General features: G+C 58.2%; 56 protein-coding genes (2 of these 56 cut by a window edge). 39 read left to right on the top strand and 17 right to left on the bottom strand.

The window, feature by feature from the left end; all coding sequences use genetic code 11:
- The 4 genes from BLW01_RS05750 to BLW01_RS05735 form a co-directional block, all read left to right on the top strand.
- A protein-coding gene (locus BLW01_RS05750) for an MFS transporter (RefSeq protein ID WP_092568521.1) crosses the window boundary here: on the top strand, window positions 1-1,333 show its 3' portion. It extends 71 nt beyond the left edge of the window; 1,333 of the gene's 1,404 nt are visible here — the last part of the coding sequence; its start codon lies beyond the left edge, outside the window; it ends in the stop codon at window positions 1,331-1,333.
- Between the two features lie 66 nt (window positions 1,334-1,399).
- The gene (locus BLW01_RS05745; protein ID WP_092568598.1) at window positions 1,400-1,714 is read left to right on the top strand and encodes a BolA family protein; all 315 of its coding nucleotides are present in this window, start codon (window positions 1,400-1,402) and stop codon (window positions 1,712-1,714) included.
- Window positions 1,714-2,550, top strand: coding sequence for a hypothetical protein (locus BLW01_RS05740; protein ID WP_092568520.1), 837 nt, complete (start codon window positions 1,714-1,716; stop codon window positions 2,548-2,550). The genes BLW01_RS05745 and BLW01_RS05740 overlap by 1 nt, the downstream gene beginning before the upstream one ends.
- 8 nt (window positions 2,551-2,558) lie before the next feature.
- Complete coding sequence (locus tag BLW01_RS05735; RefSeq protein WP_092568519.1) at window positions 2,559-3,035, top strand: GNAT family N-acetyltransferase; 477 nt, start codon at window positions 2,559-2,561, stop codon at window positions 3,033-3,035.
- 18 nt (window positions 3,036-3,053) lie between these two features.
- Here BLW01_RS05735 and BLW01_RS05730 read toward each other — a convergent pair whose 3' ends face one another.
- Window positions 3,054-3,254, bottom strand: coding sequence for a cell division protein ZapB (locus BLW01_RS05730; protein ID WP_092568518.1), 201 nt, complete (start codon window positions 3,252-3,254; stop codon window positions 3,054-3,056).
- 87 nt (window positions 3,255-3,341) lie between these two features.
- Window positions 3,342-3,968 carry a 16S rRNA (guanine(966)-N(2))-methyltransferase RsmD gene (gene rsmD, locus BLW01_RS05725; protein ID WP_092568517.1) on the bottom strand — a complete coding sequence of 209 codons (627 nt, stop codon included), beginning with the start codon at window positions 3,966-3,968 and terminating at the stop codon, window positions 3,342-3,344.
- 90 nt (window positions 3,969-4,058) lie between these two features.
- On the opposite strand from rsmD, the gene ftsY reads away from it, so the two are divergent.
- The 4 genes from ftsY to rpoH all read left to right on the top strand — a co-directional run bounded on the left by ftsY (window position 4,059) and on the right by rpoH (window position 7,899).
- Complete coding sequence (gene ftsY, locus BLW01_RS05720; RefSeq protein ID WP_092568516.1) at window positions 4,059-5,186, top strand: signal recognition particle-docking protein FtsY; 1,128 nt, start codon at window positions 4,059-4,061, stop codon at window positions 5,184-5,186.
- Between the two features lie 3 nt (window positions 5,187-5,189).
- Window positions 5,190-5,858, top strand: coding sequence for a cell division ATP-binding protein FtsE (gene ftsE, locus BLW01_RS05715; RefSeq protein ID WP_092568515.1), 669 nt, complete (start codon window positions 5,190-5,192; stop codon window positions 5,856-5,858).
- The gene (ftsX, locus tag BLW01_RS05710) at window positions 5,855-6,835 is read left to right on the top strand and encodes a permease-like cell division protein FtsX (protein WP_092568514.1); all 981 of its coding nucleotides are present in this window, start codon (window positions 5,855-5,857) and stop codon (window positions 6,833-6,835) included. The genes ftsE and ftsX overlap by 4 nt, the downstream gene beginning before the upstream one ends.
- A 197-nt stretch (window positions 6,836-7,032) precedes the next feature.
- Window positions 7,033-7,899: an RNA polymerase sigma factor RpoH gene (gene rpoH, locus BLW01_RS05705; RefSeq protein ID WP_092568513.1), complete on the top strand. Its 867-nt coding sequence runs from the start codon at window positions 7,033-7,035 to the stop codon at window positions 7,897-7,899.
- 85 nt (window positions 7,900-7,984) lie between these two features.
- Here rpoH and slmA read toward each other — a convergent pair whose 3' ends face one another.
- The 5 genes from slmA to coaBC all read right to left on the bottom strand — a co-directional run bounded on the left by slmA (window position 7,985) and on the right by coaBC (window position 12,776).
- Complete coding sequence (slmA, locus tag BLW01_RS05700; protein ID WP_092568512.1) at window positions 7,985-8,602, bottom strand: nucleoid occlusion factor SlmA; 618 nt, start codon at window positions 8,600-8,602, stop codon at window positions 7,985-7,987.
- Between the two features lie 84 nt (window positions 8,603-8,686).
- Complete coding sequence (gene argB / locus BLW01_RS05695; RefSeq protein ID WP_092568511.1) at window positions 8,687-9,589, bottom strand: acetylglutamate kinase; 903 nt, start codon at window positions 9,587-9,589, stop codon at window positions 8,687-8,689.
- Window positions 9,590-9,625: 36 nt separating this feature from the next.
- Window positions 9,626-11,008: a phosphomannomutase/phosphoglucomutase gene (locus tag BLW01_RS05690; protein WP_092568510.1), complete on the bottom strand. Its 1,383-nt coding sequence runs from the start codon at window positions 11,006-11,008 to the stop codon at window positions 9,626-9,628.
- Between the two features lie 41 nt (window positions 11,009-11,049).
- Entirely contained in the window at window positions 11,050-11,520 is a 471-nt protein-coding gene (dut, locus tag BLW01_RS05685; RefSeq protein ID WP_092568509.1) for a dUTP diphosphatase, read from the bottom strand.
- Window positions 11,517-12,776, bottom strand: coding sequence for a bifunctional phosphopantothenoylcysteine decarboxylase/phosphopantothenate--cysteine ligase CoaBC (gene coaBC, locus BLW01_RS05680; RefSeq protein ID WP_092568597.1), 1,260 nt, complete (start codon window positions 12,774-12,776; stop codon window positions 11,517-11,519). The genes dut and coaBC overlap by 4 nt, the downstream gene beginning before the upstream one ends.
- 122 nt (window positions 12,777-12,898) lie before the next feature.
- Here coaBC and radC point away from each other — a divergent pair, with 122 nt between their 5' ends.
- From radC to BLW01_RS05635, 9 genes are all read left to right on the top strand, one after another.
- Entirely contained in the window at window positions 12,899-13,573 is a 675-nt protein-coding gene (gene radC, locus BLW01_RS05675) for a RadC family protein (protein WP_092568508.1), read from the top strand.
- A gap of 176 nt (window positions 13,574-13,749) precedes the next feature.
- Window positions 13,750-13,986: a 50S ribosomal protein L28 gene (gene rpmB, locus BLW01_RS05670; RefSeq protein WP_092568507.1), complete on the top strand. Its 237-nt coding sequence runs from the start codon at window positions 13,750-13,752 to the stop codon at window positions 13,984-13,986.
- A gap of 80 nt (window positions 13,987-14,066) precedes the next feature.
- Window positions 14,067-14,222, top strand: a complete 156-nt coding sequence (rpmG, locus tag BLW01_RS05665; RefSeq protein WP_092568506.1) for a 50S ribosomal protein L33 — start codon at window positions 14,067-14,069, stop codon at window positions 14,220-14,222.
- 101 nt (window positions 14,223-14,323) lie between these two features.
- On the top strand, window positions 14,324-15,154 hold the full coding sequence (mutM, locus tag BLW01_RS05660) for a bifunctional DNA-formamidopyrimidine glycosylase/DNA-(apurinic or apyrimidinic site) lyase (RefSeq protein WP_092568505.1): 831 nt from the start codon (window positions 14,324-14,326) through the stop codon (window positions 15,152-15,154).
- A gap of 63 nt (window positions 15,155-15,217) precedes the next feature.
- A complete protein-coding gene (locus BLW01_RS05655; protein WP_092568504.1) occupies window positions 15,218-16,408 on the top strand; it encodes a class I SAM-dependent rRNA methyltransferase in 1,191 nt (396 codons plus the stop codon).
- 10 nt (window positions 16,409-16,418) lie between these two features.
- The gene (locus BLW01_RS05650) at window positions 16,419-16,739 is read left to right on the top strand and encodes a putative signal transducing protein (protein WP_092568503.1); all 321 of its coding nucleotides are present in this window, start codon (window positions 16,419-16,421) and stop codon (window positions 16,737-16,739) included.
- Between the two features lie 197 nt (window positions 16,740-16,936).
- On the top strand, window positions 16,937-18,052 hold the full coding sequence (gene ald, locus BLW01_RS05645) for an alanine dehydrogenase (protein WP_092568502.1): 1,116 nt from the start codon (window positions 16,937-16,939) through the stop codon (window positions 18,050-18,052).
- Between the two features lie 105 nt (window positions 18,053-18,157).
- On the top strand, window positions 18,158-19,171 hold the full coding sequence (locus tag BLW01_RS05640; RefSeq protein WP_175529778.1) for a tryptophan--tRNA ligase: 1,014 nt from the start codon (window positions 18,158-18,160) through the stop codon (window positions 19,169-19,171).
- 165 nt (window positions 19,172-19,336) lie between these two features.
- Complete coding sequence (locus BLW01_RS05635) at window positions 19,337-20,539, top strand: YeeE/YedE family protein (RefSeq protein ID WP_092568500.1); 1,203 nt, start codon at window positions 19,337-19,339, stop codon at window positions 20,537-20,539.
- Window positions 20,540-20,613: 74 nt separating this feature from the next.
- Here the strand turns inward: BLW01_RS05635 and BLW01_RS05630 are convergent, their stop codons facing one another.
- The gene (locus BLW01_RS05630) at window positions 20,614-21,735 is read right to left on the bottom strand and encodes a histone deacetylase family protein (RefSeq protein ID WP_342341868.1); all 1,122 of its coding nucleotides are present in this window, start codon (window positions 21,733-21,735) and stop codon (window positions 20,614-20,616) included.
- A 56-nt stretch (window positions 21,736-21,791) separates the two neighbouring features.
- Between BLW01_RS05630 and BLW01_RS05625 the strand changes: the two genes are divergently transcribed.
- Entirely contained in the window at window positions 21,792-23,471 is a 1,680-nt protein-coding gene (locus BLW01_RS05625; RefSeq protein WP_092568499.1) for an NAD-dependent malic enzyme, read from the top strand.
- A 131-nt stretch (window positions 23,472-23,602) separates the two neighbouring features.
- On the opposite strand, the gene acnA is transcribed toward BLW01_RS05625, so the two are convergent.
- Window positions 23,603-26,362: an aconitate hydratase AcnA gene (gene acnA, locus BLW01_RS05620; protein ID WP_092568595.1), complete on the bottom strand. Its 2,760-nt coding sequence runs from the start codon at window positions 26,360-26,362 to the stop codon at window positions 23,603-23,605.
- A gap of 218 nt (window positions 26,363-26,580) precedes the next feature.
- On the opposite strand from acnA, the gene BLW01_RS05615 reads away from it, so the two are divergent.
- From BLW01_RS05615 to trxB, 3 genes are all read left to right on the top strand, one after another.
- Window positions 26,581-26,787, top strand: coding sequence for a zinc ribbon domain-containing protein (locus BLW01_RS05615; protein WP_092568498.1), 207 nt, complete (start codon window positions 26,581-26,583; stop codon window positions 26,785-26,787).
- Window positions 26,788-26,959: 172 nt separating this feature from the next.
- On the top strand, window positions 26,960-27,562 hold the full coding sequence (locus BLW01_RS05610) for a peroxiredoxin (RefSeq protein ID WP_092568497.1): 603 nt from the start codon (window positions 26,960-26,962) through the stop codon (window positions 27,560-27,562).
- A 139-nt stretch (window positions 27,563-27,701) separates the two neighbouring features.
- Window positions 27,702-28,652 (top strand): thioredoxin-disulfide reductase, encoded by a 951-nt coding sequence (gene trxB, locus BLW01_RS05605; protein ID WP_092568496.1) that lies wholly within the window; start codon window positions 27,702-27,704, stop codon window positions 28,650-28,652.
- Window positions 28,653-28,749: 97 nt separating this feature from the next.
- On the opposite strand, the gene BLW01_RS05600 is transcribed toward trxB, so the two are convergent.
- Window positions 28,750-29,034 carry a SlyX family protein gene (locus tag BLW01_RS05600; RefSeq protein ID WP_092568594.1) on the bottom strand — a complete coding sequence of 95 codons (285 nt, stop codon included), beginning with the start codon at window positions 29,032-29,034 and terminating at the stop codon, window positions 28,750-28,752.
- Between the two features lie 98 nt (window positions 29,035-29,132).
- Between BLW01_RS05600 and BLW01_RS18860 the strand changes: the two genes are divergently transcribed.
- A complete protein-coding gene (locus BLW01_RS18860) occupies window positions 29,133-29,597 on the top strand; it encodes a cold-shock protein (protein WP_092568495.1) in 465 nt (154 codons plus the stop codon).
- Between the two features lie 76 nt (window positions 29,598-29,673).
- Here the strand turns inward: BLW01_RS18860 and BLW01_RS05590 are convergent, their stop codons facing one another.
- From BLW01_RS05590 to map, 7 genes are all read right to left on the bottom strand, one after another.
- Window positions 29,674-30,060, bottom strand: coding sequence for a hypothetical protein (locus BLW01_RS05590; RefSeq protein ID WP_092568494.1), 387 nt, complete (start codon window positions 30,058-30,060; stop codon window positions 29,674-29,676).
- Between the two features lie 24 nt (window positions 30,061-30,084).
- Window positions 30,085-31,248 (bottom strand): succinyl-diaminopimelate desuccinylase, encoded by a 1,164-nt coding sequence (dapE, locus tag BLW01_RS05585; protein WP_092568493.1) that lies wholly within the window; start codon window positions 31,246-31,248, stop codon window positions 30,085-30,087.
- Window positions 31,249-31,308: 60 nt separating this feature from the next.
- Window positions 31,309-32,334, bottom strand: a complete 1,026-nt coding sequence (gene dapD, locus BLW01_RS05580) for a 2,3,4,5-tetrahydropyridine-2,6-dicarboxylate N-succinyltransferase (protein ID WP_092568492.1) — start codon at window positions 32,332-32,334, stop codon at window positions 31,309-31,311.
- 56 nt (window positions 32,335-32,390) lie between these two features.
- Window positions 32,391-32,735 (bottom strand): Spx/MgsR family RNA polymerase-binding regulatory protein, encoded by a 345-nt coding sequence (locus BLW01_RS05575; RefSeq protein WP_092568491.1) that lies wholly within the window; start codon window positions 32,733-32,735, stop codon window positions 32,391-32,393.
- Window positions 32,729-33,934, bottom strand: a complete 1,206-nt coding sequence (gene dapC, locus BLW01_RS05570; RefSeq protein ID WP_092568490.1) for a succinyldiaminopimelate transaminase — start codon at window positions 33,932-33,934, stop codon at window positions 32,729-32,731. Before dapC ends, BLW01_RS05575 begins: the two co-directional genes overlap by 7 nt.
- A gap of 97 nt (window positions 33,935-34,031) precedes the next feature.
- Window positions 34,032-36,707, bottom strand: coding sequence for a [protein-PII] uridylyltransferase (locus BLW01_RS05565; RefSeq protein ID WP_092568489.1), 2,676 nt, complete (start codon window positions 36,705-36,707; stop codon window positions 34,032-34,034).
- Between the two features lie 2 nt (window positions 36,708-36,709).
- A complete protein-coding gene (gene map, locus BLW01_RS05560; RefSeq protein WP_092568488.1) occupies window positions 36,710-37,501 on the bottom strand; it encodes a type I methionyl aminopeptidase in 792 nt (263 codons plus the stop codon).
- A gap of 291 nt (window positions 37,502-37,792) precedes the next feature.
- Here map and rpsB point away from each other — a divergent pair, with 291 nt between their 5' ends.
- From rpsB to BLW01_RS05475, 17 genes are all read left to right on the top strand, one after another.
- Complete coding sequence (gene rpsB / locus BLW01_RS05555; RefSeq protein ID WP_092568487.1) at window positions 37,793-38,524, top strand: 30S ribosomal protein S2; 732 nt, start codon at window positions 37,793-37,795, stop codon at window positions 38,522-38,524.
- Between the two features lie 85 nt (window positions 38,525-38,609).
- Window positions 38,610-39,479, top strand: a complete 870-nt coding sequence (gene tsf / locus BLW01_RS05550; RefSeq protein ID WP_092568486.1) for a translation elongation factor Ts — start codon at window positions 38,610-38,612, stop codon at window positions 39,477-39,479.
- Window positions 39,480-39,602: 123 nt separating this feature from the next.
- Window positions 39,603-40,379, top strand: a complete 777-nt coding sequence (gene pyrH, locus BLW01_RS05545; protein WP_229806390.1) for a UMP kinase — start codon at window positions 39,603-39,605, stop codon at window positions 40,377-40,379.
- A 4-nt stretch (window positions 40,380-40,383) separates the two neighbouring features.
- Window positions 40,384-40,941, top strand: coding sequence for a ribosome recycling factor (gene frr, locus BLW01_RS05540; protein WP_092568485.1), 558 nt, complete (start codon window positions 40,384-40,386; stop codon window positions 40,939-40,941).
- 55 nt (window positions 40,942-40,996) lie between these two features.
- Window positions 40,997-41,755 (top strand): polyprenyl diphosphate synthase, encoded by a 759-nt coding sequence (uppS, locus tag BLW01_RS05535; RefSeq protein WP_092568484.1) that lies wholly within the window; start codon window positions 40,997-40,999, stop codon window positions 41,753-41,755.
- Window positions 41,748-42,545 carry a phosphatidate cytidylyltransferase gene (locus tag BLW01_RS05530; protein WP_092568483.1) on the top strand — a complete coding sequence of 266 codons (798 nt, stop codon included), beginning with the start codon at window positions 41,748-41,750 and terminating at the stop codon, window positions 42,543-42,545. Before uppS ends, BLW01_RS05530 begins: the two co-directional genes overlap by 8 nt.
- 46 nt (window positions 42,546-42,591) lie before the next feature.
- A complete protein-coding gene (ispC, locus tag BLW01_RS05525) occupies window positions 42,592-43,809 on the top strand; it encodes a 1-deoxy-D-xylulose-5-phosphate reductoisomerase (RefSeq protein ID WP_092568592.1) in 1,218 nt (405 codons plus the stop codon).
- Window positions 43,800-45,155: a sigma E protease regulator RseP gene (rseP, locus tag BLW01_RS05520; protein ID WP_092568482.1), complete on the top strand. Its 1,356-nt coding sequence runs from the start codon at window positions 43,800-43,802 to the stop codon at window positions 45,153-45,155. The genes ispC and rseP overlap by 10 nt, the downstream gene beginning before the upstream one ends.
- Before the next feature lie 153 nt (window positions 45,156-45,308).
- Window positions 45,309-47,648 carry an outer membrane protein assembly factor BamA gene (gene bamA / locus BLW01_RS05515; RefSeq protein ID WP_229806389.1) on the top strand — a complete coding sequence of 780 codons (2,340 nt, stop codon included), beginning with the start codon at window positions 45,309-45,311 and terminating at the stop codon, window positions 47,646-47,648.
- Between the two features lie 41 nt (window positions 47,649-47,689).
- Window positions 47,690-48,196, top strand: coding sequence for an OmpH/Skp family outer membrane protein (locus tag BLW01_RS05510; RefSeq protein WP_092568481.1), 507 nt, complete (start codon window positions 47,690-47,692; stop codon window positions 48,194-48,196).
- A 56-nt stretch (window positions 48,197-48,252) separates the two neighbouring features.
- The gene (gene lpxD / locus BLW01_RS05505; RefSeq protein ID WP_092568480.1) at window positions 48,253-49,293 is read left to right on the top strand and encodes a UDP-3-O-(3-hydroxymyristoyl)glucosamine N-acyltransferase; all 1,041 of its coding nucleotides are present in this window, start codon (window positions 48,253-48,255) and stop codon (window positions 49,291-49,293) included.
- A 114-nt stretch (window positions 49,294-49,407) separates the two neighbouring features.
- Entirely contained in the window at window positions 49,408-49,851 is a 444-nt protein-coding gene (gene fabZ, locus BLW01_RS05500) for a 3-hydroxyacyl-ACP dehydratase FabZ (protein ID WP_092568479.1), read from the top strand.
- The gene (gene lpxA, locus BLW01_RS05495) at window positions 49,848-50,615 is read left to right on the top strand and encodes an acyl-ACP--UDP-N-acetylglucosamine O-acyltransferase (protein ID WP_092568478.1); all 768 of its coding nucleotides are present in this window, start codon (window positions 49,848-49,850) and stop codon (window positions 50,613-50,615) included. The genes fabZ and lpxA overlap by 4 nt, the downstream gene beginning before the upstream one ends.
- Window positions 50,616-50,618: 3 nt before the next feature.
- Window positions 50,619-51,812 (top strand): lipid-A-disaccharide synthase, encoded by a 1,194-nt coding sequence (lpxB, locus tag BLW01_RS05490; protein WP_092568477.1) that lies wholly within the window; start codon window positions 50,619-50,621, stop codon window positions 51,810-51,812.
- On the top strand, window positions 51,809-52,420 hold the full coding sequence (gene rnhB, locus BLW01_RS05485; protein ID WP_092568476.1) for a ribonuclease HII: 612 nt from the start codon (window positions 51,809-51,811) through the stop codon (window positions 52,418-52,420). Before lpxB ends, rnhB begins: the two co-directional genes overlap by 4 nt.
- A gap of 61 nt (window positions 52,421-52,481) precedes the next feature.
- Window positions 52,482-55,982, top strand: coding sequence for a DNA polymerase III subunit alpha (gene dnaE, locus BLW01_RS05480; RefSeq protein WP_092568475.1), 3,501 nt, complete (start codon window positions 52,482-52,484; stop codon window positions 55,980-55,982).
- A 107-nt stretch (window positions 55,983-56,089) separates the two neighbouring features.
- Window positions 56,090-56,746 carry the 5' portion of an acetyl-CoA carboxylase carboxyl transferase subunit alpha gene (locus BLW01_RS05475; RefSeq protein ID WP_092568474.1) on the top strand. The gene runs 297 nt beyond the window's last position, so the window shows 657 of its 954 coding nt (coding positions 1-657); it begins with the start codon at window positions 56,090-56,092; the stop codon falls past the right edge of the window.

The raw sequence follows: 56,746 nt of genomic DNA, 5'->3' as shown, positions 1-56,746 counted from the left end.
GGTGTTGGTGCTCGGCACCTTGCTTGCCGTGATCGACACAACCATGATCAATATCGCTCTGCCATCGATAGCCCACGATCTAGGAGTCCCCGGGTCGCGAGCGGTATGGGTCGTCAGCCTGTTCCAGGTGGTGTGCGCGGCCATGCTGCTGTTGTGTGCCTCCTTGAGCGAACTCGTCACTCGGCGCCGACTGTATATCGCCGGGTTGGGTGTGTTCTCGCTCTCTGCCTTGGGCAGTGCCCTGTCGACGAGCCTGGAAATGCTGCTGGTCTTTCGCGCTCTGCAAGGCCTGGGAGCGGCTGCGACACTGTCGATCGGGCCATCGTTGTATCGACGGATCTTTCCCTCTCGCCTGCTGGGATCGGCAATGGGATTGAGTGCCCTGGTCGTGGCTGGCGGGTACGCAAGTGGACCAACGCTGGGTGGGGCAGTGCTGGCCATTACCGACTGGCCCTGGCTGTTTGCCTTGAATGTTCCCTTGGGGCTGGCAGCCTTGGTACTGGCTTGGCGGGCACTCCCGTCGGAACCTCGGCGGAAGGGGGGCTTTGATCTGCAGGGTGCTCTATGGTCGGTTGCTATGCTGGCGTGCTTCTTTCTGGCCATGGATGCCGTGGGACATGGAGACACGGGATGGTCGGTCGTGGCGCTGGTGATCGGCAGTCTTGCCAGCGGTTGGCTGTTTTTCCGCCGCCAGCGTCGCGCCAGCCATCCGTTGTTACCGCTGTCCCTGTTCCGGGAACGGCGTTTTTCACTGGCCGTGATCGTCTCGGGACTGGCATTTGTGGCCCAGGGGCTGACTTTCGTGGCGCTGTCCTTTCTCTATCAGCAGGAAATGGGGCATTCGCCGCTGATGACTGCCTGGTTATTCACCCCCTGGCCCCTGACGATCATGCTCGCCGGTCCCCTGTCGGGGCGATTGGCCGACCGAATCAACCCCGCGCTGCTGTCAACATCGGGGCTGGTACTGCTCCTGTGTGGCTTGATATCGCTATCACTCCTGGAGAGTGGTGCCAGCGTCGTTGATAGCCTATGGCGCACGGCGTTGTGCGGTCTGGGCTTCGGTCTGTTTCAGGCACCCAATAATCGGGAAATGATGAGCCAGGTTCCCAAGGCGCGCAGTGCCAATGCCTCGGGCGTCATGAGTACGGTCCGCACCGTGGGTCAGTCATTCGGCGTGGCGTCGGTCGGTGTATGGCTGGCGGCGGAACTCGGTTCGGTGCAGTGGTCGATCTGGGTGGCCTGTTCGGCTTGTGGGCTGGCTATCATGGCCAGTTTGTGCCGCACCGCCCCGACACTATCGCCTGCGATCGCCCCGTCGTCTCCATCCGATTGAGCGCGTATAATGAATAGCTGCAGCCGCGACCGGCGGTTCGCTGATTCGTCACGAGGCATTATTATCATGAGCATTCAGGCGCGTATCGAAGACAAGCTGCAATCGCTCGATCCCGACTACCTGTCGGTCGAGAACGAAAGTCACATGCATAACGTGCCGGCCGATTCCGAAACCCATTTCAAGGTCACACTGGTTTCCGAGCGTTTTTCCGGTTTGATGCCAGTCAAGCGTCATCAGCAGATCTATGCGGCGTTAGCCGATGAACTGGCTGGGCCGGTGCATGCGTTAGCCCTCCATCTCTACACCCCCGAAGAGTGGCAGGCGCGTGGGGCTAACCGTCCCGATTCACCTCACTGCCGTGGCGGTGGTGCGGCGTCGTGATGACGGAGCCGCAACGCTTGCAGTACCTGCAGGCCATGGGAGTGACCGCTTGGGTAGGGCGCTATCGCTTGCCCAATGCGGCCGAAAGCATGGCTTGTGAATGGCCTGAGCCATCCGAGGACGTCAAACCCTCTGTCTCGCAACTGCAGGCGGCACTGGTGGAAACATCACCGCCGGCCCCTTCATATGGCGCGGATGAGGCATCGACTACACGGCCAGGCAGGGCGCGGGCGTTACTGGAAGGCGTTGCGGACAGCGCCTCGCAGGATGAGGTACCCCTTGCCAATGACAGGGAAACGATCCAGGAGCGTAGCTCCGATGACGAACAAGCCCGGCCGGACATCGATTCCGACGACGCGCCCCAGGCGCTGCGCTTTTCCCTGCAAGTCGCATCGCTAGATGGGCGGTGGCTGGTCATACTGCCGGACGGTACGCCACCATCGTCATTGTCACAGCGACTGCTTGCCAATATCTTCCGTGCTGCTGGTATCGAATGCGAGACCGGGCTGGTATTCCAATCCTTTCACTGGCCGATGATCGAGGAGTTGCCGGTGCACGAACCCCTCGAGGAAGCCCGAGAGGGACTCCGGGCGTTCGTCGATGGTCGGCGCCGTGGCGGTTGGCGGTTGGAGCGGGTATTGCTCTTTGGCCATGCTCCAGTACTTGAAGATGTGCTCGCCATTACCGAGGGGCACAGCACCTTGCTGGGTCTCCCGGCCTGGCAGGGGCCGGCGCTGGAAACGCTCGCTCAGGATGCTGGTGCCAAGCGATCGCTTCTACCGATGTTGTCGACATGGCAGGTGCAGTGGTTCCAGGCTGCGGATGACGGTGATTGAGGGACCGGGTGGCCGACATCGACTTCTATCGTCTCGACGCTTCATGGCAAGCCGCTCTGCTGGACGCGGATCGTCGAACGAGTGACTCTCCCTGGTCGATCGGGCAATGGGCGGCAGTAATGGCGGACCCTCAGACGGTCATCTGGGGTGCCGCCGATGACCAGGGGAACTCTCTGGTTGCCTTTGCCGTGCTGGCGCGATTACCTTTCGAAGCGGAGCTGCAGCGTATCGGCGTGATTCCTCAATGCCGGCGACAGGGGATCGCCTACCGGTTGCTCGATGTGCTGATGCGTGAGGCCAAGGGGTGGCAGAGTGAACGCGTGCTGTTGGAAGTACGTGCGGGAAATAGACCTGCGCGGAGGCTGTATCAGCAATTCGGGTTCGTGGAAGAGGGGTGTCGTCCGGGATACTACCCGCCGGAGCGAAGGGAGACCGGCGGGAGAGGGCAGCGGGAAGACGCTATCCTGATGTCGCGACGTCCTTGATGTCGCTATCACGACGAATCAGGCGTTGCTCTCGTCTTTACCTTCCAGTTCCTGGAACTTGCCCAGCAAGCTGCTCAGTCGTTGCTCCCACTCTTCATGCTGCTGTTTGAGGCGGGCATTCTCCTCACGGAGCTCTTCGGCTTCCATTTTTAGCATCTCGATCGCCTCGACGGCATGGGTCACTTTCTGTTCGAGCTGGTTGAAGAGTTCACTACTCATCCTGTCTCTCCTGCTATCTTCTTGCGGATACGGCGGTCATGCCTGATTGGGGCGCGTCAGGGCGCAGCGTACGCCGCGTGTCGTCGCTCAGCAAGCGTCGCCGCTCGGCGACGCCTCACGACGATAGAGTCGTCCGATAGTATCACCGGCACGGGTTTCACGGTGCAGTTGCCATGAGATTGGCACGCGGGGAGGGTGTTCCGCTTCGGTTTCCAGATAAATCCATGCGTGACTCTCTAGCCAGCCATGGGTTTCGAGAAGCGTGCAGGTGCGCTCGGCCAGGTTTTGACGAAACGGGGGATCGAGAAATACCAGGTCATGGGGCGCCCCCTCATGCTGCAGGAAGTGGTCGACATTTGCCTTGACGACCCGACCCCGGGCACCCAGGCGGGTCAGGTTGGTTTCCAGTTGCGTTGCCGCTGCGTCGTGGTTTTCGATGAAGAGGGATTCGAGGGCCCCTCGGGAAAGAGCTTCGAGCCCCAGGGCGCCGGTGCCTGCGTATAAGTCGAGAACGCGCGCGCCGGGCGTGGCGGATGCTAGCCAGTTGAACAGCGTTTCGCGAACTCGGTCCGGTGTAGGACGCAACCCCGGTGCATTCGGAACGGGGAGCTGGCGGCGGCGATAGATGCCGCCGATAATACGCAGATTTCCGGTCCCCTTGCGCTTGGGACCGGAATTATTGGGTCGTCGGGTAGGCGTTTTACGGCGTGTCATGGAAGTGAATTGTACCCGGCGCTTATCCCCTGTCATAGCGCAGTGGTAGGATAGGGGGATTCATTCCGTTTCCCGGTGCAGATTTCGACCATGTTCGGTGTATTCAAACGTAAGAAGCAGCAGGATGGTAATCAGTCAACCTCTGACACGACGGCAGAAGAGCGTCAGGGAGAGGCGGCCGTTGAGCCTTCTGAGGCGACGTCGCCCGAATCGGTAGCAGCGGAAACGCCGGTGCCGGAGGAAACGGCCTCGTCGATATCCCAGCCGACAAAGCAGGGCTGGTTCGCGCGAATCAAGGCCGGTTTGGGCAAGACACGCTCCCAGCTCAGTGAGGGGCTGGCAGATCTGTTTCTGGGAAAGAAGCAGATTGATGACGAATTGATGGAGGAGTTGGAAACCCGGCTCTTGATGGCGGATGTCGGGATCGAGGCGACGACCGAGATCATGGACCGTCTGACCGAGCGGGTATCACGCAAGGAGCTGGCCGACCCTCAGGCGCTATATCGTGCTCTGCAGGACGAGTTGACGACGATGCTCGATACCGTCGCCACGCCTCTGTCGCTTCCCCCCAAGGGTGAGGGGCCATTCGTGATCCTGATGGTAGGTGTCAACGGTGTCGGCAAGACCACGACCATCGGCAAGCTGGCCAAGCGCTTCCAGTCTGAAGGGCGCAGTGTCATGCTGGCTGCTGGTGATACGTTCCGTGCTGCGGCGGTGGAGCAGCTCACGGTCTGGGGTGAGCGCAATAGCGTACCAGTCGTCTCGCAGCATACCGGTGCCGATAGTGCCTCGGTGATCTTCGATGCTCTCTCGGCGGCCAAAGCCCGCGGGGTCGATGTGCTGATTGCGGATACTGCCGGACGCCTGCACAACAAGGGGCATCTGATGGAAGAGCTCAAGAAGGTGCGTCGGGTCATGGGCAAGATCGACGAGACGGCGCCTCACGAGGTGATGCTGGTGCTCGATGCCGGTACTGGCCAGAATGCGCTTTCCCAGGCCAGCACCTTCAACGAGGCCGTACCGGTCTCCGGTATCACGCTGACCAAGCTGGATGGTACTGCCAAAGGAGGCATCATCTTTGCTCTGGCCAAGCAGCTCGGTACCCCGATCCGCTACATCGGTGTCGGTGAGACGCTGGATGATCTGCGTCCCTTCGAGGCCCGCGATTTCGTCGATGCACTGTTCGCCAGTGATAATAACGATGCTCAGAGCCCGTGACGCATGATCGAATTCGAGCATGTGGGAAAACGCTATGGAGGGCGTTTCGAAGCCTTATCCAATATCGACTTCCGAGTCCGCCGTGGGGAGATGGTCTTCCTTACCGGCCATTCCGGTGCCGGCAAGAGTTCGCTGCTGCGTTTGTTGATGCGACTTGAGCGTCCCAGTCGCGGTCGTGTGCTGGTCGCCGGTCATGACATCGACCGGCTGCATGTCAGTCAGGTCCCGTATTATCGCCGTCAGATAGGTGTCGTTTTCCAGGATCATCAACTGCTCTTCGACCGGTCAGTCTTCGATAATGTGGCATTACCTCTGACGATCCAGGGGATGGAGCCGCATGAGGCAGCACGACGGGTGAGAGCGGCACTCGACAAGGTCGGTTTGCTGTATCGGGAGAAGGCATTGCCTATCGAGCTTTCGACCGGTGAGCAGCAACGGGTGGGTATCGCCCGGGCCGTGGTCAACAAGCCGGCGTTGCTGTTGGCCGATGAGCCGACAGGTAACCTCGATCCGCAGTTGTCGACCGATATCATGACGTTGTTCGAGGATTTCAATCGTATCGGTACGACTGTGATGGTCGCCAGTCATGACCTGGCGCTGATCACCCGGTTGCGCCATCGGATATTGCGTCTACGGGAAGGCCGTTTGGTGGCCGATGAGGAGGCGGCATGAGAGAGGCCCAGCCTCGCCACACGTCGATGCGTGGTGCGCGCGGTCAACGCCCTCGAAAAGGTAGTCAGTTACGTGCCTGGGCACGCCATCATCGGGCCATGTGCCGGGACAGTGCCACGCGACTGATACGTCATCCGCTGGCCAGTCTTTTGACCATGCTGGCGATTGCGATTGCGCTGATATTGCCGGCTGGCTTATGGCTGACGCTGGATAGTGCCCGGTTACTCGATGCCGAATTGGATGAAAGTGCCACACTCACGGCGTATCTGGAGCAAGCCGTCGGGGATGCGGAGGCCGGACGGGTCACAGAGGCACTGCGTGCGCATGAGGGGGTTGCCGAAGCGCGTCTGATTACAGCTGAAGCTGGCATGCGCGAATTTCAGGAGTCCTTGGGGCTCGAGGATGCTCTGGCACGCTTGGAAAATAATCCGTTGCCGGCCAGCGTCGTCATTTCCCCACGAGATACCGCTCCCGAAGAGGTTGAGCAGTTGGCAGGCGCTCTTGAAGAGGTATCTGGGGTGGATGAGGTACGCCTTGACCTGGCCTGGCTGGAGCGTTTGCGTCGCCTGGCCGAGCTGGGACAGAGACTGGTGCTGGCATTGGGCGGATTGTTCGGTTTGGGGGTGCTGCTGATCGTTGGTAATACCATTCGACTATCGGTGGAAAGCCGTCGTCAGGAGATCGAGGTTGTGACGCTGATTGGAGCGACGCATGCATTTGTAAGACGCCCCTTTCTCTATAGCGGCGCATGGTATGGCTTGGGTGGAGGTCTGCTGGCCTGGATGCTGTTGTCATTGGGTGGACACTGGTTGGCGTCGCCCGTGACAGCACTGGCCGAGAGCTATGGCGCCGATTATCGGATGCCCTCACTTGACTGGCTGGGGTCGGCAGTGCTGCTATTCTCTAGTACACTGCTAGGCTGGTCGGGGGCCTGGGTGGCGGTAAACCGTCATCTGGCTGACATTCGCCCACGCTAGGATGTCATCGTCACGGGGAACCTTTGCGGACGTCCCGAGTCGAAAATATAGATTTCGATTATCGTGTCGGTTGGTAAATCCCTTTTCACGGATGAGGGGGTAATTAGTAGAATGGAAATCAGTGGTTAGCTCTGAGTCATCAGTTACGATCAATTGTTGACGGTCATTTTTTGGGCTTTTGCGGAGACATCTTGCATATGAGCACCAGTCTTCAGCCTGTTGGTCACTTATCCCCGGGTCATGACCTGAATGGCTACATTCAGGCAGTCAATGGTATTGCGGTACTGTCGGCTGATGAGGAACATGAACTGGCGTGCCGACTCCATGAGCACAATGATCTGGAAGCGGCTCGTCGGCTCGTCATGTCACATCTTCGTTTCGTGGTACATATTGCCCGTAGCTATTCAGGCTATGGGTTGCCTCAGGCCGACCTCATTCAGGAAGGTAATGTCGGCTTGATGAAGGCGGTCAAGCGTTTCGACCCGTATCAGGGAGTTCGCTTGGTTTCGTTTGCCGTTCACTGGATCAAGGCGGAAATTCACGAATACGTCCTGCGCAACTGGCGGATCGTCAAGATTGCGACAACCAAGGCGCAGCGCAAGTTGTTCTTCAACCTGCGCAGCGCCAAGAAGCGTTTGGCTTGGCTTAATAGCGATGAGGTCGATGCCATTGCCAAGGATCTTGACGTCAAACCCGAAGTGGTGCGGGAGATGGAAGGTCGTCTGTCTTCCTATGACGCGGGATTCGATGCCTCGTCATCCGAAGAGGAGGAGCAGGGGTATCAGGCGCCGGTTCACTATCTGGACGATGCGCGCTACGATCCGGCCACTCAATGGGAAGACAGCGACTGGGAAGAGGATTCGACCCGTCGCTTGCAAGTGGCTCTGGAAGGGTTGGATGAGCGTTCGCGCGACATTCTGCAGCGTCGCTGGCTGGCTGAACCCAAGGCGACACTCCATGAGTTGGCTGATATCTACGGTGTTTCTGCCGAGCGTATCCGCCAGCTCGAGAAGAATGCCATGAAGAAGATCAAGCAGCAGTTGGGGGATGCACTGACTGCTTGAGTACCCTCGAATGACGATCTCAACGCCCCTGGACTTTTACGGTACAGGGGCGTTTTCCGTTGGGAGGTCATGGTGCCGGCAGGGGTCAGGCTCCGGCAGCGCGAGGGACATCTCTCAATAATCCCGTCGCCAGCAACGGCCACTGGTCTTCCCAGTATTCAGTGGGACGCCGTCGGAAGTCACTGCGCACGAACTGAGTGATACGCCCCTCGACATGAGCCAGCAGCAGGTTGGCTATCTGGCTGGCCGGCAATGTCGGGCGCCGGCCTTCACGAACTTCAGCCTCGCGCAATACTTGCTTCAACTGGGTTTCCAGTCGCTCAAACAGTTGATGGATGCGCAGTCGTAGCCGTGCCGTCTCTCCCGTCAAGGCATCGCCACCCAGGAGTCGCGACAGGCCGGGGTTTTTCTCTGTAAAGGCTAGTAGCAGCGTAAGGATCTGTTGGCAGCGAGGCAGCGCCTCCGGGGTGTTGTCGAGTATTCGTCGAATACGTTCGAACAAGGTGTCTTCGATGAACTCGATCAATCCCTCGAACATACGCGCCTTGCTTGGAAAATGGCGGTACAGGGCCGCCTCAGATACACCGACCTGACGTGCCAGCGAGGCGATGGTGATACGCTTGCCACTGTCCTCCTCGAGCATTAATGCCAATGCCTGGAGTATTTCCTCCCGGCGGTTGGACTTGGAGAGTTCCTGCGTCATGACATTCTTCTAATGGATTCGATCATCAGGTCATCCTACTGAGAGGAGAGGGATCGGGCAAATGAATGTCGTCCCTCTTATCTCTCAGTTGGACTTCAATATCTGCGTGCCGACACCTGCATTGGTGAAGATCTCCAGAAGGGTCGCGTGCGGTACGCGTCCATCGATGATATGAGCGCTTCTCACGCCACCCTTGACGGCATCCAGGGCGCAGCGAATCTTGGGTAGCATGCCTCCATGGATCGTGCCGTCGGCAATCAACTCGTCGACTTTCGTCGTCGTCAGCCCGGTCAGAACATCCCCGTCGGCATTCATGAGCCCGGCGACATTGGTCAACAGCATCAGCTTTTCCGCCGAGAGGGCTTCGGCCACCTTGCCGGCAACCAGGTCGGCATTGATATTGTAGCTACGCCCCTCACCATCGACGCCGATCGGGGCGATCACGGGGATAAAGTCGCGTTGAGCAAGCATTTCGATCAGGTCCGTGGCGATGTACTCAACTTCACCGACATGCCCGATATCGATGATTTCCGGCGCCGTCATCTCGGGTGTCTGGTGCTCGACCTTCAGTTGACGAGCGCGGATCTGGCCGCCGTCCTTGCCGGTCAGGCCAATAGCCTTGCCGCCACATTGGTTTATCAGGTTGACGATGCTCTTGTTGACCAATCCGCCCAGTACCATCTCGACCACGTCCATGGTCTCGGCGTCGGTGACACGCATGCCATTGACGAAGCGTGACTCGATCTTGAGTTTGTCCAGCAAGTCGCCGATCTGTGGACCGCCGCCATGAATGACGACCGGATTGATGCCGACCTCCTTGAGCAACACCATGTCGCGCGCGAACGAGTCGATCAAGGTGTCTTCCGTCATGGCGTTACCGCCATACTTGACCACCACCGTCGCTCCCGAGAAGCGCTGAATATAAGGAAGTGCCTCTGAGAGAACTTCCACCGTCTGGCGGGGATCACGTGTCTGTTGGTCCGTCATGCTATCCACTCGTCCTCTGCGTGGCCCGGGGATGATTTAAAATGGGAGTGTGATGTCGGGAGCGATCTGCCTGAGAGCTTCCCCGAAGCGTGCTTGAATACGTTCCAGAGCAGCGTCGTTCTCGCCTTCGAAGCGCAACACCAGGACCGGCGTCGTGTTGGAGGCACGGCACAGCCCCCAGCCATCGGGGTAGTCCACGCGGATACCGTCCAGCGTCGTCTTGATGCCGTCGCTGCCGAAGTCGCCGTCACGTGCCAGTCGTTCGACCAGGCTGAATTTGGCGTCGTCGGTGACGGGGATATTGATTTCCGGCGTGCCCAGGTCCTGTGGATAACGCGCAAAGAAGGTATCAGCGTCTTCGGAGCGACGCGACAGGATTTCCAGCAGCCGCGCGGCGGCATAGAGGCCATCGTCAAAGCCGTACCAGCGCTCCTTGATGAAGATGTGGCCGCTCATTTCCCCAGCGAGCTGGGCGCCGGTCTCCTTCATGCGTGCCTTGATCAGCGAATGTCCGGTACGCCACATTTCCGGTGTTCCACCAGCGTTCTCGATGACCTGAGCGAGATTGCCGGTGCACTTGACGTCGAAGATGACCCTGGCGCCCGGAGTGCGGGATAGCATATCCTCAGCGAACGCCATCAACAGATGGTCGGGATAGATCAGCTTGCCTGCCGGTGTGACGACACCCAGACGATCGCCATCGCCATCGAAGGCCAGCCCGATGTCGGCCCCGCACTGCTGAACAGTGCGAATCAGGTCTGCGAGGTTTTCCGGCTTGCCGGGATCGGGGTGATGATTGGGAAAGGTACCGTCGATGTCGGCGAACAGCGGGATCGTCTCGGCGCCCAGTCGTTCGATCAGTTGGGGGCCGAGTTCGCCGGCAACGCCATTGCCGCAGTCGACCACCGCCTTGACGGGGCGCTCCAGCTTGATGTCGTCGACGATACGTTCGAGATACGCCTTACGGACATCGGTTTCCTCGATCTGCCCTTGACCTTGGATCAGGTCGTCCTCCTGGAGGCGACGGTGGAGGTCGGTGATGGCATCGCCATAGAGGGTTTCGCCAGCCAGCACGATCTTGAAACCGTTGTAGTCCGGTGGGTTGTGACTACCGGTCACCATGACGCCGGAAGTGCTCTCTGCCTGGACATGCGTAGCGAAATAGAGCACTGGCGTAGGGACCATGCCGATATCGAGCACTTTACGTCCGGCCTGGGTCAGGCCCCGCATCATTGCAGCTTGCAGGCGGGGGCCCGACAGACGCCCATCGCGCCCGACAATGACAGTGGACTCGCCACGCGCTGCGGCTTCACTACCGATGGCACGGCCGATGCATTCGACATTGTCCTCGGTCAGGGTGTCGTCGACGATTCCACGGATGTCATAAGCGCGAAAAATGGAAGCGGGAACCGAAGTCATGATACTCGTCCTTTATTGAGTGGTCCGTCGTGATAGGTGCGTCAGTGGCGGCCCGAACTGCCAAAGCCGTTGTCGCCTCGGAGGCTGTCATCGAAGCTGTCCACGAGGTTGAGCTCGGCCTGTACGACAGGCACAAGCACGTACTGCGCCACTCGCTCGAATGGTTCGAGTACTATGTGCTCCTGGCCACGGTTCCAGATCGAGATCATCAACTCGCCCTGATAATCGGAGTCGATCAGCCCGACCAGGTTGCCGAGTACGATGCCCTGTTTATGCCCCAGCCCGGAGCGCGGCAGGATCATGCCGGCAAGATTGGGATCACCGATATGTACGGCCAGGCCAGTGCGTACCAGTTCACAGTCACCGGGAGCGAGTGCGAGCGGTTCATCGAGCAGGGCGCGAAGGTCCATGCCGGCACTGCCGTTGGTGGAATAGTGAGGAAGCGGATAGTCGCGGACGCGATCGTCGAGGATCTTGATGTCCAGGCGTGGTCGTTGGGCAATCTGGGTCATGGAGTCTGCTTTGAATCGTTGGATGTCATGAGTCGTTCGATGATGAGGCCGATGATGGTTTCGGCCAGGGCTGCCTTGTCCCGTGCAGGGAGCTCGCGTCGTTGAAGTGGAGTCGTCGCGTCGGGGCGCCACAGTATCAACGCGGCATTTTGGTCGGCGCCGAATCCCAGTCCTTCCAGTGATACGTCGTTGGCGACGATCATGTCGAGCCCCTTGCGCTCCAGTTTATCCCGGGCATGGTGTTCGAGATTCCGGGTTTCTGCGGCGAATCCGACGACAAAGGGACGATGTTCGGTCATGCCGCCGACATCGGCAATGATATCCGGATTCTTGACCAGCGACAGGGTCATGCCGTCCCGATTGGCCTGCTTCTTGATCTTGTGCGTGGCGACATTGGCAGCACGGTAGTCGGCCACGGCCGCACAGCCGATGAAGACATCGCTCTCCTTGGCCAACTGCCGTGCCGTATCGGACATTTCCTGGGCGGTCGTGATGTCGTGTCGAGTCACGCCGACAGGCGTCGGCAACGTGACCGGGCCACTGATCAGGTGGACCTCGGCGCCATGGCGGGCGGCCGCAGCGGCAAGAGCAAAACCCATTTTACCCGAGCTGTGATTGGAGAGATATCGTACCGGATCGAGGGGCTCGCGCGTGGGGCCGGCAGTGATGGTGACGACACGTCCTGACAGTGAGGCAGAGGTGGCCGTTGACTCGTTTCTCGTGGTCATCAGTGCCACGATGGTGTCTGGCTCGAGCATTCGCCCTGGCCCGATGTCGCCACATGCCTGGTCTCCGGCATCCGGCCCCAGTAGTTGCCAGCCATCGGCTTCGAGCCGGTTCGCGTTGCGTTGTGTGGCGGGATGTCGCCACATGGCCTGGTTCATGGCTGGTGCCAGCAGACATTCGGCGCTGGTGGCCAGACACAGCGTCGTCAGAAGGTCGTCGGCGATTCCATGGGCCAGTCGGGCCATCAGATTGGCAGACGCAGGCGCAATCACTATCCTGTCGGCCCAGCGGGCCAGCTCGATATGGCCCATGCCCGCTTCGGCTTCGGTATCGAGTAGCGAGGTACGAACGGCATGACCTGTCAATGCCTGTAGAGTCAGCGGCGTGATGAAGGCCTGGGCGCCTTCCGTCATGACCACACGAACTTCGGCACCAGCCTGAGTCAGAAGTCTTGCCAGTTGCGCACTCTTGTAGGCGGCAATCCCGCCGCTGATACCGAGCAGGATGCGCTTGCCGACCAACGTTGACATGAATGATCCCCCTTCGGCGTCCATGGGTTACTTTATCATCCGCTCCATGATTTGCGTAGCATGAGGCTCAGGCCGAGGGTACACTCTCGCGCTGGCTAACGAAGAGACGCAGGGAGGCGTCGATGTCTATCCGACACTGGCCGGAAGGAGAGCGGCCGCGTGAAAAATTATTGAGCCTCGGAGCGGCCGGGCTGTCCGATGCGGAGTTGCTGGCGATATTTCTGCGAGTTGGTGTCAGGGGGCGCTCTGCAGTCGACCTGGCCCGCGACCTGCTGGGTCGTTTTGGCGGGCTACGACAGTTACTGGAAGCCGATTACCAGCACTTTTGTGCCGAATACGGCCTGGGTGAGGCGAAATATGTCCAACTGCAGGCCGTCATGGAGTTGTCGCGGCGTCATCTGGCCAGCCAGATCGAGCGCGGAGGGGCGCTGACGTCACCGTCGCTGGTGCGTGCCTATCTTGCCGCACAGTTGCGACACCTGGCTCATGAAGAGTTCGCTGCGCTGTTTCTTGATACACAGCACCGGGTGATTCGTTTCGAGTCATTGTTTCGCGGCACCCTCGACAGTGCGTCGGTATATCCGCGCGAAGTCGCACGACGGGCGCTGGACCTGGGCGCTGGTGCCATTATCTTCGCACACAATCACCCATCCGGGGTGGCCGAACCGAGTGACGCCGATCGGCGTATTACGACACGTCTGAAGGACGCTCTGGAGTTATTCGATATTCGTGTTCTGGATCACTTCGTGGTTGGCGATGGCGAAGTGGTGTCGTTTGCCGAGCGTGGTTGGCTATAATGCCGGTTTACGGAGAGAACTGAGGGACAGGCCTTGCCGAGGCAGGCGCTTTTTGGTATAAAGTGCAGCCTTTGAATTCCCTTGGGTTCGATGACGGGGCATAAGGCAACGAGCTGCCGTTCGCCCTACCCGTTGCCCGATAGGTTTTTGACAACTCGCCAGCGGTTGGAGGCCCCATGTCCAAAGTATGTCAAGTTACCGGCAAGCGCCCGGTGACTGGTAATAACGTCTCTCACTCCCATCGCAAGACGCGTCGTCGCTTCTTGCCGAATCTGCATACCCATCGTTTTTGGGTGGAGTCCGAGAAGCGCTTCGTCAAGCTGCGTGTCTCTTCCAAGGGGATGCGTATCATTGACAAGAAAGGCATCGAAGAGGTGCTGAGCGATATTCGTAAGCGTGGTGAGGCGGTATAACGCACCGCTCCGACGCTGATATGCCTGATAGTGGCGAATCGGCTTCTGCAGGCGGATACAGGTTTTGGGAGAAATGAGCCATGCGTGACAAGATCAGGATGGTATCCAGTGCCGGAACAGGTCACTTCTATACCACCGACAAGAACAAGCGGAACACTCCGGATAAGCTCGAAATGAAGAAGTTCGATCCGGTCATCCGTAAACATGTGATGTACAAGGAAGCCAAGATCAAGTAACACGGCGTACTTGATTGCTTCCACCGCAGGCGGCAGTCTGCATTCAGGAACCCGGCATATGCCGGGTTCCTGCGTCTCTGCCCATCATGACTGGTGACGCCATGCCCGAATTGCCCGAGGTCGAAACGACGCGTCGAGGAATTGCTCCTCATCTGGAGGGGCGTGAGATCGTCGAGGTCATCGTGCGTGAGCCCCGTTTGCGTATACCTGTGCCTGGGACGCTGGCGGATGACCTGGTGGGCGCGCACATTGGTAACTTGAGGCGGCGAGCCAAGTATTTGCTGATTCCCTTGATATCGTCGGGTGGCGTCTCCCGTTCCCTGCTCTGGCATCTGGGAATGTCGGGTAGCCTGCGCATTGCGCGCGTGGGTGACATCCCGCGCAAGCATGACCACATCGATATCGTGATCGAGGATCGGCATGTGTTGCGATATCACGACCCCCGTCGCTTCGGTTTTGTCGACTGGCTGTCGAGCTCGGAAGACACGGACAAGCGTCTGGTGAAACTGGGACCGGAACCGCTGTCATCGGCTTTCGATGGCGAGCATTTGTATCGCTTGTCACGAGGACGTCGTCTGGCCGTGAAATCCTTCCTGATGGATAATGCTGTCGTGGTGGGTGTCGGGAATATCTATGCGGCCGAGGCGCTATTCCTCGCGGGCATCGACCCGCGCCGGGCGGCTGGACGCATCAGCAGGACACGTTATGACCGCCTGGCGGCTGCCGTCCGTGATGTTCTCGCGGCTGCGATAGACCAGGGCGGTACGACGTTACGGGATTTCGTCAGTGGTGTCGGTGAACCGGGCTACTTCGCCCAACGGCTGAATGTCTACGGTCGCGATGGCCAGCCGTGTCGCCGGTGTGGCGCCGAATTGCGACTGACAACCGTGGGGCAGCGCGCCAGTGTCTTTTGTACGCGTTGCCAGACATGAGCTCCGACCGGAAACGCGCGGTCGGTACCTGAATTGGTTTTGTTGACAAGGCTGGAGTGTGTCGTGACTCAACGTCTGCGCCTGAAGAAAAATGCCGATCGCCGTCTCAAATCGGGCCACCTGTGGCTGTACTCCAACGAAGTGGATACCCAGGTCACACCTCTCAAGGAGTTCGAGCCGGGTGCCCAGGCTGTGATAGAGGCCGCTAATGGCAAGGCCATGGGCGTCGCTTATGTCAATCCGCACTCCCTGATCTGCGCCCGTATCGTGTCCCGTGACCCCAATGTTCGTCTCGATCGGTCACTGCTGGTGCATCGTTTCAAGCAGGCGCTCGGATTGCGGGAGCGGCTCTTCGCGCGACCTTTCTATCGATTGGTGCACGGTGAAGGCGATCTGCTGCCCGGATTGGTCATCGATCGTTTCGACGACATTCTGGTCGTGCAGCTGAATACGCTGGGCATGGAACGGCTTGGTGAAGAAGTGATCGCGGCACTCGACAAGGTATTGTCGCCTCGGGCCATTGTTTTCAAGAACGACACCTCTGGACGTCGCCAGGAGCAACTCGGCCATCAGGTATCCGTGGCCAAGGGGGAGCTACCCGACCAAGTGCTTCTCGAGGAAAATGGGGTGCGTTTCGTGGCACCCGTGCTGGAGGGGCAGAAAACTGGTTGGTTTTTTGACCATCGTGCCAACCGCGCCTGGCTCAATGAGTTGGTGGTCGGCAAGCGAGTGTTGGATGTCTTCAGCTATACCGGAGGTTGGGGGGTCCAGGCTGCGGCACATGGCGCCAGTGAGGTCGTCTGTATCGACAGTTCCACCGGCGCCCTCGACATGGTGGCGGAAAACGCGGCGCTGAACGGCCAGCAGGAGCGGGTAACCATTGCCGAGGGGGATGCCTTCGAGGCATTGGCGGCCCTCAAGGCCGAGGGCGAACAGTTTGATGTCGTCGTGCTCGATCCGCCGGCATTCATCAAGAAGCGCAAGGACATTCCCAATGGAGAGCGGGCATACTCGCGCCTCAACCGGGAAGCCATGCGCTTGCTGGGTCGCGATGGATTGCTGGTGTCCGCATCGTGCTCCATGCATCTGTCCCCCGAACGATTGATCGAATGCGTGCGCGGTGCGGTACGGCATCAGGATCGGCATGGTCAATTGATCTTTCAAGGGCACCAGGGGCCGGATCATCCGGTTCACCCGGCCATTCCCGAAACGGCTTACTTGAAAGCCCTTGGCGTCCGTGTATTCCGGGATTAGGGATGTGGTCATGGCGGATCGAATACGCGTTTTCGCCCATTCGAATACACTGCTGGTCAGCCATGTTTGCAACTTGCTGAACGCTACCGGTATTCCTGCCGAACTCGGTAACATGACGCTTGGTGGAGGTGCCGGTGAGCTACCGCTCGGTGAGTGCGAACCGGAAGTCCGGGTTGCTTCCCATAATGCCGAACGTGCTGCTGAGTTGATACAAGAGACGCTCAACGAACGTCATGTCACCGCCACGACCTGGACCTGTGAACATTGTGGTGAATCGCTGGAGGGCGTGTTCACCAGATGTTGGCGTTGCGGAACGCTCCGGAGCGATTGATATCTCCGTTACGCTGGCGTGTGTGGTCAGCAAAATATCACGTTTGCTGCCTTCCTGGTGAAACATTTTCTCGTCAAGCCCGCGGTTTTTGATATATCAAATTGATTTTTCTGACAAATTTATCCTTTTTGCTCTCCTGTGCTGTAATGGAATAGTCATTCCCTCATCGCCGTCATACCGTGTTGTCAGGAGGAGCTATGAAGATTGCCGTTCCGAAGGAAATCAAGAATCATGAATATCGGGTGGCACTCACCCCCACTGGCGTGCGCGAGTTGGTAGGGCGGGGCCATCAGGTCACTATCCAAACCGGGGCGGGTGAAGGCGCCGGGTTCCCTGACACCCAGTATCAAACGGCCGGTGCTCTCATCGAATCCGATGTCGCCAGTCTGTGGGATGGTGCCGAGTTGATCGTCAAGGTCAAGGAGCCTCAGCCCGAGGAAGTGGAGCGGTTGCGGGCCGATCAGACACTGTTCACCTATCTGCACCTGGCCGCAGAAGAGGAGTTGACGCGAGGCCTGATGGCGACCGGGGCGACCTGCATTGCTTATGAAACGATCACGGCGCCGGAAGGGGGATTGCCTCTATTGTCTCCCATGAGTGCGGTTGCTGGACGCATGGCGGTACAGGCCGGCGCGCATAGCCTGGAAAAGGCCCAGGGCGGTAGCGGTGTATTGCTGCCCGGTGTCCCGGGGGTGGCGCCTGCCAGGGTGACAGTGATCGGCGGAGGCGTCGTCGGCGAGAACGCGGCCCGGATGGCGCTGGGACTGGGAGCCGACGTGACTGTACTCGATAAGTCGCTGCCACGCCTGGACACCCTGGACGATCGCTATCAGGGGCGCATGAAAACGGTCTTTTCCACTGCCGACACTCTGGATGAAGCGGTCCGCGAGTCCGACCTCATCATTGGTGCCGTATTGGTACCCGGTGCGGCGGCGCCCAAACTGATCACGCGAGCCATGCTGGCCGACATGACGCCGGGAAGCGTACTGGTCGATGTCGCCATCGATCAGGGCGGTTGTTTCGAGACCAGCAAACCGACGACTCACGCCGAGCCGGCCTATGTCGTCGATGGGGTGGTTCACTACTGTGTGGCGAACATGCCTGGTGCGGTGGCGAGAACCTCGACGCAGGCATTGACCAATGCCACCATGCCTTTCGTGATGGCTCTGGCGGATAAAGGGTGGAAAAGTGCGCTTGCGGAGGATCCGCATTTCCTGTCGGGGCTGAACGTGCAAGGCGGCAGGATCACCTACCGTGCTGTTGCCGAGGCATTCGGACTGGAGAGTGTCGATCCGGCCAGGGTGGTGGCTTGAACAGACAATAGCCGATACCGATGTCGTGGCTGTCCCGTTCGCCTTGAGCGGGACAGCACGGTAAACTGGCGGGATCGCAACATCAGATCGGGCTAGTGCATCTCCATGACAAAGACACGTGTTCTCACCGGTATCACCACCACCGGAACGCCGCATCTCGGAAACTATGTCGGGGCCATCAAGCCCGCGATCGAGGCCAGCCAGGATGAGAGCGTTCAGTCCTTCTATTTCCTTGCCGACCTGCACGCCTTGATCAAGTGCCAGGATCCTCGTCGCGTGCAACAGTCGCGTCTGGAGATCGCCGCGACCTGGCTGGCGCTAGGCCTGGATACTGACAACGCCATCTTCTATCGCCAGTCGGACATTCCGGAAATCCCTGAATTGACCTGGCTACTCTCCTGTGTGTGTGCCAAGGGGTTGATGAATCGTGCGCATGCCTACAAGGCCGCCGTGGCGGAAAACGAGGAGGCCGGCAATCAGGACCCTGACCGGGGCATTACGATGGGGCTTTTCAGCTATCCGGTGCTGATGGCCGCCGATATCCTAATGTTCAACGCCAATCGGGTTCCCGTAGGGCGAGACCAGATCCAGCATATCGAAATGGCGCGTGATATCGCCGGACGATTCAACCACCTCTATCACGGTGAGCACTTCACGTTGCCGGAAGCAGTGGTGGATGAGAAGGTCGAGGTATTGAACGGGCTCGATGGTCGCAAGATGTCCAAGAGCTACAACAATACGATCCCGCTGTTCGTATCCGAGAAAAAACTGCTCAAGCTGGTGCGCAAGATCAAGACCAATTCGCTGGAGCCCGGCGAGCCGAAAGATCCCGATAGTTGCACGCTGTTCCAGATCTACGCCGCCTTCGCCTCAGCAGAAGAGACCGAGGTCATGCGCCAAGAGTACGAAGACGGTATCGGCTGGGGGGAAGCCAAGAACCGGGTCTTCGAGTATCTCAATGCTCATCTTCGCGAACCGCGTGAACGTTATCAGGCGCTCATGGAAGACCCCGGGCATATCGAGTCCGTCCTGAAGAAGGGGGCGGATCGTGCCCGTGCCGAAGCGGCTCCGGTGATGGACCGATTGCGTGAGGCAGCGGGGTTGGGACGCTTCGTATAGGTACAACGTTTATTGAGGAGCCGACCGCAAGGCGGGTTCTTGATATCTGATATGCAAATAAGGAATTAGTGCCATCGTTTTTATGAATTTCACTTTTCCTGAGTGAAACACTAAGCTATTGCATTATTAACAGGCAAACGGTTTGGGTGTGCCTCAGGAGGTGAAATGAGTGAATTGGCATTGACCCCACGGCGTCCGGCCCCGACGACCTGGGTGGCAGGTGCACTTCTGCTGGTCGGCGTTATCGTGATCGGTAGCGCGTTTGGGGTCCGGCTCGGTGCCTTGATGTTGGTCGGCGGGGCTCTGGGGATGGCGCTCTATCATGCGGCTTTCGGATTTACCGCTGCCTGGCGCGTGTTCATCACTGAGCGTCGGGGGCGTGGTCTGCGTGCCCAGATGGTCATGCTGGCGATCAGTGTCCTGCTGTTTTTCCCGGCGCTGGGCGCGGGCACGCTATTTGGTCAGGAGGTGAGCGGGTTCGTGGCTCCGATCGGTATATCGGTCGTCGTTGGTGCCTTTCTTTTTGGGCTGGGCATGCAACTGGGCGGTGGCTGTGCCTCGGGTACCCTGTTCACTGTCGGAGGTGGCAATGCGCGTATGCTGATTACACTGGTGTTCTTTATCATCGGTTCCTTGATCGGTACGGCGCATTTTTCTTGGTGGACGAGTTTACCGGCCTTCCAGCCCACGTCTCTGGTCAGCGAGTTTGGGGCCGGAGGCGGCATCGCCGTCAGCCTGGCCTTGTTCGCCGCTATTGCGGCATTGACCGTTATCCTGGAAAAGCGGCGTCATGGACGAATGGAAGCGGCTCCGCAGGTCGAGTCGCCTCAGCGGCGCTGGTTGACTGGGCCTTGGCCGATACTGGTCGGCGCGGTGGCATTGGCATTGCTCAACTTTGCGACACTGGCCCTGGCTGGCCGTCCATGGGGGATTACGTCGGCCTTTGCCCTCTGGGGGGCCAAAGGTTTTGAGTGGCTGGGCGGTGATGTCAGCCAATGGGGTTATTGGCAATCGGCCGGTAATGCAGCGGCTCTGGATGCCAGTGTGTGGAGTGATATCACCACGGTCATGAACGTTGGCATCATTCTAGGGGCGTTGGTGGCGGCATCTCTGGCAGGCAAGTTCGCCCCCAATTTCCGTATCCCACTGCGTTCGGTGACGGCGGCTATCATTGGTGGTCTCTTGTTGGGGTACGGTGCACGCTTGGCTTTCGGCTGCAATATCGGTGCCTATTTCAGCGGTATCGCTTCCGGCAGTCTGCATGGTTGGGTTTGGCTGGTTGCAGCCTTTGCCGGCAATATGCTGGGAGTCAAACTGCGGCCGTTGTTCTTTTCAGGTGATGCCAGGCCGGCAGCCAGGAGCTGCTGACGTTCTGCCGTGACAGCGTCAGTATTCGTGAAGATCGCCCCGGCGCCGAATGGTCGGCCCGGGGAGATCGTCGTTCATGCCGACAACAAAGACGAGAAAAAGGCATGCGCGTTAGTTTCCAACGAGGCGATGTCGTATCCCCCTTCTTGCACGACCAGGGTTGGCAAATGGGTTGCTGCGATACGATGGCCGAGACGTTCGAAACCTTCTGTTGTCACCCCCACCCTGGACTGCGGATCGGCATGGTAGATGTCGAAGCCGAGTGTCAGGATCAGGATATCGGGGGCAAAGAGTTGGATGGCTCGCTCTGCCGTATCCAGCCGCTCGAAGAAGTGGGTTTCGGAAGCGCCATGAGGCATGGGTAGATTGATGTTGTAACCATGGCCACTGCCTTCCCCCCGTTCGTCCTCGAAACCGCACACAGCGGGATAGAAGTCGGTGGTATCTCCATGGATGGAGACATAGAGGACATCATCACGCGAGTAGAAGATGTCTTGAATGCCTTGGCCATGGTGCATATCGGTATCGAGAATAGCGACACGCGCCCCCGAGGCGGTAAGTCGCTGAGCGGCAATGGCGGCATTGTTCAGATAGCAGAAGCCGCCGGCCGCATCGGCACGGGCATGATGACCGGGAGGGCGGCAGAGCGCGTAAGCAAGTCGCTCCTGCTGGGACAGGGCATCAGCGCCGGCAATGGCGCTCTGCGCCGAAGCGTAGGCAGCATGCCAGGTGGCTTCCCCGATAGGTGCGCTGCCATCGGCGATATAGCGGCCGGCCTCGGCCAATATGCCCCGCAATGCATTGGGTTCGCGCACGAAGACATTGGAGATGACCTCGTCACCCCAATCCTCCGGCCAACGTCGATGTGCGCTCTCCAGGAATTGCAGATAGGGTAGTGTGTGGACTCGAGCGAGCGGCCCCGGCCCTTGATCCGCAGGCGTTTCCGGCGTCAGGCCCAGCGTTTCCAGCGCCGCCAGCAACGGGGCGAGCCGGGCAGGAACCTCCTGGGGGGCGCGTAGCTGACCGCGAGAGAAGTAGAGTTGTGGGTGATGTCGTGCCTGATCCCCGTGATAGAAGACGCGCATGGTATCCCCCGGACGATATTGGCGTGATGGATAAGGTCGCCTGCAGCAGAGGCGCTTGATATCCGCGATGGGAGCCGAGGCAGTCTCCTCCATGATAAACTGAGCCATCATGGATATGCCATCGAGCGCTTCAGGCGTTCGGAACCACCCACAGCATGAGATGTGTCATGAAAGAGTCTGCCAAGCGACCGCTGTATATTCCCTATGCCGGCCCATCATTACTGGAAATGCCGCTGCTCAACAAGGGAAGTGCCTTTACTCTACAGGAACGCATGGCATTCAACCTGATCGGGTTGCTGCCGCAAAATGTCGAAACCATCGAAGAACAGGCCGAGCGCGCCTATAGGCAATATCGTCAATGTCAGAGCGACCTCGATCGTCATATCTATCTGCGTGCGATCCAGGATGACAACGAGACACTGTTCTTCCGGCTACTGGAGTCGCATCTCGAGGAGATGCTGCCGATCATCTACACCCCGACGGTCGGGGAGGCGTGTGAGGAATTCTCCAATATCTACCGTAATCATCGGGGGCTTTTCATTTCCTACCCCGATCGTGACCACATGGATGAGATCCTGCGCAGCGCGACCAAGGATAACGTCAAGGTCATCGTAGTCACCGACGGTGAGCGCATCCTGGGGTTGGGCGACCAAGGTATCGGCGGGATGGGCATTCCCATTGGCAAACTGTCGCTCTACACCGCCTGTGGAGGAATCAGCCCAGCCTATACTCTGCCGATCATGCTCGATGTCGGCACCAACAACCAAGCGTTGCTGGATGATCCGATGTACATGGGGTGGCGGCATGAGCGTGTCTCCCAGGAAGAGTACGACGCCTTCATGGCGGAGTTCATCGCGGCAGTGAAGCGCCGCTGGCCGAATGTGTTGCTGCAATTCGAGGATTTCGCCCAGACCAATGCCATGCCGCTTCTGGAGCGCTACCGCGATGATCTTTGCTGCTTCAACGATGACATTCAGGGGACCGCGGCTGTGTGTGTAGGGACCCTCTTGGCGGCATGCAAGGCCAAGCGAGAAAAGGTCAGCGACCAGCGCATCGTCTTCGTCGGAGCCGGCTCCGCCGGTTGCGGGATCGCCGAACAGATCGTCGTGGCAATGCAGGAAGAGGGACTGAGTGAAGCACAAGCCCGGGCGCGTATTTTCATGGTTGATCGGCATGGCCTGCTGACCACCGACATGGATGGGCTCTATGACTTTCAGGCCAGGTTGGCACATGATTCCAACGTCCTGGATGGAAACGGCGACCGTGGTCTGCTCGATGTCGTGACGCAGGTGCAACCGACCGTATTGGTGGGGGTATCCGGACAGCGCGGTCTGTTCACACAGGATGTGATAGAAACCATGCACACCGCTTGCCAGCATCCGGTAGTCATGCCGCTCTCAAACCCGACCTCACGCGTCGAAGCAACGCCGGATGAGATACTGGCATGGACCGAAGGCCAGGCACTGGTGGCAACGGGCAGCCCCTTCAAACCCGTGGAACTGAGGGGCGAAACCTATCCGATCGCTCAGTGCAACAACGCGTATATTTTCCCGGGGATCGGTCTGGGGGTCGTAGCGACACGTGCCTCGCGTGTGACTGATAGGATGTTGATGGCGGCGTCCAATGCCTTGGCCAAGTCAGCTCCCATGGTTCAGCACGGTGAAGGGGCTCTCCTGCCGGCATTGTCCGATATTCGTGACATCAGCAAATCCATTGCCTTTGATGTCGCCAAACAGGCGCAGGAAGACGGGGTGGCGTTGCGAAGTGAGGATCAGACGCTTCGGGAATCCATCGAACGCAACTTCTGGTTCCCGCGCTATCGTGAGTATCGTCGTCGCGCTTTCTAGCATGAGAGGAAACATGCATTACAGATGATCCGCGCCTCTTCTCGGGAGGGCAATGCGGTGCTTTGCCGAACAACGCCCCATCGGGTCAACCCGATGGGGCGTTGTGTTGGTTTGGCTTTTGAAACAGCGGATTAGGCTGAGCCGATCATCTTGCGCAGGACATAATGGAGGATGCCGCCATGACGGTAGTACTCCAACTCATTGGCAGTGTCGATGCGGCACAAGGCCTCGATTTTCTTCTCGCCCTTGTCGCTGGCGATAGTGACGTTGACCCGGCCGCCAGGTGTCAACGCGGTCAGTCCGTCGATAGATATCGTCTCGTCACCGGTGATGCCCAGCGTTTCACGGTTCTCTCCATTGGGAAACTGCAGCGGTACCACACCCATCCCGATCAGGTTGGAACGATGAATGCGCTCGTAGGATTCGGCCAGTACCGCTCGCACACCAAGCAGTCGGGTCCCCTTGGCGGCCCAGTCACGTGAGGAGCCGGTACCGTACTCCTTCCCGGCAATGATGACCAACGGTGTATTTTCCTCCTGGTACTTCATGGCGGCATCGTAGATGGCCATCTGTTCGCCGCTCGGTACATGACGCGTAAAGCCACCCTCGACGCCATCCAGCATCTCGTTCTTGATACGGACGTTGGCGAAGGTGCCGCGCATCATGACTTCATGGTTGCCGCGCCGTGAGCCGTAGGAATTGAAATCCACCGGTTTGACGCCGCGTTCCTGCAAGTAGCGTCCTGCCGGGCTGTCGGGTTTGATGGCGCCAGCCGGAGAGATGTGGTCGGTTGTCACTGAATCCCCGAACATGGCCAATATGCGGGCACCATGTACATCCTCCACCGGTGCGGGAGTCCTACCCATACCCTCGAAGAAAGGGGGGTGCTGAATGTAGGTGGACTGATCAGACCATTGGTAGACTTCACTTTGTGGTACGTCGATGGATTGCCAGACGTCATCGCCGTCGAAGACTTCGGCGTATTCCTTGCGGAACATGTTGGTATTGACCTTTTCGACGGCCTCAGCGATTTCCGCCTGTGATGGCCAGATATCCTGAAGGTAGACCGGCTTGCCGTCGGAGCCGATGCCCAAAGGCTCCTGGGTGAGGTCGAGACGGACGTTGCCGGCCAGGGCGTAGGCAACCACCAGGGGCGGTGAAGCCAGCCAGTTGGTCTTGGTCAAGGGGTGGACGCGGCCTTCGAAGTTACGGTTGCCGGATAACACCGAGGCCACCGTCAGGTCACCTTGCTCGATGGCTTTCTCGATGGGTTCCAGTAATGGGCCTGAATTGCCGATACAGGTCGTGCAACCGTAGCCCACCAGATTGAAGCCCAGGGCATCCAGATCATCCTGCACGCCACCAGCGGCCAGGTAGTCCGTGACCACTTTGGAGCCGGGAGCCAGCGAGGTCTTGACCCAAGGCTTGGTCCCGAGCCCTTTGTTGCGTGCATTCCGGGCGAGCAGACCGGCCGCCATCATGACACTGGGGTTGGAGGTGTTGGTGCATGACGTGATGGCGGCAATGACGACAGCGCCATGGTTGAGTTTGAACGCCTCCCCATTCAGGTCGACGTCCTGGCTGTCGGTTCCTGTAAAGTCGAGGCCCTCATAACTCTTTTCGACACCGACGGCGGTTTGTCCTCCTTCCGATAACCATTTGCCTTTCTCGGTCGACGAGAGGTCCTTGTTGTCGCCGTTCAACAAGGTTTCGAAGGTGCGCTTCATGTCGGACAGGGCAACGCGGTCCTGTGGCCGCTTGGGACCGGCGAGGCTGGCTTCGACATCTCCCATGTCCAATTGAAGTGTGTCGCTGAAAATCGGCTCGGCGCCCGGCTCACGCCATAGTCCCTGATCCTTGCAATAGGCCTCGACCAGTGCCACCTGATCGTCATCGCGCCCTGTCAGGCGCAAGTACTTCAGTGTCTCGTCATCGACCGGGAAGAAACCGCAGGTGGCACCGTATTCCGGCGACATGTTGGCGATCGTGGCGCGGTCGGCAACCGGCAGGTCCTGAAGGCCATCGCCATAGAACTCGACGAACTTGCCGACGACACCGCGTTCACGCAGCATTTGCGTTACGGTCAGCACCAGGTCGGTGGCGGTAATGCCTTCACGCAGTTTTCCGGTCAGCTTGAAGCCGACCACTTCGGGAATCAGCATCGAGACCGGTTGGCCCAGCATGGCTGCTTCGGCTTCGATGCCACCGACGCCCCAACCGAGTACGCCCAATCCATTGATCATGGTGGTGTGGGAGTCGGTTCCGACCAGGGTGTCAGGGAAGGCGAAGGTCTTGCCGTCGACCTCCTTGGTCCACACTGTCTTGCCCAGATACTCGAGGTTGACCTGGTGACAGATCCCGGTACCGGGAGGGACAACCCGGAAATTGTCGAATGCATCCTGCCCCCAGCGCAGGAACTCGTAACGCTCACGGTTACGTTCCATCTCGATGGCAACGTTGTCGCGAAACGCCGAGGGATTGCCGAACTTGTCGACCATCACCGAATGGTCAATGACCAGATCGACTGGTGACAATGGATTGATACGCGACGGGTCTTCCCCGAGCTTGGCGACAGCCGCACGCATGGATGCCAGGTCCACCACGCCGGGCACACCAGTGAAGTCCTGCATCAATACCCTGGCTGGGCGATAACCGATCTCGCGCGTGGACTTCGCCTCCTTTTGCCAGTCGACCAACGCCTGCAGGTCGTCATTGGAGACACTGGCATCGTCGGCAAAGCGAAGCTGGTTCTCGAGTAGCACCTTGAGAGTGACAGGGAGTCTGGAGATATCTCCGAATGCCTGCGCTGCCTTTGGCAGGCTGTAGTAGTGATAGGTGTGCCGACCGACATCGAGTGTCGATAGCATATCGGGCGTGGTAGGGGTGTTCATGGTCTCCTCCTCATCGAAGAGCGAAATGTCATGCGACATCCACTTATCGTGACATGGTTATGTTATCGTCTGTTTTCAAGCCTAGCATGCTGGGCAAGTATTCCTCTCAATGTCAGTGAATGAACTTTCCGTGGTGGGTATCCGGACAACTTGAAATTATCGGCGGTGGCCCCCACGTGGGGGGGTAGCGGAAGTCGAGGCGTCAATGGGATATCGTCGTGCACGAAGAGATGCTCAATACGTGGGCGGTAACCTGCCCCTACTGCAACACGGACTTCCAATTGCTGGTCGATGCCAGCCAGGGAAGTCACGCGACGTGGGAAGACTGTCCGCGCTGCTGTTCGCCGATACAGGTCCATGTCGTCGTCACGCAATATGGAGATTTGGAGAATGTGGTTCTCGGGCGCGACGACGATGTCTTCTGAATATCGGATATCATGGATGATGTCAGGTATGTCAGAAAATCGGGTCGGGCATTGATGATATAGGTAATGCCTATACGGGTCATTGCCTGGACCAATTGTTATTTCTGGTGTTTAGACTTTAGTCTATTCAGAGTTTTGAATCGATGATTTCCATAATTAAAGGAGACGTTGCATGAGTGTACTGGTTGGACGCCAAGCCCCTGATTTTGAAGCACCGGCTGTTCTGGGCAATGGTGAGATCGTGGAGAATTTCAAACTGTCAGACAGCCACGGAAAACTGCGTGTCCTGTTCTTCTGGCCGTTGGACTTCACGTTCGTCTGCCCGTCCGAGATCATTGCCCATGACAATCGCCTGGAGCAATTCAAGGAGCTCGGTGTCGAGGTGATCGGTGCCTCCATCGACTCGCAGTTCACTCACCATGCATGGCGCAAGACCTCCCCCGAGAAGGGTGGTATCGGTGAAGTCGGCTTCCCTATCGTGGCGGACGTCAAGCATGAAGTGACTCAGGCCTATGGCATCGAGCATCCGGAAGCCGGTGTCGCCATGCGCGCCTCTTTCTTGATTGACGAGAATGGCGTGATCCAGCATCAGACGGTCAACAATCTGCCGCTGGGCCGCAATGTCGATGAGATGCTGCGCATGGTCAAGGCCCTCAAGCACCACCAGAAGCATGGCGAAGTCTGCCCGGCTGGTTGGGATGAAGGCAAAGAAGGCATGAAGGATACCGCCGAAGGGGTTGCCAAGTACCTCGGGGCCCACTCCGAGGCGCTGTAAACCAGCATGATCGGTTATGAGGCGGCCCTGAGGGCCGCCTCTTTCGTTTCGCCTCCCGTTCGCCGCGAGTGGTGATACAATGCGGGAGTCGTCTATTATCGGTCGAGTCACCCGCTTGTTTTTGTTATGAGGTTTCCCCATGAGTGATGCACGCCACGAACGTTTGATCATCCTCGGCTCCGGTCCGGCAGGTTATACCGCCGCTGTCTATGCGGCTCGTGCCAACCTCAAGCCGTTGTTGATCACCGGTATGCAAGCCGGTGGTCAACTGACCACCACGACCGATGTCGACAACTGGCCGGGTGACGATGTGGGTGTTCAGGGCCCCGAGTTGATGGAGCGCATGCGCAAGCATGCTGAGCGGTTCGAGACCGAAGTGCTCTTTGATCACATCAACGAAGTCGAGTTGCGACAGCGGCCATTCACATTGAAAGGGGACAGTGGCACCTATACCTGCGATGCACTGATCATTGCGACCGGAGCCAGTGCTCGCTACCTTGGCCTACCTTCCGAGCAAGCATTCATGGGGCAAGGTGTATCGGCCTGTGCGACCTGTGATGGCTTCTTCTATCGCAACCAGGAAGTGGTCGTCGTCGGTGGCGGCAACACGGCTGTTGAAGAAGCACTATACCTGTCGAATATCGCGTCAAAAGTGACACTCGTGCACCGCCGTGACTCGCTGCGTGCCGAGAAGATCCTTCAGGATAAGCTGTTCGATAAAGTTGCGAACGGTAATATGGCCATTGAATGGAATCATGTGCTTGATGAAGTGCTGGGCGACAATAGCGGTGTAACCGGCGTTCGCATCAAGTCAACGGTCGACGGCACTACTCAGGAACTGAAGGTACCCGGGGTCTTCATCGCCATTGGGCACTCGCCAAACACCAGCATCTTCGAGGGCCAGCTGGACATGAATGGAGGGTATATCAAGGTCAAGTCGGGGCTGGAAGGTAATGCCACCGCGACCAGCGTGCCGGGAGTCTTCGCCTCTGGTGATGTCATGGACCATGTTTACCGCCAAGCCGTCACTTCGGCTGGCAGTGGTTGCATGGCAGCTCTGGATGCAGAGCGGTATCTCGACGAAACGTAACGCCATCGGCGCGCTATCGAATGTCAAGCGGCCAGACCTGCCGTCGACCTGAACGTGGATCGATGACAGGGTGCTGGTGTGTATGGCCCTCCCACATTCAATAATGTGGGGGTCTTTCATCCTCAGGGCGGGGCTCGGTAGCGGACGTATCGCCGTTCTGAAGTGCGTGATGATGCTGGCGTAAGCGTTCCTGCATGGCCCCACTGAGAGTTTCCAATGCTGCCAGACGCTTTTCCTGACCAGCCAGCGCTCGGTCGAGTTCGTCCAACCAATGTTCCTGGTAAGCGAGCCGGCTTTCCACGGCTTCGAGTCTTGTTTCTAGCGAGGCGAGCGAGTCCGCTATTGGCGTGTTAGAATCGTTTCGTCGCGTATCATCGTTCATCGCGGCACCTTCATTGTCTGGATCAGTGGCCGCCAGAAGCTTGGCGGTCGCCGTTGAGATCGTTTCATTCATCGCCACAACAAGAGAAGTCGAGGTCCATGAATCGCAAGGTGTTACTTCGTTGTAGTCTTATCAGTGTTCTCCTCGCCGCACCGGCTCCACTGCTGATCGCGCTGTTCATCTCCCTGACGGGTGGAGAGTTGTCGCAGGAATTGTTCCGTAGTCTGGAGGTCGGCGGTGTCGCCGTCGTTTATCTCGCGGTCGTCGTGGCGGTATTTCTACTGCTGATGATCGCTACCCTGGCCGTCAACATCCTGACGCCAAAACTCGCCACGCTGGCCGAGGTCGAGGATGATGATCGGGAGATCGGTGAAGTCAAATGGTTCAATGTCAACAAAGGGTACGGTTTCATCACACGTGATTCCGGGGATGATGTGTTCGTTCACTTTCGCGCCATTCGCGGTCGTGGTCACCGGACCCTCGCCGAGGGACAGAAGGTGCGTTATCACGTCGTGCAGAATGAGCGCGGCCTGCAAGCCGATGACGTCACGGTGATTACCTGACGTCGGTTCCCACCCTGTTTGCTCTCGATCAACACCCTGCCGGCAAGACTGGTGGGGTGTTTTACGACATGTGACGTTATTGCCCTGAATCAGGCCAATCGATTTCCCGCTCTTCGCCGCTGGGGAGAAGTTGGAGGAAACGATCCGGATCATCGCCGGGCTGCCAACTGCCCAGGGAGCAGCGAACTTCACAGCCGAACCGTTCAACGATTTCTCGTGCACAATCGATATCCCGGGGCCATGGCGTCGAGTGGCTATCGAACCAGAGGCTGGTAAAACCGTCGGCGGCTTGTTCGATCAGCAGTATCGGAACGGTTTGACCGTCATAGTAGCCGACAGTACGCCATTTACGCTTGCCGACACGGGATAAGGATGGCGCTTCCAGGCGTTCGGTGAGCCATTGATCAAGGACGTCGAGCGATGCCTCGGCCAGATAGATTTCAATGTCCGGGTAGCGTTCCATGGGGGTCTCCGGTGCGCGGACGAATTATACGAGCAGGCGTGACAGTATCGCTTCGTAGATGTCACTCAACCGCTCCAGGTCATCCGCACGGACACGCTCATCGACCTGATGGATGGTGGCATTGAGTGGGCCGAGTTCAACGACCTGACTGCCCAGGGAGGCAATGAAGCGGCCATCGGATGTTCCACCGGCGGTAGAAAGTTGCGGGCGCCGACCCACGACATCTTCTGTACAGGCGATGGTGGCATCGATCAATTCGCCGTGATCCGTCAGGAAGGGTTCGCCGTTGAGCGTCCACTCCAGGCGGTAGTCGAGCCCATAAGACGTTAGTATCGCCTCAGTGCGCTCCTGCAATTGTTCATGGGTGACTTCCGTGGAGTAGCGGAAGTTGAATATGATATCCAGCTCTCCTGGAATGACGTTGGTGGCTCCGCCCCCTGCACGAATATTGGAGATCTGAAAACTGGTGGCGGGGAAGTGGTCATTGCCGCTATCCCAACACTCACTGACCAGGGCATCAAGGGCTGGCATGGCTTCATGGATCGGGTTGCGTGCCATATGTGGGTAGGCGACATGGCCTTGTGTGCCCTTGACGTGCAGTACCCCTCCCAGTGATCCACGACGCCCGTTCTTGATGGTGTCACCGATGCGGGTTGTCGAGGAAGGTTCGCCGACGATGCAGTAATCGAGGCGATCGTGTTGTTCACGAAGATGCTCGACCACGGCCCGGGTACCATCGATGGCCGGGCCTTCCTCATCGGAGGTGATCAGGAAGGCTATCTTGCCTGGATGTTCCGGGTGCGTGGCAACGAAGCGTTCAACGGCCGTCACCATCGCCGCCAGGCTTCCTTTCATGTCGGCTGCGCCGCGCCCCCACAACATGCCTTCCGCGTCGATATGCGGTGAAAACGGTGGATGCTGCCAGCGCACTTCCGGCCCGCTTGGCACGACATCGGTGTGTCCGGCAAAAGCGAGTACCGGGCCGTGATGCCCACGAACCGCCCATAGATTCTCTACATCGCCGAAGGGCAAACGCTCGAGGTGAAAGCCCAGTCGTTCGAGACGCATGGCGATGACGTCCTGACAGCCGGCGTCGTCGGGTGTAACCGACGGGCGACGCATGAGTTCGCAGGCCAGTGCCAGCGTCGGTGACAGGCTGGCGCTGTCGGGTGTAGTGGTGTCGGGCATGATGGGTTCCGGCAGGTCGGTGTCAAAGAGTCGGCGCCCGCCATGGCGGGCGCTCTGGTATCAATTGTGAGCGTGCAGCGCTTCGTTCAGGGCAATGGCGCTCTTGTTGGTCAGGCACTCGATACGACCATTGGTCGAGTTGCGGCGCAGGAGCATGTCGCTCTGACCGGCCAGTTCCCGGGCGGCGACGACCTTGACTTCCTGTCCTTGTTCATCGAGAACCGCGACTTTGGCGCCAGCGGTGATGTAGAGGCCCGCCTCCACGGTGCAGCGGTCCCCCAGCGGTATGCCAATACCGGCATTGGCGCCGATCAGGCAGCCTTCACCAACGCGAATGACGATATTGCCTCCACCGGACAGCGTTCCCATTGTCGAGCAACCGCCACCCAGATCGGACCCCTTGCCGATCATGACACCAGCGGAGATGCGACCCTCGACCATGCCGGGGCCCTCGGTGCCGGCATTGAAGTTGACGAAGCCTTCATGCATGACTGTTGTCCCTTCACCAAGGTAGGCGCCGAGGCGTACACGCGCCGTATCACCGATACGGACGCCTTGTGGCACGACGTAATCGGCCATCTTGGGAAACTTGTCGATGCAGTCCACCGACAAGTTGCGTCCTTCCAGCTTTGCCTGAAGCCGGCGCGCCGCCAGTTCCTCGACATCGATCGGTCCCTCATTGGTCCAGGCGACATTGCGGAGCAAACCGAACATGCCTGTCAGATCCAGGTCATGGGGTTTGACCAGGCGATGCGAAAGCAGATGCAGTTTGAGATAGACTTCGGGAGCCGATTCCGGGGGCTCGTCGCTGTCCAGAAACATGGCGACGAGAGGGCGCGTGCTGTTTGCCAGGGATTCGGCCAGTTCGGCCTGCTCTGCATGACCGGCGTCTTTCAGCGCTGCAGCCAAATCGCTGCAATGTTCGGGTAGAAAACTGATCGCCGCCTTGCCATCCGGAGCATCGAGGGCCTTGCGTGCGGCGTTGACCAAGCTGTCATCGGGCTGGAAGAGGGGGGCCGGATAATAAATGTCCAACCAGTCACCTTGTGTATTCTGGTTTCCGATTCCGAGTGCAAAACTCAACATGGGCCTGTCTCCATAAGGTAATAGGGCTGTGTCTCAACATACCGGGGTCGTATAAGCTAGCCGGACAACTCGTCATAATCACCATCGCGATAACCGATCATGATGGTGTCACCGGTATCCAGCAGTGGGCGCTTGATCAGCGTTGGGTGCTCTAACATGAGCTGTCTGGCACTATCCGTGTCAATCGAGGCTTTGCTGTGCTCATCGAGAGATCGCCATGTCGTACTGCGCTTGTTGAGCATGTCCAGTGCGGGAACATGGCTAAGCCAGGTATCCAGCATCGATGCTGTCAGCCCATCGCCTCTCAGGTCATGGAGGTGGTACTCGAGACCGAGGCTGTCAAGCGCCTTGCGGGCTCTGCGACAAGTATCGCAGGACTTGATGACATACAGAGTCAGCATGCGAGTCCTCTTTCGATGAAGTGGCGTATTCGCTGTGCGGCTTCGACCGTCGTGTCAAGGTCGGCGACCAGGGCGAGTCGCAACCGGCCGTTCCCGGGGTTGTAGCCATCAGCACGATGGCGGCCCATGTAACGTCCCGGAAGCACGCTGACATGCATGTCAGCGTAGAGCCGTTGGGCAAATGTCTCATCCTGGCCATCCGGTACGGCGGGCCAGAGATAAAAACTGGCCCTGGGGGTGGGAAATGCCATGACCGGCGAGAGTATCTCGGTGACCGCGGCAAACTTCTCCCGATACGCCGCACGGTTGGCACGGACATGAGATTCGTCCTGCCAAGCCGAGATCGATGCCCGTTGCAATGGCAGTGACATGGCACAGCCATGATAGGTCCGATAGCGCTTGAACGGCGTAATCAAGCGTTCATCCCCGGCCACGAAGCCGGAACGCAGGCCGGGGAGGTTGGAGCGCTTGGATAGCGAGTGGAATACCAGGCAGCGCCGGTAGTCATGCCGTCCCATCGCGTTGCAGGCTTCCAGAAGGCCGGCGGGCGGCGCATTCTCATCAAGATAGAGCTCGGAATAGCACTCGTCGGATGCAATGACGAAGTCGTATTCGTCGGCGAGTTCGACCAGTTGCCGGAATTCGTTCAGGGGCGTGACGGCACCGGTCGGATTGCCTGGAGAGCAGAGGAACACGATCTGCGTATTGCGCCAAGTGTCTGCCGAAATGGCTTGGAAGTCGGGGCGAAAATCATTCTCGGCGTGGCAATCGAGGTACAGTGGTATACCTCCCGCAAGTCGGGTCGCCCCCTCGTAAATCTGATAAAACGGATTCGGTACGGCGACATGGGCCGGGCGAGAGCGGTCCAGAGTCGCCTGGACGAAAGCAAAGATCGCTTCACGAGTACCGTTGACCGGCAGTATCTGGGTCTCAGGATCGATACCTGTCAGGCCAAAGCGTTTCGTCACCCAGTCGGCGATCGTCTGGCGTAATTCCGGCAACCCGGCTGTCGCAGGGTAACTTCCCAATTCATGCAAATGGCTCGCGAGGGTTGCCAGTGCCTTGTCGTATGGAGGATGCCGTGGCTCACCGATGGTCAATGGGATATGCGCCAGTTCCCGGCAAGGCGTCACAGCGGCTTTCAGTGCGGCAAGCTTCTCGAAGGGGTATGGCTGCAGGGCGTCGAGATCAGGGTTCATGGGTGGCCAGGAATCCTCGTGGGAACGCGTATGGTCGTTGATGATGCGTCATGAATCGAGACGAACCAGACGATTATAGGGAAGCCGGCAAGACGCCTCAAACGCTCAGTACCTCGATCAATCGTTTGCGTAACTGCTCCTGGCGTTCAAGGTCGAGGAGGGGATGCCCCGCTTTATCGGTGATGAAGAAGACGTCTTCGACGCGCTCACCAAGCGTGGCAATCTTGGCTGTGGACAAGGCGATGTCCTGTTCCATGAAAATGCGTCCGATACGTGCCAGCAACCCTGGACGGTCCGGAGCCACGAGTTCCAGCATGGTGCGTTCATTGGCTGGATCCTGTTCGATAGCGACCTGTGTCGGGACCTGGAAGTGCCTGAGTTGTCGTGGTGTATGCCGGGTGACTATCTGAGGATAGTCGTCGGGGTCGTCCAGTTCTTCCACCAGGTAATGACGGATGGCTTCCAGGCGCGCCGGGTCGCGGATTGGCTCGTCATGCTCATCGAGCACGATGAAGGTGTTGAGTGTCCAATTGTTGCTGGACGTCGCGATGCGGGCATCATGGATCGATAGCCCCAGCTGTTCCATGGCGGCTGCTGTCGCTGCGAACAGGTCATCCGCCGAACGGGTGTGAATGAATACCTTGGTTCCCCCTTCCGCAGTATCTTCAGCCGGTGCGCTGGTCAGGATCAAGGGAAGTACAGAGCCGCCATGGTCGAGGATTCCCTGGGTCTGCCAGACGATTTCGCTGGGTGCGTATTGCAGGAAGTAATCCTCGCCCAACGATTCCCACAGCCTATCCACTCGATTCAGCTCAGCTCCGACCGTGGATAGCAGGCTACGCGCTTCCGCGCGGGTTTCGCGAACCCAGTCATCGCGATCCGGCGGGTTTTCCAGGCCGCGTCGCAGCGCCCGTTTGGTTTCGGCATGCAACTGACGCAGAAGTATCGCTCGCCAGCCGTTCCACAAGGATGGATTGGTCGCATTGATATCGGCAACGGTCAGAACGTACAGGTAATCCAGGTGTACTTCATCACGCATCTGGGCTGCGAAGTCGCGTATGACGTCGGGATCGCTGATGTCGCGTTTCTGAGCGGTCTTGGACATCAACAGATGATGCTCGATCAACCAGCTCACCAGACGGGTGTCTCGTGGTGACAGGCCATGACGTTCACAGAACGCCTCAGCGTCCCGGGCGCCGATCAATGAATGATCACCACCTCGCCCCTTGCCGATGTCATGATAAAGGCCTGCGATCCACAACAATTCGAGCTTCGGCAACTGATGTACCAGTACCGCGGCAACCGGGAAGGCATCACGCCCTTCGGGTTCGCGAAAGCGCTGCACGACCTTCAGCAGACGCAATGTGTGCGCATCCACGGTGTAGACATGAAAGAGGTCGTGTTGCATCAGGCCGACTGCCTGGCCGAATTCCGGCAAGTACTTGCCCAGCACACCATAACGATTCATGCGGCGTAGTTGCCGGGCCACGTTGCCGCCGGAGCGAAGCAGCTCCATGAACAGGCTCTGGTGGCGTACATCGTCCCGGAACTGATCATCAATCCGGTGGCGATTGTCGCGGATCAAGCGAATGGTCGAAGCCCGCACTCCCTCGATTTCGGGATGCTGTGACATCAACAGGAAGAGTTCCAGCAGTGCTGCCGGACGGTAGTGAAAGACATTCTGATGGCGAGCCTGGATGTAACCGCCCTTGATTTCGAAGCGGCTGTTGAGCGGCTTGGTCTCGAGGACTTCATCGGCACGCAGGATCACTTCGTCGAAATGTTGCAGCAGCATGTCATTGAGTCCCGCCAGCGCAGTGACATGGCGGTAATAACGCTTCATGAACTGTTCGACGGCGAGGCGTTCAGGTGTATCACGATAGCCGAAGAGCTCTGCAACGGCTTGCTGGTGGTCGAACAGCAGTCGGTCTTCAGCACGCCCGGTCAACATGTGGAGGGCGTAGCGCACTTGCCAGAGAAAGGCTTGCCCCTGACTGAGGATGCGCAACTCGGCATCATTCATGAAACCGTTGTTGACGGCATCCTCGTAGCTCAGCGTACCGAAATGCCGCTTGGCAACCCAGCCGATCATCTGAATATCCCGTAATCCGCCCGGTGAACTCTTGATGTTGGGCTCGAGGTGGTATTCGGAGTTGTTATAGCGGTAATGGCGAGCGATCTGTTCCTGCCATTTGGCTTCGAAAAAGCGGTCTGCCGGCCAGACCCGATGCGTGGCAAGTCGCTCCCGCATCTTCTCTCGCAGTCGTTCAGGGCCGGCCAGGGTGCGCGTCTCCAGCAGATTCGTGATTACCGTGACATCGTCGCGCGCCTCGCGCTCGCAATCATCGAGCGAGCGTACACTGTGACCGATTTCCAGGCCGATATCCCAGAGAAAGGTGACGAACCCTGTCAGGGCTTCACGGTAAGGCGCGTCGTCATCGTTCTCGAGCAGCAGTAGCAGGTCGATATCGGAGTGGGGGTGCAGTTCTCCCCGTCCGTAACCACCGACAGCCAGCAGTGCGATCCCGTCATCGGGCCAGTCATATTGTGACCAGGCAACACTCAGTAACTGATCGAGACACCAGGCGCGACCGTAAATCAGATCGCGAATATCGGCGCCTGCTCGGAAGCGGGCATCCAGGCGCGATTGGATCTCGCGCAGTGCTTCCTTGAAAGGTGCGATGGGTGACCGGCTGCCGGCGAGTTCAGTACGAAAGCCGTCGATATCGAGCAGGCCGTCGTCGGGAACGTGGCGGTAATGGTGCAGTAACATGGTCAGCCGTCGAGGAACGACAAGTCTTCGTCGGCGCGGGCGGTGAGCACCTCTACTCCTGTCGCGGTGACCAGCAAGGTGTGCTCCCATTGAGCGGATAGGCTCTTGTCCTTGGTGACGGCCGTCCACCCATCGCGCAAGACTTTGGTGCGATAATCGCCGACATTGATCATCGGCTCGATGGTGAAGCACATGCCTTCGGCGAGCTCCACGTCCGATCCGGGCGCATAGCCATCGTAGTGCAGGATCTGCGGGTCCTCATGGAAGCCGGCGCCGATACCGTGACCGCAGAAGTCGCGCACCACCGAGTAGCCATTGGCGTCGGCGTGCTGCTCGATGACTCGCGCCAGATCCGAGAGCCGCGCGCCGGGCCTGACTTCGGCGATACTCTTGTACAGGCACTCCTGGGTGACACGGCATAAGCGTTCGCCCTGAATGGTCTCGCCAACGATGAACATCATGCTGGAATCACCATGGTAGCCGTCGGCGGTCTTGACGGTGATGTCGATATTCATGATGTCGCCCTTCTTCAGTTTCTTGGCGTCATCGGGAATGCCATGACAGACCACGTGATTGATCGACGTGCAGATCGATTTGGGAAAGCCATGGTAGTTGAGCGGGGCGGGTGAAGAGCCCAGCTCATTGACGATGAAATCGTAGCTCAACCGATCGAGTTCTCCGGTACTGGTACCCGCCTTTACGTGTGGGGTCAGCATTTCCAGTACACGAGCGGCCTGGCGGCCGGCTTCGCGCATTTTTTCGATTTCGTCAGGTGTCTTGATGGGAATGTTCATGCAATCTCGAATCTGGAAGGTGAGATTAGTCCTGGCCATCGTGAGGATGGCGTCATGGGCGGACTATTGGCTTCAAATTGATGCTGAACTATGGTATAAATCTGCGCGCTTTCCTGCAATCGCTACCTGCCCGTTATATGGGGCCGGGGCGATACTGGCGAGCTTGCAAGCAAAATGCCTGAAATCACACACATACACCGGCACATGGTCCCGGGTGCCGTCCAGGCGGATGCCTGTCGGTCGGATCCATGGGGTGTATGGAGGCCTAACCCGATTCATTAGGAGTCATCCATGGCACAAGTCAATATGCGTGACCTGCTCAAGGCGGGCGCCCACTTCGGTCACCAGACCAAATACTGGAACCCGAAGATGAGCAAGTATATCTTCGGTGCGCGGAACAAGATTCATATCATCAATCTCGAGCATACGCTGCCGGCACTCAATGAAGCCGCCGGTGTGGTCGAAAGGATGGCGGCGTCCAACAACAAGATTCTGTTCGTTGGTACCAAGCGCAGCGCAAGCAAGATCATCAAGGAAGAAGCCGTTCGTGTCGGTCAGCCATTCGTCAACCATCGCTGGCTCGGCGGTATGCTGACGAACTTCAAGACCATTCGCGTGTCCATCAAGCGGCTTCGTGAACTGGAAGCCATGCACAGCGATGGTACTTTCGAGAAGCTCACCAAGAAAGAAGTGTTGATGGCAACCCGCGAGCAGGAAAAGCTTGAACGCTCCGTGGGCGGTATCAAGGATATGGGCGGTCTGCCCGACGCATTGTTCGTCGTCGATGTCGATCATGAGCGTATCGCCATCAATGAAGCCAACAAGCTGGGTATTCCGGTGATTGGGGTGGTCGACAGCAACTCCGATCCTGATGGCGTCGACTATGTCATTCCGGGGAACGACGACTCCATTCGTGCCATCCAGATCTATGTGCAGGCTATTGCCGACTCCTGTGCCAAAGCGAAAGAAGGGCGCCCGGACGAGTTCGTCGAAGTCTCCGAAACCGACGAAGTCTCCGAGTGATGCCGAACTGCCGCCATCAAGGCGGCAGTTCGCCGCTCGAACGGCTGACTGAACGATCGACGTCAATTTTCAGAGGTTAATTATCATGGCAGCTATTAGTGCCTCTCTGGTCAAGGATCTGCGCGAGCGCACCGGCTTGGGCATGATGGAGTGCAAGAAAGCGCTCACCGAAGCCGATGGCGATATCGAGCAGGCTATCGAAAACCTGCGTAAGAACTCTGGTCTCAAGGCCGCCAAGAAGGCGGGGCGTACTGCGGCCGAGGGGGCGGTATTCACCCGTGTGGCGGATGACCATAGCTACGGTGTGATGCTCGAAGTCAATTCCGAAACCGACTTCGTTGCTCGCGACGATAATTTCACGGCGTTCGGCAATAAGGTTGCCGATGCGGTATTCGCTTCCCGCAGCGATGATGTGGCCGCCTTGATGGATGCGGACATGGAAGAAGCCCGCCAGCAACTGGTGCAGAAGATCGGTGAGAACATTTCCGTGCGCCGCGCGTGTGTCGTCGAAGCCCCCGAAGGGGGTGTCGTGGGTGCTTATGTCCACGGCGGCCGCATCGGCGTTCTGACTGTGCTCACGGGCGGCACGCCTGAGGCCGCCAAGGATGTCGCCATGCATGCTGCGGCCATCAACCCCATGGCAGCAACGCCTGACGATATGCCCCAGGATCTGCTCGATAAAGAGAAGGCCGTTATCCTGGCCCAGCCGGATATGGCCGGCAAGCCGGATCACATCGCGGAAAAGATGGTGCAGGGCCGACTGAAAAAGTACCTTGCGGAGAATAGCTTGACCGAGCAGGCCTTCGTCAAGGATCCGGATCAGACCGTCGCCGAGTTCGTCAAAGCGGCTGGCGGGGAAGTGGTCAGTTTCACTCGCTTTGAAGTCGGTGAGGGGATTGAGAAGGAAGAAGTCGACTTTGCTAAGGAAGTGATGGAACAGGCTGGCCGCAGCTGAGGTCCGAACTTCCAGGTTCGTGTTGGCGTGCGCGAAAGCGCACGCCTTCGTGTATCCGGATGGTGAAATTTCGCATTCGGAGAATACTTCCGATTTCGTGCTGACGTCACAAGGAGACGCCCCATGCCTGCGATTCCCGACCACTCCGCTATTCCCGAGCATAGCCAGAAGTCCGAGCGGGGGACCAAGACGAAGTACAAGCGCATCTTGCTCAAATTGTCCGGTGAGGCCCTGACCGGGGATGCCGATTTTGGTATCGACCCGAAGGTGCTTGATCGCATGGCGCTTGAAATCGGCCAACTGGTGGGAATCGGTGTGCAGGTGGGTATCGTTGTCGGTGGGGGTAACCTTTTCCGGGGCGCGGCCTTGCATGAAGCCGGTATGGAACGTGTGACCGGCGACCATATGGGAATGCTGGCCACCGTAATGAATGCCCTCGCGATGCGGGATGCCCTGGAGCGCTCGAATATTCGTTCACGGGTCATGTCGGCGATTCCCATGAGCGGTGTCGTCGAACACTATGATCGTCGCACCGCCATCCGCTATCTGACCTCGGGTGATGTGGTACTGTTTTCAGCCGGTACCGGGAACCCGTTCTTTACAACGGATTCGGCAGCGTGTCTGCGTGGCATCGAAATCGATGCGGATGTAGTGGTCAAAGCCACTAAAGTCGACGGGGTTTATGACAAGGATCCTTTCATGCACTCGGACGCCAGTAAATACGAGCGCCTCACCTATGACGAGGTACTCGATCAGAAGCTGGGGGTCATGGATTTGACCGCTATCTGCCTGGTGCGTGACCATGCCATGCCGGTGAGAGTGTTCGATATGAACAAACCAGGTGCCTTGCTCAATCTGGTGGTGGGTGGCATGGAAGGTACGCTGATAGAAAGAGGGTGACATCGTGATCAATGACATCAAGCAAGACGCTGAAAAGCGCATGAAGAAGAGCCTCGACGCCCTCCATGCCAATTTCAACAAGATTCGTACGGGGCGGGCACATACCAGCTTGCTGGATTCGGTAATGGTGGAATATTACGGCACCGAGATGCCGATCAATCAGGTGGCATCGGTCAATGTCGAAGATGCCAGGACGCTGTCGGTCGTGCCATGGGAAAAATCCATGGTGCCGAAAGTGGAGAAGGCAATCATGACGTCGGATCTGGGGTTGAACCCTGCAACGGCCGGTGATGTCATCCGTGTCCCGATGCCGATGCTGACTGAGGAGACGCGCAAAGGCTATATTAAACAGGCGCGTAGCGAGGCCGAACAGACACGGGTCGCCATACGCAACGTGCGTCGTGATGCCAATAATGACCTTAAGGCGCTGATGAAGGACAAGTCGATCTCCGAGGATGAAGAGCATGGCGCAATGGACGCCATACAGAAGCTGACCGACAAGTATATTGCAGAGGTCGATAAGCTTCTCGAAACCAAGGAACACGACTTGATGCAGGTATAGTATCGGACCACACGATAACGCTTTTTCTGATGCCCGTTGCCCTGAACGAGATTCCATGACGTCAACGAAGCTCCCGCACGACCGTCGAAAGGATGTCCCCCGACACGTGGCGATCATCATGGATGGCAACAATCGCTGGGCCAGAGCCCGGGGGTGGTCCGGTGTGCGAGGTCATCGGGCCGGCGTGGATGCTGTGCGGGCAGTGATTCGACGAGCCGCTGAACACCGCGTGGATACACTGACGCTGTTTGCGTTTTCGAGCGAGAACTGGAAACGCCCCGCGGCTGAGGTCAGTGCATTGATGGAACTGTTCCTGATGGCGCTAAAGCGCGAAGTCAAGAAGCTCAACGAGCATGACATCCGCTTGTCGATCATCGGGGAGCGTCGGGGATTTTCCACGGCGATTCAGCAGCATATCCAACGTGCCGAGGCATTGACCCAGGATAATCAGGGAATGCATCTGGTCATCGCGGCTAACTATGGAGGGCGCTGGGACATCGCCCAGGCGGCACAGCGGTTGGCAGAGCGAGTCGAAAACGACGAAATGCGTGCTTCTGATATCAACGAGCAGGCGCTGGAGTCGGAGATCAGCCTGCACGATGACCCGCCGGTGGATCTCTGCATTCGTACCAGTGGTGAGCAGCGCATTTCCAATTTTCTTCTGTGGCAGCTGGCGTATGCGGAGTTCCACTTTTCTCCGTTATTGTGGCCGGATTTCGATGCCGATGCGTTTGATGCCGCCATTGAAGATTTCCGTCAACGTCAACGCCGTTTCGGGATGACTGACGAGCAAGTTGAGGTTCAAGGTGCTTAGGCAAAGGGTCTTGACTGCCTTGTTGCTTGCTCCCCTCGTACTGGCAGGCCTGTTTGGCTTGGAGTCAGGCCCATTTGCCATTTTTACCGCTGGCATCGTCTTGGTGGCAAGCTGGGAATGGACCAATCTGGCGGGCGTGACGACGCGCCGTTCGCGATTGGTGGGCATCCTGGCGGCTATGCTGTTCATGTTGATGTTATGGCATACCAATGCGATACATCAGACTTGGCCTTTATGGGTCGCGCTTCTAGGCTGGGCGCTCAACTTGTATTGGGTTGTCAGTTACCCGGCAACCGAGTCTCAATGGAAGACGACTACCGGACGCCTGGCCATGGGGGGCTGGGTGCTGTTGCCGTGCTGGGTCGGTTTCTACCATGTTCGGGCGGAAGGTGCCGTGTGGCTGTTGTTCGTACTGCTGCTCGTCTGGTTCGCCGATACGGGCGCTTATTTTGCAGGGCGACGTTTCGGTCGCCGCAAATTGGCCCCTGCCGTCAGTCCAGGAAAAACCTGGGAAGGCGTGATGGGCGGTGTGGTCGCGACAACCGTGCTCGCCTTGAGCTTTGTGCTGTGGCTGCGTCTGAGCATTGAAGAGAGCATGGTGCTAGTGATGATTACAATGGTGATCACGCTGGTTTCGGTGCTCGGTGACCTGTTGGAGAGCATGCTCAAACGCTCGCGCGGCATCAAGGATTCCAGCGCCTTGCTGCCTGGCCACGGTGGCATACTGGACCGTATTGATAGCTTGACAGCGGCCGTGCCGATTTTTGCCCTGCTGCATTCATGGATCTGATTCCGTTCGAGAACAGGTATTGCCAATGGCATCCAGCATCGCGTCGATGACAAAGCAAGCCTCACCCTGCACGGTTACCGTCATGGGGGCAACCGGATCGATTGGGGGAAGCACGCTGGATGTGCTGGCTCGGCACCCCGAGCGTTATCGAATCCATGCGTTGACCGCACGCAAGTCCCGGGAACAGCTTGAGGTGTTGTGCCGCCTTCATCGCCCCAGTCTCGCGGTCATCGAGAGTGAGGTCGACGCCCGTTGGCTGCGAGAGCAGCTGTCCAGCGCCAACGTTGACACCGAGGTGCGTAGTGGTGAGGCAGCACTGATCGAAGTGGCCGAGGCCTCTGAAGTGGATGTGGTCATGGCGGCCATCGTGGGCGCTGCCGGCCTGTTGCCGACGTTGGCTGCCGTGCGTGCTGGAAAGCGTGTGTTGCTGGCCAACAAGGAAGCCCTCGTCATGTCCGGCGGCCTCTTCATGGAGGCCGTCGACACTCATCGGGCATTGTTGCTGCCTATCGACTCCGAACATAATGCCATCTACCAGTGTCTACCTACCGAGCACCGACAAGGTCTGTCTCATCATGGGGTCACACAGCTGTTGCTTACCGCTTCCGGGGGGCCCTTTCTGGGGTGGAAGGCGGAGCAGTTGGCTTCCGTGACTCCAGACCAGGCCTGCGCTCACCCCAATTGGTCAATGGGGCGGAAGATCAGTGTCGATAGTGCCACGTTAATGAACAAGGGGTTGGAATTGATCGAAGCCTGCTGGCTGTTCAATGCCAATCCCGACCAGGTTCAAGTCGTGGTCCACCCACAAAGTGTGATTCATTCCATGGCGGCATACAGTGATGGGTCGGTCATCGCTCAAATGGGCAATCCTGACATGCGTACACCGATTGCCTATGGCTTGGCATGGCCGGAGCGGATTGACGCGGGGGTGGAAGCGTTGGATCTGTTCCAGGTTGCCAGACTTGATTTCCAGGCACCGGATGAAGAGGCCTTTCCCTGTTTGCGCTTGGCGCGAGACGCCATGAAGAGTGGGGGAACCGCCCCAGTGGTCCTCAATGCTGCCAATGAGGTGGCTGTCGAGGCATTCCTCGCCGGTCGGATGCCATTCGGTGGTATTGCCAACCTGGTTCAGGATGTCCTGGAGGGAGCGTCCGTGGTGAGTGCTGGCAATCTCGACATCATTCTCGAGGAAGATGCCAGAGCGCGGCGTTTGGCCCATCAATATCTGGCAAGACACGACCAGGGGGCCGGTTTATGGGGGTGATCCAAAATCTGCTGGCTGTCATCGTCGTCCTGGGTGTGCTGATCACGTTCCATGAGTTCGGTCATTTCTGGGTCGCCAGACGTTGCGGTGTCAAAGTGCTGCGCTTTTCGGTTGGGTTCGGCAAGCCGTTGTGGTCACGGTTCGATCGCCATGGAACCGAATTTGCCGTTGCCGCCATTCCTCTGGGCGGCTACGTCAAGATGCTTGACGAACGCGAGGGGCCGGTCGCTCCCGAGGAACGTGACCAGGCCTTCAATCGCAAGTCGGTCTGGCGACGGATCGCTATCGTTTCCGCTGGTCCTCTGGCGAACTTCCTGCTTGCGATCGTCGCCTACTGGTTGCTGTTCGTTGTCGGTACGACGACCGTGGCACCGGTGATAGGTGACGTCGAACCGGGTTCCCCGGCAGATCGGGGAGGATTGGAGGCTCAGCAGGAAATCGTCGCCGTAGAGGGGGATGTCGTCAGCTCCTGGGACGACATCAATCTCAAGCTGGTGGCGGCGATCGGTCATGATGGCGACTTGGCGATCGAGGCCCGGGACGAAGGCGAAACGCAGGCATCGACATATCGAGTTCCCGTCGAGGACTGGTTGGTACGTCAGGATCCTCCCCAGCCCCTGGTCAGCCTGGGGGTCACTCCATGGCGACCACCGATGCCGGCTGTGATCGGGCAGGTGATCGACGATGAAGCCGCCGCTCGCGCTGGACTCAAGCCGGGTGATGAGATCAAGGCGGTGAATGGTGAACCTGTTGAAGACTGGATGGCGTTCGTCGATGTCGTTCGTGGCAGCCCCGGTGAAACCTTGGCCCTGGAAGTGGAACGAGGGGGGGACCGCCGGGAGCTGGAACTGACACCCGGTCGACAGTCGCTGGAAGATGATGTCTCGATAGGATACATCGGTGCCGGTGTCGAGCCCGTTGACTGGCCTGATGAGTATCGACGCGAAATCCGCTATGGTCCCGTAGCGGCGATAGGCCAGTCAGTGTCGCGAACGGGAGAGATGTCGCTCTTGACCCTGGATGCCATTCGCAAGATGGTAGTGGGCTTGATTTCGCCCACGAACCTGTCGGGTCCCATTACGATTGCCAGGGTCGCAGGAGAGTCGGCGCGAACAGGGCTGGAAAGTTTTGTCAGCTTCATGGCCTATCTGTCGATCAGCCTCGGTGTGCTCAACCTGTTGCCGATACCGGTGCTTGATGGAGGCCACCTGGTGTATTACATCATCGAGGTGATTCGTGGACGACCGGTGTCTGAACGTGTCCAGGCGGTCGGTTTGCGAATCGGACTGGCATTGGTCGGCAGTCTGATGCTGATGGCACTTTATTTTGATCTAATGCGGCTATGATCCGCGGTGTGGAAGGAAAATGGTATCCGAAAAAGGGCATTGTCTCCGGGTATCGGCGTGTAAGCGGCTAGGGCTGGCCTTGTCAGTCACCCGTACAAATGTATATGGTGCTTGTTCTACAAGCGGCTAGACCAACTCGAGCGAAGCGACTGCATGAAACTCAAGACCATCGGATTGGCGGCGTTGCTGCTGGCCGGCTCACAGACGGTGCTGGCGAATTCCTTCAATGTTTCGGATATTCGCGTGGAGGGCCTGCAACGCGTTTCGGCCGCTTCCGTGTTCAATGCATTTCCCGTCAGTGCCAATGATCGTGTCGATGAGCGCGAGCTGGCGGAGGCGGCACGGGAGTTGTTTTCCACCGGATTGTTCGACGACGTCAGGCTGGCTCGTGAGGGCGATGTCCTGGTGATTCAGGTGGAAGAACGGCCTGTCATCTATGAACTCGATATCAGCGGCAATTCGCAGATCAATGAAGACGATCTGCGTGAAGGCCTGGCTGATTCCGATGTGTCCGAAGGCGAAGTGCTGCAACTTTCGACACTCGAAGAGATTCAGCGTGAACTCGAGCAGGTCTATCTCAGCCAGGGACGCTACAGTGCCTCCATCGACGCCGAAGTCGAGGAACTCGAAGATAACCGTGTTCGTGTGAACATCGATATCGATGAAGGGGATGTCGCCAAGATTCGTCAGATCAATATCGTCGGCAACGAAGATTTTGACGACGAAACGCTGCGGGAATCCTTCGAGCTTGAAGATCGTCCTGGCTGGTTCTTCGGATGGTTCTCCGATGACGAGTACTCTCGGGAGCGCCTGTCCGGGGATCTCGAGCGTTTGCGTTCCTTCTATCTGGATCGTGGCTACGTCAATTTCAATATTGCCTCGACGCAGGTATCGATCAGTCCCGACAAATCCGACATCTACATCACCGTCAATGTGGAAGAAGGTGAACGTTTCCGTCTTGGCGATATTCACTTCGCCGGGGATCTCAAGATCAGCGAAGATGAGGCGCTATCCCTGGTTGAGGCGGAACGAGGCGAGATATTCTCGCGCAGCGATGTCACGGCGTCATCTGAAGCGATCCGTTCGCGTTTGGGGGCCGAGGGGTATGCGTTTGCTGAAGTCGAGGGGGTGCCCGAGGTCAATCCCGATGGCGAGACCGTCGATCTGACGTTCAATGTCGAACCGGGGCGTCGGGCCTCCGTACGTCGTATCAATTTCGTCGGCAATACCACCACCGAAGATGAGGTGCTGCGCCGCGAGATGGTACAGATGGAAGGTGCGCCTGCCTCGACCGAGCAGATCACCCAGTCCCGGGAGCGGCTGGAACGTCTTGGTTTCTTCCGTCAGGTGGAAGTCGAAACCGAGCCGGTGCCAGGAGAACCGGATCAACTCGATGTCACTTACAATGTCGAGGAGCAACCTTCCGGATCGATTTCAGCCAGCGTGGGCTATTCTCAAAGTGCTGGTGTCATTTACGGGGCCTCTCTGTCGCAGAACAATTTCCTGGGGACCGGGAACCGTGTCAATGTCGGGGCTCAGCGAAGCGATACCTTTACCAATCTCAATTTCGGCTTCACCGACCCGTACTGGACACTGGATGGCATTTCCCGCGGATATAACCTGTTCTATCGCGAGACGGACTATGAGGACTCCGATATTTCGACATACTCCACGGATGCCTACGGTGGTGGGATCAATTTCGGTTATCCGGTCAATGAGCTGTCTCGCCTGAATTTCGGTGCCAATGTCGAGGATCTGTCGATTCAGACCTACGATGATACGGCGTCAGAGATCATGCAGTATGTCGACGACCAGGGTAATGATGCCCAGAGCTTGAATGTGACGGCCAGCTGGACGCGTAACAACCTCAACCGCGGGGTTTTACCGACGGATGGCAGTTATCAGCGTGCATCACTGGAAACGTCGGTACCCGGCAGTGATGCCGAGTATTACAAGGCTCGCTATGAGGCTCAACGACTGTTCTCTCTCGACAATGAGTGGGCATTGAAATTCCGGTCCGAGCTCGGTTATGCCGATACGCTGGGCGGCGACGACCCTTATCCATTCTATGAGAACTTTTTCTCTGGTGGTTTGGGATCGGTGCGTGGCTTTACATCGAATACGCTGGGACCGCAGACGACCCCTCAGCCGGGTGATGACGAGGATCGTACGCTCGGGGGCAATGTCCTGGTCGAAGGGTCTGCCGAACTGCTGTTCCCGCTGCCCTTCATCGAGGATCGGCGCTCGATGCAGACCAGCCTCTTCGTTGATGCTGGCAATACCTTCCTGACGGACTGCTATGATGTTGAGCCGGGCCAGACGTCGCAGTGCGAGTCGGGTGTCGATATGGGCGACTTGCGCTACAGTGCCGGTATCGGTTTGTCCTGGCTGACCCCGGTTGGTCCCTTGACCTTCAGCGTGGCGCAACCTCTCAATGACGAGGACGAGGATGACACACAATTCTTCCAGTTCTCGTTGGGACAGACCTTCTGAAGCGATGACTGCACAATGAGCTCGCAAAGGAGTATGAGCGTATGCGTACAGTGATAGAGGGAGTATGCCTGGGTGCCATGTTGTTGCTTCTGGCACTGCCGGCGCAAGCGACTGAAGTGGGCGTGGTGGATTGGCGTGAAGCGCTGATGAATACCAATGCCGCTCAGCAGTCACGTGACCGTCTGGAAAGCCAGATCGGCAACGAACAGCAGCAGTTGCAATCCTTGGGACAGGAATTACAGCAACTCCAGCAGCGCATGCAGCAGAATGCCGAGACCATGTCCGACTCGGAACGACAGCAAGTACAGCAAGAGTTGCAGCAGAAAGGGCAGCGATTCCAGCAGTTGCGGGCACAGGTGCAGGAAGCTCAGCAGCAGGCCGAGCAGCAGTTGCTGGAAGAGTTTCGTCCCAAACTGGAGCAAGCGATCGATCAGGTGGTTCAGCGCTACAATCTTGAGGTCGTCGTCGATGGAGAAGCGGCTATCCATGTCGACGATAGTCTCGATTTGACCAATGAGGTCACACAGATACTCGATTCGCTCAACTGAGGTGGAAGGGCGCCAGACTGTTTGGCGCCCATCTGCCGTGTACCCTGCAGGCACTCATGGACAACCCTTCATCTTCAGGACTGACACTGGCCGAGCTCGCCAAACGGTTGGGCGCCCATCTGGATGGTAACGGCGAACGCGTCGTTACCGGTTTGGCAACTCTTGAGGATGCCGGGCCCGATGATGTCACCTTCCTTGCCAACAAAGCCTATCTGAAGTATCTGGCGGATACGCGGGCTGCTGCCGTGTTGCTGCACCCTCGGCATGTTGAGGAGTGTCCGACCGCGAGTCTGTCTTTGGATAACCCTTATCTGGGGTATGCCGAACTGTCTCGCTTATTCGACCCTTTGGCTGCTCGCGATAAGCCGGGCATCCATCCGACGGCAGTCGTCGATGGCAGTGCCCGTTTGGCTGAGGGAGTCCAGGTTGGTCCCAATGCCGTTATTGAGGAAGGGGTGCGTCTGGATGCCGGAGTTATCGTCGGACCTGGCTCTGTCATCGGTGCTGACAGTGTGATCGGTGAGTCGTCGCGGTTGCATGCCAATGTGACTGTCTACCACGGAGTCACGGTAGGCAAGCGGGCCATTCTCCATAGTGGCTGTGTCATTGGTGGTGATGGCTTCGGTTTCGCTCATGATGGGGGAAGTTGGCACAAGATTGCGCAGCTCGGAGGTGTTATCATTGGCGACGACGTCGAGGTCGGTAGCTGTTCGAGTATTGATCGTGGCGCGCTGGGCGATACCGTCATCGATGATGACGTCAAGATCGACAGTCAGGTACAGATTGCTCATAACGTCCATATAGGCGAGCATAGCGCTCTGGCGGGATGTGTTGGAATTGCCGGCTCCACGAAAGTGGGCAGGCACTGCATGTTGGGAGGCGGTGTCGGTCTGTCGGGTCATCTGACTATTTGCGATGGCGTGCAGGTCACGGGCATGAGCATAGTGACCAATTCAATTCACGAGCCTGGTGTCTATTCGTCAGGAACCGGGGCCATGGATAATGCCCTCTGGCGCAAGAATGCCGTTCGTTTCAAGCAACTCGATGAAATCGCCAAGCGATTGACGCAGCTGGAAAAAGCCTATCGGCAAAGCTGATGCCTGGTTGGCAGTTATCGTTGTTGCGCCGACTCATGGTCCGTCTATCAAAAGATATTGTTGTCATCGCCTGTCCCTCGGGAGGGGCTTTTTTTCATTTCAGAGGTCGTATCGATGGTCATGGACATCAACGAGATTCGTGAATATCTCCCGCACCGTTATCCTTTTTTGCTCATAGATCGAGTGCTCGATTTGAAGGTGGGAGAGTCCATCGTCGGCTACAAGAATGTCAGCATCAACGAACCTTTTTTCAACGGCCACTTTCCACACCATCCGATCATGCCCGGTGTCTTGGTGATAGAAGCTCTGGCGCAAGCCTGTGGCATACTAGGGTTCAAAACCGTCAACAAAATGCCGGCTGACGGTTATGTTTATTACTTGGTAGGAAGCGACAATGTGCGCTTCAAGCATCCCGTCATGCCCGGTGATCAACTTCGCCTGGAAGCGAGTGTCATTCGTGCACGACGAGGTATCTGGAAGTTCGCCTGTCAGGCGACGGTGAACGATGAACTGGTTTGCGAAGCTGATATCATTTGTGCCGAGAGGAAGGTGGCTTGATTCATCGCACTGCTATCGTTGATCCCAGCGCCAGTTTGGCTGAAGACGTCGAGGTCGGACCCTTCAGTGTGATTGGCGCGAATGTGGAAATTGGTGCCGGCAGCGTGATCGGCCCCCATGTCGTCGTCAATGGACCGACTCGGCTGGGCAAGCGGACCCGTATATTTCAGTTTGCTTCCGTCGGCGAGGCTTGTCAGGACAAGAAATATAACGGCGAACCCACCAGGTTGGTGATGGGGGACGATAACGTCATCCGCGAGGGGGCTACGCTGCATCGTGGCACAGTGCAGGATCGTGGAGAAACCACTATCGGCCATCGCAATCTGTTCATGGCCTATGTCCATGTGGGACACGATTGTGTCATCGGTGATGACTGTGTACTTGCCAACCAGGTGACACTGGCGGGTCACGTCACAATCGGGGATTTCGCCATTCTGGGAGGATTATCTGCCATCCACCAGTTCTGCCACTTCGGCACTCATGCCATGGCAGGTGGCGGTTCGATCATCACCAAGGATACGCCCGCCTATGTGATGATCAATGGCAATCCGGCCGCCCCTCATGGGCTCAATTCGATAGGACTCAAACGGCGTGGTTTTACCCGCGATGCGATTCAGGCCCTGAACGAGTGCTATAAGTTGGTGTATCGCCAAGGTTTGACGGTTGATCAGGCGCTGGAGACGATCGAGTCACGTTTCCAGTTGCCGGAAACGTCGACCTTCGTCGAGTCGATTCGTGTCTCGACACGCGGAATCATCCGATAATCCATGACGAACCAGCCGCTGAAAGTCTACCTGGTGGCCGGTGAGTTATCCGGCGATCTACTGGGAACGGGGTTGATGCAGTCACTCAAGGCACGTCATCCCGATATCCTCTTTCGAGGAATTGGTGGGCCCGGCATGGTCTCCGAAGGCCTCGATAGTCGCTATCCCCTGGAGACACTTTCCGTGATGGGATTGGTCGAGGTGCTCAGGCACTTGCCGAGACTGATTGGTGTTCGTCGAGCCTTGCGGCGGGATGCGCTGGCGTGGAACCCGGATGTGATGATTGGTATCGATGCCCCCGATTTCAACTTGGGGCTGGAACGCGCCTTGCGCCGTGCCGGTATGACGACGGCGCATTATGTCAGCCCTTCCGTATGGGCATGGCGGCAAGGCCGCATCAAGGGTATCGCTCGTGCTGTCGATGCCATGCTGACGTTCCTGCCATTCGAAGCGGCGTTCTACCGTCGGCATCGAGTGCCGGTCGCCTATGTTGGTCACCCCTTGGCAGACGAGTTGCCGCTCGACAATGATCGTCGACAGGCACGCGAGACCCTGGGCCTGGCGGACGATGCGCCCATCCTCGCTGTACTGCCGGGTTCACGGGCTAACGAGATTCGCTATCATGGGCCGACGTTTCTCGATGCCGTGGAGCGTCTGGTGGCCAACCGCCCAACGCTCCACGTCGTGATTCCCGCCGCTACCCCACAGCGGCACCAGGAGCTTGCGGAGTTGCTGGCGCAGCGGCCCGCACTGGCACGTTGTGTCACGCTGTGTGAAGGCGATGCACGTCGCGCCATGGTGGCCGCTGATGCCGTATTGTTGGCATCCGGAACGGCGGCTCTTGAAGCAATGTTATGTCACCGTTCCATGGTGGTGGCTTACAAAATGGCGCCAATGACTCATCGCCTGGCCCGATGGCTGGTCAAGACCGATTGGATCTCCCTACCGAACTTGATCGCACGAGAAGACCTGGTGCCGGAATTGATCCAGGAGGATGCCAACGCCGAGTCCATCGCCGATCATCTGTCTTCGTTGCTTGATGATGAGCAGGCACGTCATGTCCGGGAGCGCCGCTTTGCGTCCATGCATGCCGAGCTGCAACGTGGAGCCAGTGAGCGAGCCGCCGACGCTGTGACGGCGCTGATCGAGGGGCGATCGTTGCCCGATAGCCTGGCCGACGATGGGGAGAGACCATGAGTGATCCGACCCATGTGCCGTTGGCGATCGATTATGATGGCGATTATCTGGCCGGCGTGGATGAAGTGGGGCGTGGGCCCCTGATAGGTTCCGTCGTTGCGGCTGCCGTGATTCTGAACCCGAGTGCCCCGGTGTCCGGTTTGGTCGATTCCAAGGCATTGACTGCCAAACGCCGGGAGAGCCTGGACCGTGAGATCCGAGAGCGGGCCCTGGCGTATGCCGTGGCCGAAGCCTCCCCGGCCGAAATTGACGAGATGAATATCTATCATGCCACTCATCTGGCCATGCGTCGGGCCGTTGATGCCTTGCCGGTGGCGGCTGAATACCTGCTGGTCGATGGCAATCGGCTACCGGGGCACCACCTGCCTGGACAGGCCGTGGTCAAGGGGGATGCTCGTCATCCCGCTATCGCTGCGGCGTCTATCCTCGCCAAGGTGTACCGCGATGCGCAGATGCTGTTTCTGGATAACCGCCATCCCGACTATGGGTTTGCCCGCCACAAGGGCTACCCCACCGCCGACCACCTGGCAGCATTGGAACGACTGGGGCCGTTGCCAGAGCATCGGCGCTCCTTTGCGCCTGTCAAAAAACAGCTGGCGCTATTCTAGACAAGCGATGGCGGGCACAATATCTGTTACCTTTCGATAATCGATGGATCATGAGCTCGATATGACCACTCCTTTCGTCCACCTTCGCGTTCATACGGAGTTTTCGCTCATCGATGGCTTGGTCAAGCTCAAGCCATTGGTGACAGCCACCGCTGAGCATGGCATGCCTGCCCTGTCGGTAACCGATGAAACCAACCTGTTTGGACTGGTCAAGGCCTACAAGGGAGCCGAAGGCGCCGGTTTGAAACCGATCATCGGGGCGGACCTATGGCTCGAAAACGCTCATGACGAGGCGCATCCCTACCGTCTGACGCTGCTGGCGATGAACAATGACGGCTACCGTCATCTGACGGAGCTGATTTCACGTGGCTGGATGGAGGGACAGCAGCGTGGCATGCCGTTGCTCAAGAAAGCCTGGGTTTTCGAGCAAAGTGACGGGTTGATCGCGCTTTCCGGTGCTCGGGAGGGCGAGATAGGTCGGCATTTGCTTTCCGATCACCCGAATGAGGCCCGCGGTCTGCTTGACGAATGGAACCGACATTTTCCCGGTCGGTTTTACCTTGAACTGGTGCGCACCGGACGAGCTCATGAAGAGGAGTGCCTGCACCAGTCCGTGGCGTTGGCAACTGACACCGGCACACCGGTCGTGGCGACTAATGATGTGCGTTTCCTGTCCCGGGACGAATTCTGGGCGCACGAAACCCGTGTCGCTATTGGTGAAGGCAAGGCCCTGGATGATCCACGACGCGAGCGTCGCTATAGCGAAGAGCAGTACCTGAAGAGCCCGGTGGAAATGGCGGAACTGTTTGCAGACATCCCCGAGGCCCTGGAAAACAGTGTCATGATCGCGGCTCGCTGCAACGTCGATGTCAGACTGGGTGAGATTTTCCTGCCGGAATTCCCGATTCCTGAAGGCATGACGCAGGAAGCGTTCTTTCGCAAGATTTCCCATGACGGACTTAGTGAACGCCTGACTCAACTCTTCGATGGTCCCAATGCGATCTACCAGGGCCGTGATCGTGCCGAGTACGAGGCGATGTACCGTCAACGGCTCGATTTCGAGCTCGATATCATTCTGCAAATGGGATTCCCCGGTTACTTCCTGATCGTGATGGACTTCATCCAGTGGGCCAAGGACAACGACGTTCCCGTGGGGCCGGGGCGGGGGTCCGGCGCCGGTTCACTGGTGGCCTATGCGTTGAAGATCACCGATCTTGATCCGCTGGAGTACGACCTGCTGTTCGAGCGTTTTCTCAATCCGGAACGCGTCTCGATGCCCGACTTCGACGTCGACTTCTGCATGGAGAAACGCGATCGGGTGATCGACTACGTTGCCGAGCATTACGGGCGCGATGCCGTCTCGCAGATCGTTACCTTCGGAACCATGGCGGCCAAGGCGGTAGTACGTGATGTGGCGAGAGCCCAGGGCAAGCCATACTCGCTGGGTGACAAACTCTCCAAGTTGATCCCCTTCGAGGTCGGGATGACGCTGGAGAAGGCCTACGAGCAGGAGGAACCGCTGCGGGAGTTCCTGAGCAATGATGATGATGGCCGAGAAATATGGGACATGGCCCTGAAGCTCGAGGGCATCACTCGAGGAAGCGGGAAGCATGCCGGTGGGGTCGTGATCGCGCCGACGAAGTTGACCGATTTCGCCCCACTGCTTTGCGAGGAGGATGGCAGCGGTCTGGTTGTCCAGTTCGACAAGAACGACATCGAGGAGGCCGGCCTGGTCAAGTTCGACTTCCTCGGGCTACGCACGCTGACGATCATCGACTGGGCGTTGGAAATGGTCGATCAGGTACGTGCCGCCCAAGGCCAGGGACCGCTGGATATCAACACCATCCCACTCAGCGATGGCCCGACCTTCGACCGTCTCAAGCGTGCTGAAACCACGGCTGTCTTTCAGCTGGAATCGCGCGGTATGAAAGAGTTGATCAAGCGGCTTCAACCCGACTCGCTGGAAGATCTCATCGCGTTGGTCGCATTGTTCCGTCCTGGCCCCCTGCAGTCCGGCATGGTCGACGATTTCATCAATCGCAAGCATGGTCGGGCCGATGTCTCTTACCCGCACCCGGACTATCAGCATGAATGGCTCAAGCCGGTACTCGAGTCGACCTACGGCATCATCCTGTATCAGGAGCAGGTGATGCAGATAGCTCAGGTGATGGCAGGGTATAGCCTGGGCCAAGCCGACTTGCTGCGTCGCGCCATGGGCAAGAAGAAGCCTGAGGAAATGGCCAAGCAGCGTGTCGGTTTCATGGAAGGATGTGAGGCGAATGGCATCGACCGTGACTTGGCCGGCAACCTTTTTGATCTGGTCGAGAAGTTCGCCGGTTACGGTTTCAACAAGTCTCACTCGGCAGCGTATGCGCTGGTGTCGTATCAGACGGCCTGGCTCAAGGCGCATTACCCGGGGCCATTCATGGCGGCAGTGTTGTCCACGGAAATGGACAATCTCGATAAAGTCGTTCCCCTGATCGAGGAGTGTCGCCATCTGTCACTGACTGTGACACCGCCGGATGTCAATGTCGGTGGCTATAAGTTCACCGTCGACGATGAAGGGCGAGTCGTATACGGCCTCGGTGCGATCCGTGGTGTCGGGGAGGGGCCGATTGGCGCCATCGTGGAGGCTCGCAACGATGGTGGCCCCTTTACGGACCTTTTCGATTTCTGTCGTCGTGTCGATACCAAGCGCCTCAACAAACGCACCATGGAAGCATTGATCCGGGCGGGAGCATTGGATCGCCTGGGGCCATCCCGTGCCGTTCTCTTTGACGCACTCGATGCCGCAATCAAGGCGGCGGCACAGAATCACGCCAATCAGTCCCGGGGCATGATCGACATGTTCGGCGATGTCTTTGCCGATCCCGGCGATCAGGATGTCTATGCCGATTTCCGCGACGCACGGGACTGGACCGACAAGGTGCGTCTGGCCGGAGAAAAAGAGACGCTGGGGCTGTATCTTACCGGCCATCCCATCGATGAGTACGAAGGGGAACTGACACGTTTCGTATCGACACGTATCGCTGATCTCAAGCCAAGCCGTGAGCCTCAACGGGTAGCCGGTCTGGTGGTGGCCATGCGCACCATGAAATCCAAGCGGGGCGATACGATGGCCTTCATCACGCTTGATGACCGTACCGGTCGGATCGAGGCATCGCTGTTCGGTGAGTTGTTCGAGCAGGTGCGCAGTCGTCTTGAAGCCGATCAGGTGTTGATCGTGGAAGGCGAGGTGTCGAATGACGACTATTCGGGCGGGTTGCGTCTTCGCGGCAAAGAGGTAACGCCGATGGTCGATGCGCGGACCCGTTATGGCGAAGCGGTCGAATTATCGCTTGATGGTCGACGTGCTAATGGTCGGCTGGTAGACAGTCTACGTGATAGCCTGACGCCTTGGTGCGATGCGCACGGACTGCCAGTTCGGGTATGCTACCGCAATGATCAGGCCAGCGGCTGGCTGGAGCTGGCCGACGAGTGGCGCGTGTCGCCCAGTGATGAGTTGCTTGTCGCGTTGCGTGATGTCGAAGGCCAGGACGGGGTGCGCCTCCGCTACCGATGAATACGGGATGGCTTGCGCCATGGTCCCAAGCTGCGATAATGCTCCAACTGTCTTCATTTCTTCCACGTGTTGACGTGGCTGCCAGATTCCGACGAAGCTGAAACGCTATGAATCCCAATTATCTTGATTTCGAACAGCCCATTGCCGAGTTGCAGGCGAAGATCGAAGAGCTACGGCTGGTCGGCAACGACAGCAAGATCAATATCAATGAAGAGGTCAACAAGCTTCAGGAGAAGAGCAAGAAGCTCACTGAACAGATTTTCCGCGACCTCAGCGCCTGGCAGATCTCGCAATTATCACGCCATCCCAAACGGCCCTATATGCTCGATTATATCGAGCATGTGTTTACCGATTTCGACGAATTGCACGGGGATCGCCATTTTGCTGATGATGCGGCTCTGGTCGGTGGTATCGCCCGTCTTGACGACAAACCGGTGATGATCATCGGCCACCAGAAAGGGCGTGACGTCAAGGAGAAGGTACGGCGTAATTTCGGTATGCCGCGCCCTGAGGGCTATCGCAAGGCCTGTCGTTTGATGGAAATGGCTGAACGGTTCAATCTGCCGGTACTGACCTTTATTGATACCCCCGGCGCCTATCCGGGTATCGATGCCGAGGAGCGTGGCCAGAGTGAGGCCATCGCATATAACCTGGCGGTGATGTCAAGGTTGAAGACGCCGATCGTCACGACCGTCGTCGGTGAAGGGGGCTCTGGAGGCGCGCTGGCCATTGGTGTCTGCGACGAGTTGCAGATGCTCCAGTAC

Source organism: Aidingimonas halophila (genome assembly GCF_900106955.1).
GTDB lineage: Bacteria > Pseudomonadota > Gammaproteobacteria > Pseudomonadales > Halomonadaceae > Aidingimonas > Aidingimonas halophila.
This window is presented reverse-complemented; position numbering and strand designations above follow the sequence as displayed.

What these genes read in the sequence shown, in the direction of transcription:
- BLW01_RS05510 (WP_092568481.1), top strand. Translation starts at nt 47,690, where the DNA reads ATGCGTACAGTGATAGAGGGAGTATGCCTGGGTGCCATGTTGTTGCTT.
- BLW01_RS05565 (WP_092568489.1), bottom strand. Translation starts at nt 36,707, where the DNA reads ATGTTACTGCACCATTACCGCCACGTTCCCGACGACGGCCTGCTCGAT.
- ald (WP_092568502.1), top strand. Translation starts at nt 16,937, where the DNA reads ATGAAGATTGCCGTTCCGAAGGAAATCAAGAATCATGAATATCGGGTG.
- tsf (WP_092568486.1), top strand. Translation starts at nt 38,610, where the DNA reads ATGGCAGCTATTAGTGCCTCTCTGGTCAAGGATCTGCGCGAGCGCACC.
- dut (WP_092568509.1), bottom strand. Translation starts at nt 11,520, where the DNA reads ATGACCCAGATTGCCCAACGACCACGCCTGGACATCAAGATCCTCGAC.
- ispC (WP_092568592.1), top strand. Translation starts at nt 42,592, where the DNA reads ATGACAAAGCAAGCCTCACCCTGCACGGTTACCGTCATGGGGGCAACC.
- BLW01_RS05575 (WP_092568491.1), bottom strand. Translation starts at nt 32,735, where the DNA reads ATGCTGACTCTGTATGTCATCAAGTCCTGCGATACTTGTCGCAGAGCC.
- BLW01_RS18860 (WP_092568495.1), top strand. Translation starts at nt 29,133, where the DNA reads ATGAATCGCAAGGTGTTACTTCGTTGTAGTCTTATCAGTGTTCTCCTC.
- BLW01_RS05640 (WP_175529778.1), top strand. Translation starts at nt 18,158, where the DNA reads ATGACAAAGACACGTGTTCTCACCGGTATCACCACCACCGGAACGCCG.
- dnaE (WP_092568475.1), top strand. Translation starts at nt 52,482, where the DNA reads ATGACCACTCCTTTCGTCCACCTTCGCGTTCATACGGAGTTTTCGCTC.
- BLW01_RS05650 (WP_092568503.1), top strand. Translation starts at nt 16,419, where the DNA reads ATGGCGGATCGAATACGCGTTTTCGCCCATTCGAATACACTGCTGGTC.
- BLW01_RS05740 (WP_092568520.1), top strand. Translation starts at nt 1,714, where the DNA reads ATGACGGAGCCGCAACGCTTGCAGTACCTGCAGGCCATGGGAGTGACC.
- BLW01_RS05590 (WP_092568494.1), bottom strand. Translation starts at nt 30,060, where the DNA reads ATGGAACGCTACCCGGACATTGAAATCTATCTGGCCGAGGCATCGCTC.
- argB (WP_092568511.1), bottom strand. Translation starts at nt 9,589, where the DNA reads ATGACGGACCAACAGACACGTGATCCCCGCCAGACGGTGGAAGTTCTC.
- rsmD (WP_092568517.1), bottom strand. Translation starts at nt 3,968, where the DNA reads ATGACACGCCGTAAAACGCCTACCCGACGACCCAATAATTCCGGTCCC.
- trxB (WP_092568496.1), top strand. Translation starts at nt 27,702, where the DNA reads ATGAGTGATGCACGCCACGAACGTTTGATCATCCTCGGCTCCGGTCCG.
- dapC (WP_092568490.1), bottom strand. Translation starts at nt 33,934, where the DNA reads ATGAACCCTGATCTCGACGCCCTGCAGCCATACCCCTTCGAGAAGCTT.
- fabZ (WP_092568479.1), top strand. Translation starts at nt 49,408, where the DNA reads ATGGTCATGGACATCAACGAGATTCGTGAATATCTCCCGCACCGTTAT.
- lpxD (WP_092568480.1), top strand. Translation starts at nt 48,253, where the DNA reads ATGGACAACCCTTCATCTTCAGGACTGACACTGGCCGAGCTCGCCAAA.
- BLW01_RS05690 (WP_092568510.1), bottom strand. Translation starts at nt 11,008, where the DNA reads ATGACTTCGGTTCCCGCTTCCATTTTTCGCGCTTATGACATCCGTGGA.
- ftsX (WP_092568514.1), top strand. Translation starts at nt 5,855, where the DNA reads ATGAGAGAGGCCCAGCCTCGCCACACGTCGATGCGTGGTGCGCGCGGT.
- pyrH (WP_229806390.1), top strand. Translation starts at nt 39,603, where the DNA reads ATGCCTGCGATTCCCGACCACTCCGCTATTCCCGAGCATAGCCAGAAG.
- bamA (WP_229806389.1), top strand. Translation starts at nt 45,309, where the DNA reads ATGAAACTCAAGACCATCGGATTGGCGGCGTTGCTGCTGGCCGGCTCA.
- dapD (WP_092568492.1), bottom strand. Translation starts at nt 32,334, where the DNA reads ATGTTGAGTTTTGCACTCGGAATCGGAAACCAGAATACACAAGGTGAC.
- ftsE (WP_092568515.1), top strand. Translation starts at nt 5,190, where the DNA reads ATGATCGAATTCGAGCATGTGGGAAAACGCTATGGAGGGCGTTTCGAA.
- BLW01_RS05600 (WP_092568594.1), bottom strand. Translation starts at nt 29,034, where the DNA reads ATGAACGATGATACGCGACGAAACGATTCTAACACGCCAATAGCGGAC.
- coaBC (WP_092568597.1), bottom strand. Translation starts at nt 12,776, where the DNA reads ATGTCAACGTTGGTCGGCAAGCGCATCCTGCTCGGTATCAGCGGCGGG.
- BLW01_RS05630 (WP_342341868.1), bottom strand. Translation starts at nt 21,735, where the DNA reads ATGATGGCTCAGTTTATCATGGAGGAGACTGCCTCGGCTCCCATCGCG.
- ftsY (WP_092568516.1), top strand. Translation starts at nt 4,059, where the DNA reads ATGTTCGGTGTATTCAAACGTAAGAAGCAGCAGGATGGTAATCAGTCA.
- uppS (WP_092568484.1), top strand. Translation starts at nt 40,997, where the DNA reads ATGACGTCAACGAAGCTCCCGCACGACCGTCGAAAGGATGTCCCCCGA.
- rpmB (WP_092568507.1), top strand. Translation starts at nt 13,750, where the DNA reads ATGTCCAAAGTATGTCAAGTTACCGGCAAGCGCCCGGTGACTGGTAAT.
- map (WP_092568488.1), bottom strand. Translation starts at nt 37,501, where the DNA reads ATGAACATTCCCATCAAGACACCTGACGAAATCGAAAAAATGCGCGAA.
- rseP (WP_092568482.1), top strand. Translation starts at nt 43,800, where the DNA reads ATGGGGGTGATCCAAAATCTGCTGGCTGTCATCGTCGTCCTGGGTGTG.
- rpoH (WP_092568513.1), top strand. Translation starts at nt 7,033, where the DNA reads ATGAGCACCAGTCTTCAGCCTGTTGGTCACTTATCCCCGGGTCATGAC.
- radC (WP_092568508.1), top strand. Translation starts at nt 12,899, where the DNA reads ATGTCTATCCGACACTGGCCGGAAGGAGAGCGGCCGCGTGAAAAATTA.
- BLW01_RS05745 (WP_092568598.1), top strand. Translation starts at nt 1,400, where the DNA reads ATGAGCATTCAGGCGCGTATCGAAGACAAGCTGCAATCGCTCGATCCC.
- lpxB (WP_092568477.1), top strand. Translation starts at nt 50,619, where the DNA reads ATGACGAACCAGCCGCTGAAAGTCTACCTGGTGGCCGGTGAGTTATCC.
- rpmG (WP_092568506.1), top strand. Translation starts at nt 14,067, where the DNA reads ATGCGTGACAAGATCAGGATGGTATCCAGTGCCGGAACAGGTCACTTC.
- BLW01_RS05625 (WP_092568499.1), top strand. Translation starts at nt 21,792, where the DNA reads ATGAAAGAGTCTGCCAAGCGACCGCTGTATATTCCCTATGCCGGCCCA.
- rnhB (WP_092568476.1), top strand. Translation starts at nt 51,809, where the DNA reads ATGAGTGATCCGACCCATGTGCCGTTGGCGATCGATTATGATGGCGAT.
- BLW01_RS05730 (WP_092568518.1), bottom strand. Translation starts at nt 3,254, where the DNA reads ATGAGTAGTGAACTCTTCAACCAGCTCGAACAGAAAGTGACCCATGCC.
- BLW01_RS05635 (WP_092568500.1), top strand. Translation starts at nt 19,337, where the DNA reads ATGAGTGAATTGGCATTGACCCCACGGCGTCCGGCCCCGACGACCTGG.
- rpsB (WP_092568487.1), top strand. Translation starts at nt 37,793, where the DNA reads ATGGCACAAGTCAATATGCGTGACCTGCTCAAGGCGGGCGCCCACTTC.
- dapE (WP_092568493.1), bottom strand. Translation starts at nt 31,248, where the DNA reads ATGCCCGACACCACTACACCCGACAGCGCCAGCCTGTCACCGACGCTG.
- slmA (WP_092568512.1), bottom strand. Translation starts at nt 8,602, where the DNA reads ATGACGCAGGAACTCTCCAAGTCCAACCGCCGGGAGGAAATACTCCAG.
- BLW01_RS05610 (WP_092568497.1), top strand. Translation starts at nt 26,960, where the DNA reads ATGAGTGTACTGGTTGGACGCCAAGCCCCTGATTTTGAAGCACCGGCT.
- mutM (WP_092568505.1), top strand. Translation starts at nt 14,324, where the DNA reads ATGCCCGAATTGCCCGAGGTCGAAACGACGCGTCGAGGAATTGCTCCT.
- acnA (WP_092568595.1), bottom strand. Translation starts at nt 26,362, where the DNA reads ATGAACACCCCTACCACGCCCGATATGCTATCGACACTCGATGTCGGT.